Source organism: Kitasatospora cystarginea, from assembly GCF_039533515.1.
GTDB lineage: Bacteria > Actinomycetota > Actinomycetes > Streptomycetales > Streptomycetaceae > Kitasatospora > Kitasatospora cystarginea.
The window spans coordinates 57,672-115,342 of record NZ_BAAATR010000027.1; the positions used below are offsets into that span (position 1 = coordinate 57,672).

A 57,671-nucleotide genomic window follows, 5' to 3' on the forward strand; every position below is an offset into this window, starting at 1 on the left:
CGTAGTCCTCCTGGATGCCGCAGCCGAAGGCCGAGATCAGCGCCTGGACCTCGGTGTTCTGCAGCACCTTGTCGATCCGGGCCTTCTCGACGTTCAGGATCTTGCCGCGGATCGGGAGGATCGCCTGGATGCGCGGGTCGCGGCCCTGCTTGGCGGAGCCGCCGGCGGAGTCACCCTCGACGATGAAGATCTCGCACTCGCCCGGGTCCTTGGACTGGCAGTCGCTCAGCTTGCCGGGCAGCGAGGCGCTCTCCAGCAGGCCCTTGCGGCGGGTCAGGTCGCGGGCCTTGCGGGCGGCCACGCGGGCGGTGGCGGCCTGGATCGACTTGCGGATGATGTCCGCGGCCTCGTTGGGGTTGCGGTCCAGCCAGTCGCCGAACTGCTCGTGCACCACGCGCTGGACGAAGGTCTTGGCCTCGGTGTTGCCCAGCTTGTCCTTGGTCTGGCCCTCGAACTGCGGCTCGGCCAACTTGACCGAGATGATCGCGGTCAGACCCTCGCGGATGTCCTCGCCGGAGAGGTTCTCGTCCTTCTCGCGGAGCAGCTTCTTGTCGCGCGCGTAGCGGTTGACCAGGCCCGTCAGCGCCGCGCGGAAGCCCTCCTCGTGGGTACCGCCGCCGTGGGTGTGGATGGTGTTGGCGAAGGAGTAGACACCCTCGGTGTACGAGGAGTTCCACTGCATCGCGATCTCGACCGAGATCGTCTTGTCCTTGTCCTCCGCCTCGAAGTCGATCACCGAGGGGTGGATGACCTCGCCCTTGCGGGAGTTGAGGTGGGCGACGAAGTCGGCGATGCCGCCGTCGTACTTGTACGTGACGGAGAGCGGCTTGCCCTCCTCGTCCAGGTGCTCGGGACGCTCGTCGGTCAGCGAGATGGTCAGACCCTTGTTGAGGAAGGCCATCTCCTGGAAGCGGCGGGAGAGCGTCTCGAAGGAGTAGACGGTGGTCTCGAAGATGTCGCCGTCGGCCCAGAAGGTGACGCTGGTGCCGGTCCGGTCGGTCGCCTCGTGCTGGGCCAGCGGCGCGGTCGGGGCGCCCAGCTTGTAGTCCTGGGTCCAGCGGTGGCCGTCGGTGTGGATCTCGATCGCCAGCTTGGTGGAGAGCGCGTTGACCACCGAGACACCGACACCGTGCAGACCGCCGGAGACCGCGTACCCGCCGCCGCCGAACTTGCCGCCCGCGTGCAGCACCGTCAGCACGACCTCGACGGCCGGCTTCTCCTGGCCCGGGACGATGCCGACCGGGATGCCGCGGCCGTTGTCGACCACCCGCACCCCGCCGTCGGCCAGGATCGTGACGTCGATGGTGTCGGCGTGCCCGGCCATGGCCTCGTCGACGGAGTTGTCCACTACCTCCTGGACCAGGTGGTGCAGGCCGCGCTCGCCCGTGGAACCGATGTACATACCGGGGCGCTTGCGGACCGCGTCGAGGCCCTCGAGCACCTGGATGTTGCTGGCGGTGTACGAGCCCTCGGCGGCCTGGTCGGTGGGTTCTGGGGTCTGGCTGGAGTTGCCGGAATCGGCCACGAAGCGCCCTCTCTGGCACAGCGCGGGCCGCATCCCCGCCCACTTCCAGGCAGGCCTGCGACCACGGCGTCTTGACTCGGTTGCTGCGAGCAACAGTGTTTGGCTCTTAGTCTACCGGTACGACTGACAGAGATGGCCGTTTGGCAGCCCCTGAGGGCAGATGTGCCGCCCTGAATCCCCTCCGCACATGTCCCGATACTCGCCAGGGGGGCTCAGAGCCCTTACGCGGGCCGCCAGCGATTCCGGAGGTGGCTGCTCCGATTACTGCCCGGAGCCAAGGGCCGCCTCACCGCCGCGACCGTCGGCCGGTGGCTGCGCCGGGGAGGCGGCCGGCCCGGAAGGGCCCCGGGAGCGGACACCGGCAACCGGCCGGCACAACCGCGAGCAAGGGGGGCGAAGGCGCGACGGCTAGCCCCAGGTGTCGCCCGGTCCCCGGCTGCCGGGTGCCCGCAGCCGGCCGTAGCCGCGCTTGGGGGCGTCCGGGCCGAGCACCTTGATGACCCGGACCGTGCCATGGCCCAGCTCGTGGTTCAACCGGGCCACCAACTGGCGCGCCAGCAGTCTCAGCTGGGTGGCCCACGCGGTGGAGTCGCACTGCACGGTGAGCACCGCCTCGGCCTCCGCGTACTGCTTGGGCACACAGTGCGCCGCGATGTCCGGGCCCACGATCTGCGGCCAGCGGCCCATCACCCCGCCCACCGCCGCCGGGGCCTCCCAGCCCCGCTCGGTGATCAGCCGGTTCAGCGCCGCACCCAGCGGCACCGGGTCGCGGCCGTCCGCCCGGGCGCCGCTTCGCAGGCCGTGCCGCTTCGCCTCGCGCTTCTCCCGGACCTGCTCGCCGCGCTTGCGGGCCTGCTCCTTGGCCGCCCGCAGCGCCACCCGGGCCAGATCCACACCCGACGGCTCCGGAGACCTCGGATCCTGGTCGCTCACCGCGGCGATCCCCTTTCCCCAGGCTGTGGACAACGAAGTCCTCCAGCTTACGGCGGTGCGGCAGTGATCCACGCCACCCGGGCGTTCCGGGGCAGGGGCATCCCCCGAGGCAGGATGCGGGAGGGACTGCGTCAAAGGGGCAGAACGGCGTGCCACGGGCGACCCGCACCTCGAAGCCCCGATGGGACGGTGCGACCGGCTCTCCCGGGAACGGGCCCGCACGGGGTACGCCCGCCACCGCAAGGGCGCTCAGTCGAGGCGGGTGACGGTGCCGTCGGAGACGGCGTAGCGGGCGCCGGACAGCGCCTTCGGCACGTCCTCGGGGACGGCCGCGGTGACCAGGACCTGCTCGGCGTCCGCGACCAGTTCGGCCAGCCGCTCCCGGCGGCGCGCGTCCAGTTCGGCGAAGACGTCGTCCAGGATCAGTACCGGCTCACCGCCGTCGGCCTTGAGCAGCTCGTACGAGGCCAGCCGCAGCGCCAGCGCGTACGACCAGGACTCCCCGTGGCTGGCGTACCCCTTGGCGGGCAGCGGCCCGAGCTTCAGGACGAGCTCGTCGCGGTGCGGCCCGACCAGGGTCAGCCCGCGGGCCACCTCCTGCGAGCGGACCTCCGTCAGGGCCGCCAGCAGCTGCTGTTCGGCCTCCTCGCGGCTGGTCGGCAGGGCGTCGCTCTCGAAGGAGCTCCGGTACTCCAGCGTGGTCGCCCCGCCGCCCGGGGCCAGCTGCTCGTACGCCCGCGCCACCAGCGGCTGGAGCGCGGTCACCAGCTGGATCCGGAAGGCGGTCAGCTCGGCTCCGGCCCGCGCCAGGTGGCCGTCCCAGACCTCGAGGGTGGAGAGGTCGGCGCCCCGGCCACCACCGGATCGGCGGGCCGTCGCGGCGGTCTTGAGCAGGGCGTTGCGCTGCTTGAGCACCCGCTCGTAGTCCTGCCGGACACCGGCCAGCCGGGGGGCCCGGGCAGTCAGCAACTCGTCCAGGAAGCGGCGGCGCTCACCCGGGTCGCCCTTGACCAGGGCGAGATCCTCCGGGGCGAACAGCACCGTGCGCAGCACGCCGAGGACGTCACGCGGGCGGACGTTGTCGGAGCGGTTGAGCCGGGCCCGGTTGGCCCGGCCCGGGTTGATCTCCAGCTCCACCAGGGTGGTGCGGCCGGCCTGTACGACGGACGTCCGGACCACGGCCCGTTCGGCGCCGAGCCTGATCAGCGGGGCGTCGGTGGCCACCCGGTGGCTGCCCAGGGTGGCGACGTAGCCGATCGCCTCGACCAGGTTGGTCTTGCCCTGCCCGTTCGGCCCCACGAAGGCGGTCACGCCCGGATCGAGGGGCACCTCGACCCGGGCGTAGGACCGGAAGTCGGCGAGCGACAGATGCACGACATGCATGGGTGTGGACTGCGCTCGCCTTCTGGGACTGTCGTACTGCTGGTACTACCGGCTGCCGCGTACCGCGGTTACTTCGACTCGACCGCGTGGCCGCCGAACTGGTTGCGCAGCGCAGCGATCATCTTCATCTGCGGCGAGTCCTCCTGGCGGGAGGAGAAGCGGGCGAAGAGCGAGGCGGTGATCGCCGGCAGCGGCACCGCGTGGTCGATCGCGGCCTCGACCGTCCAGCGGCCCTCGCCGGAGTCCGCGGCCCAGCCCTTGAGCTTGGCCAGGTGCTCGTCGTCGTCCAGCGCGCGGACGGCCAGGTCGAGCAGCCAGGAGCGGATCACCGTGCCCTCCTGCCAGCTGCGGAAGACCTCGCGCACGTCGGTGACCTCGGGGGCCGCCTCAAGCAGCTCCCAGCCCTCGGCGAAGGCCTGCATCATCGCGTACTCGATGCCGTTGTGGACCATCTTGGCGAAGTGGCCGGCGCCGACCTTGCCCGCGTGCACCGAGCCGAACTCGCCCTCGGGCTTCAGCGCGTCGAAGATCGGCTGCACCTTGGCGACGTGCTCGGCGTCGCCGCCGTACATCAGCGCGTAGCCGTTCTCCAGGCCCCAGACGCCGCCGGAGACGCCGCAGTCCACGAAGCCGATGCCCTTGGCAGCCAGCGTCTCGGCGTGCTTGATGTCGTCGGTCCAGCGCGAGTTGCCGCCGTCGACCACCACGTCACCGGGCGAGAGCAGCTCGGCCAGCAGGTCAACGGTGTCCTGGGTCGGGCCGCCCGCCGGAACCATCACCCACACCACGCGCGGGCCCTGCAGCTTGCTGACCAGCTGCTCGAGGCTGTCGACATCCGCGAGTTCCGGGTTGCGGTCGTAGCCGATGACGGTGTGGCCGGCGCGGCGGATGCGCTCGCGCATGTTGCCGCCCATCTTGCCGAGACCGATGAGGCCGAGCTCCATGACAACTGTCCTTCACTGTGGTGTCGTGCTTGGCAGCGGCGCCGTTGCCGCACAGCCTGAGCCTACGCCGGGACGCACAGCGCCTCCCCCGGTCGGGGTGGACCGAGGGAGGCTGTGTCTCGTGGTGCGGCGGGATGTCCACAGGCTGTGGACCGACCCGTGGACGGGTCGCAGTGCCCGGACGTTCTCCACAGGCTGCGGGTGACGCCCCGGCCGGGGCATGCCCACCCTGTGGAGGACGGGCCCCGGCCGAGGGGCGGCCGGCCGTCAGCCGGAGAGCCGCACCGGCATGATCAGGTACTGGTACGCGACGTCCGCCTCGGCGTCCACCGCGGCCTTGCCGCTGAGCAGGGCCGGCTTGGTCGAGGTGGTGAAGCTCAGCTGGGCGTACGGAGCGTCGATGGCCTTGAGGCCCTCCTCCAGGTAGCCCGGGTTGAAGGCGATCGAGATGTCATCGCCCTCGAGGTCGGCGTCGACCCGCTCGGTGGCCTGGGCGTCGTCGCCGGAGCCGGCCTCCAGGGTGAGCACGCCCTGCTCGAAGCTGAGCCGGACCGGGGTGTTGCGCTCGGCGACCAGCGACACGCGCTTGAGCGCCTCCAGGAACGGCTGGGTCTGGATCGCGGCGATCGCGCTGAACTCGGTCGGGAACAGCGTGCGGTACTTCGGGAACTCACCCTCCAGCAGGCGGGTGGTCGTCCGGCGTCCGGCGCCCTCGAAGCCGATCAGGCCCTCGCCGGCGCCGCCGGAGGAGAGCGCGATGGAGACGCTGTCGCCGCTGCCCAGGGACTTGGCGATGTCCTGCAGGGTCTTGGCCGGGACCAGGGCGACGGCGGAGATGTCCGCCTGCTCTGGCTTCCACAGCAGCTCGCGGACCGCGAAGCGGTAGCGGTCGGTGGCGGCCAGGGTGATCCGGTCGCCCTCGATCTCGACCCGGACACCGGTGAGCACCGGCAGGGTGTCGTCCCGCCCGGCCGCCACGGCGACCTGGCTGACGGCGGAGGCGAAGACGTCGCCAGGGACGCTGCCGGTCGCGGTCGGCATCTGCGGCAGGGCCGGGTAGTCCTCGACGGACATGCTGGGGAGGGTGAAGCGCGAGCTGCCGCAGACCACGCTGACCCGCATGCCGTCGGTGGAGATCTCCACCGGGCGGTTGGGCAGGTTGCGCGAGATGTCGTTCAGCAGGCGGCCGGAGACCAGGACGGTGCCGGCCTCCTCCACGTCCGCCTCCAGCTCGACCCGGGCCGAGACCTCGTAGTCGAACCCGGACAGCGCCAGGGTGCCCTCCTGGGCCGTCAGCAGCAGGCCGGCCAGCACCGGCACCGGCGGCCGCGCCGGGAGGCTGCGGGCAGCCCAGGCCACCGCCTCCGCGAGGACGTCACGCTCCACCCGGAACTTCACCGGTAACCGCCTCCTGGACTCCGCTGTCGCTTGCGCTCTTGATCGTCTACCGACACCTGGCCGCCGAGCCTGAGCCCTCCGGTTTCCAGTTGCCGAGGAACAGTCTGACGTACTCCACCGACAGACTGGGCAATCGGGCGGATGCAAGTCCGAACAGATGTCGGGTTCGGACTGTCCACAGATTTTGGCCCACCCCGCTGTTGATCGAGGCAAGGGGTCTATAGGTGTAGTGGTAGTAGTAGGGCTTGTGGATACCGTGGATAACCACGTTTCCCCAGGTCAGGGCCCATTTTTTGTCCACAGTGGGTGTGGATCGGAGCTGTGGACAAGCAACGTCCGCTGTGGACAGCGGAGCGTTACCCACAGGGCACTCAGGGTATCCACAGGTTATCCCCAGCCCCATCCCCAGATCATGGCCGGTTTATCCACGGGGCGCTGTCAACTTCTCGTGACGGCTTTCACACCAGCAGGTGAATTGTTGCTGCATGTTGTCGAACTGTGGATGCCCCTGTGGAGAACCTGGGGATAACCGGCCCTCTCCTGGGGACAGTCGGTGGATAACCCATCCGGCGCACTGAGGGGTCGCCAACTGTCCACAGCCTGTGGATAACTGTTGTGCACAAGTCCACAGGGGTCTGACCTGCGTCGAAGAGCGTAGCGGCGAGCGTCCTGTGGACGAATTCTGGATAACTCGGGGCTCCCCAGCCTGTGGACGGGGGAAAACCACCCGGTCCTGTGGATTGCCGTCCACCGACTCCGTCCCGTTCGAATCGACGGTCAGATGTTCGTTGCGGCAGTCCACCTGGCGAAGCGTCGACTGTACGAATCCTGCCCCGTGATCGCGGCCGTCACACCTGCTTTCTTCCACGACCGTCCCGCCGGAGCCCGTTCCGGGCGGCTGCGAGAGCGCCGCGCGGCCACCTGCGGCCCGTGCTCCCGCAGGCATGCGAAAGGGGAGCCAGGTGGTCCTGACTCCCCTTCAAACGGGCCGAGGCGTCCCGTACTAGCTCTTGATGCGGTTGGTCAGCTCGGTGACCTGGTTGTAGATGGAGCGCCGCTCGGCCATCAGCGAGCGGATCTTCCGGTCGGCGTGCATCACCGTGGTGTGGTCCCGGCCGCCGAACTGGGCACCGATCTTCGGCAGCGACAGGTCGGTGAGCTCCCGGCACAGGTACATGGCGATCTGGCGCGCCGTCACCAGCACGCGGCTGCGCGAGGAGCCGCAGAGGTCGTCCACACCCAGCCCGAAGTAGGCGGCGGTCTGCTGCATGATGACCTGCGCGGTGATCTCGGGACCCGCGTCCTCGTCGCCGCCCGGGATCAGGTCCTTGAGGACGATGCCCGCCAACTCCAGGTCCACCGGCGCCCGGTTGAGGTTGGCGAAGGCGGTGACCCGGATCAGCGCGCCCTCCAACTCCCGGATGTTGCGGGTGATCCGGGATGCGATGAACTCCAACACGTCGGCGGGAGCATTGAGTTGCTCCTGGATCGCCTTCTTGCGCAGGATCGCGATCCGGGTCTCCAGCTCGGGCGGGGTGACGTCGGTGATCAGTCCCCACTCGAAGCGGTTCCGCAGCCGGTCCTCCAGGGTGATCAGCTGCTTGGGCGGCCGGTCCGAGGAGAGCACGATCTGCTTGTTGGCGTTGTGCAGGGTGTTGAAGGTGTGGAAGAACTCCTCCTGCGTGGACTCCTTGCTCGCCAGGAACTGGACGTCGTCCACCAGCAGGATGTCCATGTCCCGGTACCGCTTGCGGAACGCGTCCGCCTTGCCGTCCCGGATCGAGTTGATGAACTCGTTGGTGAACTCCTCCGAACTCACGTAGCGCACCCGGGTGCCCGGGAAGAGGCTGCGCGAGTAGTGGCCGATGGCGTGCAGCAGGTGGGTCTTGCCCAGGCCGGACTCGCCGTAGATGAAGAGCGGGTTGTACGCCTTGGCCGGGGCCTCGGCGACCGCCACCGCCGCGGCGTGCGCGAAGCGGTTGCTGGCGCCGATCACGAAGGTGTCGAAGAGGTACTTGGGGTTCAGCCGGGCCGCGGGCTCGTCCTTGCGCGAGCCGCCGGCCGGGGGAGCGCCGGGCGGCGCGGGCACGCCGGGGCTCGGGGTGCGCTCGGGCAGCGCACCGCCCGGCGAGCCCCCGGCCGGCGGGCGGGTGTCGGGGAGCTGCACCCCGGGATCGGGCTGGACGCCCGGCTGGCGCTGCGGAACCGGCGGGGTGCGCCGGACGCCGCCGGCGCTGCGCGGACGGTCGTCCGGGCCGGCGCCGTACGCGCCGCCGAAGAGGTCGCCCTGGGCGGCGGTGCCGGAGTCCCGGGACGGGGACTCGCCGCGCCGCTCGGCGGGCCGGGTGCCGTAGCCGCCGTCCCAGCCGCCCGGCCGCTCGGAGGTCTCCGCCCAGTCGGGCTGCTCACCGCCGTAGGGGGCGGGTCGCTGGTCGTAGCCGGCGGTGTCGTACCGGCCGGTGCGCTCGTAGCCCTGGGGGGCCTCGGCGGCCGGGGAGTCGTACCTGCCGGAGTAGTCGGAAGCGGGGAAGCTCTCGGCGACGGGCCAGCGGCCCGCCTCGGCCTCCTGCTCGCGGTAGGGCTGCTGCCACTCCCGGGCCTGGCCGCCCTGGGGGTGCTGCGGCTGCTGGGGGCGGGAGTCGGCGGGCTGGGGCTCGGACGGCGCGGGGCCGGCAGCCGGCGGGACGGCGTTGGCGTCCACCATCACGGCGATCCGTACGGGGCGGCCGAACTCGCGGCTGAGCTCCTCGGTGAGCGGCGGCAGCAGCCGGCCCTCCAGCACCTGCTTGGCGCGCTCGTTGGGCGCGGCCAGCAGGGCCGTGTCGTGCATCATCCACATCGGCTGGGTACGGCGCAGCCACATCTTGTCGCTGTCGCCGACGCCCGAGTCGTTGACCAGCCGCTCGACGACTCTCGCCCAGACAACGACGAGATCGCTGTTGACATCAGCCACTGGTGCACGCTTTCTCGTTCCCCGAATCGGGGGTGTCAAGGGACTCCGGGTGCCGGTCCGATCCGATGAACAATCCCGACAAGTCCTGCAACGGTAGTCAGCCGATGGGGCTGATTCAAGTTGTTGTCCACAGGCTGTGGGTGAACGTACTCCCGGTGCGTGGGCGGGCGCGCGCAGTTGCGGCCCGGGCTGCGGACGAGGGCCACGCGGGTGTGTGGAACGGACCGGCGCCGGTCCGGCTCATCATGATCGGCGGCCTTTGCGGAACTGGGTGCCGGTGGGGCCGGGTGGCCGGTTTGACCCTCCGCCCCCGTGCCGCGTACCGTAACCAGGTCGAGTTGTCGATGGCCGCTGCCGCATGTCCGCGGGTCTTCCCGCTTCCATCAAGGCGCGCAGCACGGGCGCCGTGGTTTGCCGCAACCCCAGCCGACCTGGGACGTTGCGGCCAGATTTCTCAACCAGGAGAGATCGCGCGGACGCACGGTGACGGCCAAGCGACGTCCCGTCGTCCTACGATTCATCTCAGGAGCCCCCGAGTGAGCAAGCGCACCTTCCAGCCGAACAACCGTCGTCGCGCGAAGACCCACGGCTTCCGGCTGCGGATGCGTACCCGCGCCGGCCGCGCCATCCTGGCTGCCCGCCGTGGCAAGGGCCGCGCCAGCCTGTCCGCCTGATCCGAATCCGAGGTCTGCAGTGCTGCCCTCCGAGAATCGGCTGCGGCGGCGCCAGGACTTCGCGACCGCAGTGAAACGCGGTCGTCGGGCCGGTCGGCCCCTGCTGGTCGTCCATCTCAACAGAGACGGGGCGGCTGTGGCACGGACCGACCGGAACAGCGACTCCCACCCGCACGTCGCCGAGGGGCTCCCTTCGGCGCGTGCGGGTTTCGTCGTGAGCAAGGCTGTCGGTCCCGCGGTCGTCCGCAATCTGGTGAAGCGGCGACTGCGTCACCTGGTCCGCGAGCGCCTGTCCCGGTTCCCCGCAGGTAGCCTGATAGTGGTACGTGCGCTGCCCCCGGCCGGGACGGCTTCGTACCTGGATCTGGAGCACGACCTGGACGCGGCGTTGCGGCGGCTGCTCCGGGCGGAGCCGGCCGATGCCGTGCCGACAGGAGCAGGGCGATGAAGTACCTGCTGATGGGGCTGATCAGGCTCTACCAGTGGACGATCAGTCCGCTGCTCGGCCCGGTTTGCCGGTACTACCCCTCGTGTTCGCACTATGGGTACGAAGCGGTGCGGGTGCACGGCGCGGTCAAGGGTGGTGCCCTGACCGCGTGGCGCATCCTGCGCTGCAACCCATGGTCGCCCGGTGGGGTCGACCATGTACCGCCGCGCAAGCACCCGGTCTGGCACCGTCGGTTGCGCGATCTGCTGAGCCCGAAGAGCGGGACCGCCGGGCCTGAGCCGGTGGCCAAGCCCGATGTCCAAGGAGTCTGACCGGTGACCTGGTCCTTCCTCAGTCCTCTGTACACCGCAGTGTCCTGGATCATCGTCCAGTTCCACACGCTGTACAGCCACGTCTTCGACCCGAACGGCGGGTGGGCGTGGGGTCTGGCGATCGCCTCGATGGTGGTCGTCATTCGAATCTGCCTGATCCCGCTCTTCGTGAAGCAGATCAACGCGACTCGGGCCATGCAGGCGATCCAGCCCAAGATGAAGGCCATCCAGGAGCGCTACAAGAACGACCGGCAGCGCCAGTCCGAAGAGATGATGAAGCTGTACAAGGAGGCGGGTACCAACCCGTTCTCCAGCTGCCTTCCGATTCTCGTGCAGGCGCCGTTCTTCACCGCCCTCTACGGCGTGCTCAGCTCGGTCGCGAGCGGCAAGACGATCGGCGTCATCACTCCCAGCCTGCTGGCCAGCGCCAAGCAGGCGCACATCTTCGGTGCCCCGCTGTCGGCCAAGTTCGTCGGCTCCGACCAGCTGAACGTGCAGATCGTGACCGCGATCATGATCGTGCTGATGTCGCTGTCGCAGTTCGTCACCCAGCGCCAGCTGATGACCAAGAACGTGGACCTCACGGTCAAGACGCCGTTCATGCAGCAGCAGAAGATGCTGATGTACGTCTTCCCGATCATGTTCGCCGTGATGGGCATCAACTTCCCGGTCGGTGTGCTGGTCTACTGGCTGACCACCAATATCTGGTCGATGGGTCAGCAGCTGATCGTCATCCGCAACAACCCGACGCCGGGCAGCAAGGCGTATGCCGAGCGCCAGGCCCGGCTGAAGAAGGCCGGCCGGCTGAACCCGGACGGCTCGGTGAAGAAGAGCGGGCCGCTCGCGCTGTTCTCCGGTGGTTCCGGCAAGGGTGCGGCCTCGGCCGAGGCCGTGGTCGAGGACGCGGTGCAGGTGCGGCGGCAGCAGCCGCGCAAGCAGACCAAGGCGCAGCGCCAGCAGGGCGGGACGCAGCCCGGCGGCGCCGGCGCGCAGACCCCCCTGGCCAAGGAGTCGGAGACCGCGGCCGCGGAGTCGGCCTCGCCGGCTGCCGACGAGCCCGCTCCGGCCGGGTCGGCTCCGGCCAAGGCGACGACGGGCAAGCCGGGCGCGGCCAAGCCGGGTGCGGGCAAGCCGGGCCCGCGTCAGCAGCCGAAGCGGGGCGGGCAGGGCGGCCAGCGGCCGAGGAAGAAGTCCTGACGGACTTCAGCCAGATCTTCGTTTCTCGGCCCACCCGAGGGCCCATTCCTGAAGGAGTCCATCAGTGACGGAAGGCACCACCTCTGCTGCCGAGGCCGAGGCCGCGACCGGTGCGGGCGCTGCCGACGGTCTGATCGCCCGCCTGGAGCAGGAGGGTGACATCGCGGCCGACTACCTGGAGGGTCTGCTCGACATCGCGGACCTCGACGGTGACATCGACATGGATGTCGAGGGCGACCGCGCTCTGGTGTCCATCGTCAGCGACGGCAACGACCGCTCCCTGCAGCGTCTGGTCGGCCACGACGGCGAGGTGCTGGAGGCCCTGCAGGAGCTGACCCGGCTGGCGGTGCACCGGGAGACCGGCGAGCGCAGCCGCCTCATGCTGGACATTGCCGGGTTCCGGGCGCGCAAGCGGTCCGAGCTGGCGGCGCTGGGCAGCAAGGCGGTCGAGCAGGTCAAGAGCACGGGCGAGCAGGTGAAGCTCCGCCCGATGACCCCGTTCGAGCGCAAGGTGGTCCACGACGCGGTGGCCGCGGCGGGTCTGCGCAGCGAGTCGGAGGGCGAGGAGCCCCAGCGCTGCGTCGTCGTCCTGCCGGGCTGAGGTCGCAGGCGGCCTGTCGACCGACCCCGTCCGCTTCGTGCGGGCGGGGTCGTCGTCCCTTCGGGGCCGCCCGGGCACACGAGGGCAGGTGTGCCACGGTCGGCGGCGGTCGCGTTTCACGCGTTGTGGTTTCACGCGTTGTGTTTCACGTGAAACAGAGCCCATATGGAACATGGACCGGATGGCCCACCCGGTGAGTGCGGGTCGGTGGAGACGGTGAGCGGAGAGGCTGAGATGGAGACGGACGGCGTGGCGGCCGCGGGTACCCCGGCGGACGGCGGCGAGGACGGTCGGCAGGAACTGCCGCAGGCGCCGGCCGTGGCGCAGGAGATCTTCGGCGAGCGGTTCCCGGTCGCTCTGCGGTACACCGAGCTGCTGGCGACGGCCGGGGTGCGGCGCGGGCTGATCGGTCCGCGTGAGGTGCCCCGGCTCTGGGACCGCCATGTGCTCAACTGCGCGGTGCTGGCCGAGCTGCTGCCGACCGGTACCTCGCTGTGCGATGTCGGTTCGGGTGCCGGGCTGCCCGGCATCCCGGTGGCGATGGCGCGTCCCGATGTCTCGGTGACGCTGCTGGAGCCGCTGCTGCGGCGGACCACCTTCCTGGAGGAAGTGGTCCGCGAGCTCGGCCTGGACAATGTGACGGTGCTGCGCGGCCGGGCCGAGGAGATGGTCGGCAAGCTCTCGGTGGACATCGTCACCGCGAGGGCGGTGGCACCGCTGGACCGGCTGGCCGGGTGGGGGATGCCGCTGCTGCGTCCGTACGGGCAGATGCTGGCGCTCAAGGGCGACACGGCGGAGCAGGAGCTGGCGGACTCGCGGGCGGCGCTGACCAAGCTCGGTGCGGTCAACTGGTCCGTGATCTCGGTCGGTGAGGGCACCCTGGAGACCTCGACCCGGGTGGTCCGGGTGGAGGCCGGGGAGAGCCCGGGCGGGGTGAAGGCGGCGACCCGCAGGGCGAAGGCAGCCCGGGCCGGGAGGTCCGGCAAGGCCGGTGACGGCCCCCGCGGGGCTGGGCGCCGGCGGCGCTGAGGCCCCGTTCACGGGCACGGTGCGGGGCGGGTGGCCCCCGGCTCCACCAGGGCCAGGGCCACACCCCCTGCCGGGGCCGCGACTCTTCCGGGCCCGTACTCCTGCCGGGGCTGCGGGCCCCGGCAGGCCGACGGCCCCGTCGTGAAGCGGAAGGCCGGCTGAGGAGCCGGCCCGTTGGAGGCGGTGGCGTGTCCGGGGAACGGGCGCGCCGATGCCGAATCCGGCGATAGACCACTCCACCTCGGGGGCGGGCGCGGCGCGAGCGGTGGATCCCCTCGGCCTGACGTCCTGAGGCTGCGCCCTATGGAGGGGGGAAGGGGTGAACGGCGGCAGCGGATCGGATCGCCCGGGGGTGAACAGGCGGGTGGCGCGAGCCGCCCGCTTGGTGCTTTCGGGTGCCCTCGGTGGCGCCGCCGTCACTCGTCGGAGTGTCGCACCGTCAGATTTCCGGCATTGCGGGCATGGTGTTTCACGTGAAACGTCGCTCCCTGCTCTCTGGAATCCTCACCCGCAGCCGGGCGGCGACTGTTGCCGCTCCGGTTTCACGTGAAACACTGACCCACATGCAGGACTCGGAGACCATCGATCAGATCGATGACACGCCCATCGCGCGCGCTGCCCGGGCCGCAGTACGAGCTGCCGGGCGTGCCGGTGAAGGGCTGCCCAGGCCGACGGCGACCAGGGTGATCGTGGTGGCCAACCAGAAGGGTGGAGTGGGGAAGACCACCACCACCGTCAATCTGGCCGCAGCGCTGGCACTGCACGGCCTGCGCGTCCTGGTCGTCGATCTCGACCCGCAGGGGAACGCCTCCACGGCGCTCGGGATCGACCACCACGCGGAGGTGCCGTCGATCTACGACGTGCTGGTGGAGGGCAAGCCGCTGGCCGACGTGGTGCAGCCGGTGGTGGACGTGGAGGGGTTGTTCTGCGTCCCGGCGACCATCGACCTGGCCGGTGCCGAGATCGAGCTGGTCTCGCTGGTGGCCCGGGAGAGCCGGCTCCAGCGCGCCATCGCGGCCTATGAACAGCCGCTGGACTACATCCTGATCGACTGCCCGCCCTCGCTCGGGCTGCTGACGGTCAATGCGCTGGTGGCGGGCCAGGAGGTGCTGATCCCGATCCAGTGCGAGTACTACGCGCTGGAGGGGCTCGGCCAGCTGCTGCGGAACGTCGAACTGGTCCGCGCGCACCTGAACCCGACGCTGCACGTCTCCACCATCCTGCTCACCATGTACGACGCCCGAACCCGGCTGGCGGCCCAGGTGGCGGAGGAGGTTCGGACCCACTTCCAGCAGGAGGTGCTGCAGACGGCGATCCCGCGGTCGGTCCGGGTCTCCGAGGCTCCGAGTTACGGGCAGACCGTGCTCACCTACGACCCGGGTTCCACCGGTGCGCTGTCCTACCTGGAGGCAGCCCGTGAGCTGGCCCTGAGGGCGGTCGGCCTGGGGCAGCCCGGTAGTGCGGGACAGGGCGCGGTGGAGCACGGCTCGGTGGGACAGCAGCGGAGCGCGAGTGACGCGCCGGCTGTTCCGATGGCACAGCACGGCACGATGGAGGACAACCGGTGAGTGGTGGGCGCAGGGGGCTGGGACGAGGGCTCGGGGCACTGATCCCGGCGGCGACACCGGCCGTGGGGCCGGCCGCCGGCCCGGCCGAGGAGTCGCTCGCGGGCGCGCCGGCGGCGGGGGCCGCGCGGACGGGGGAGCCTGCTCCGGCGGTGCCCTCCGGCGTGCTCTCCCCGACTGCGGTTCCGGTGCTTCCGTCCGGACGGGGTACGGCGGCGGCGAAGGCTGCGGCCGGGAGCGCACGGGAGCAGGCCGGGCAGTCGCAGCACAGCGTGCTGGAGGCGGTGCTGAGCGAGGCGGTGCTCCACCCGGTCGCGGGCGCCAGGTTCGCCGAGCTGCCGTTGGGCGCGATCCGGCCGAACCCGCGTCAGCCACGCGAGGTCTTCGACGAGGACAAGCTGGCCGAGCTGGTCGCCTCCATCAAGGAGGTGGGCCTGCTCCAGCCGGTGGTGGTCCGTCAGGTCGACGGCGGGCAGTATGAGCTGATCATGGGCGAGCGTCGGCTGCGGGCCTCCAAGCAGGCCGGCCTGGAGCTGATCCCGGCGATCGTCCGGGCCACCGAGGACGACAAGCTGCTGCTCGACGCGCTGCTGGAGAACCTGCACCGGGCGGAGCTCAACCCGCTGGAGGAGGCCGCGGCCTACGATCAGCTGCTGCAGGACTTCTCCTGCACCCACGACGAGCTGGCCGACCGGATCGGCCGCTCGCGTTCGCACGTCTCCAACACCCTGCGACTGCTGAAGCTCTCCCCGGCCGTGCAGGCCCGGGTGGCAGCGGGCGTGCTGACGGCGGGCCACGCCCGGGCACTGCTGGGCGTCCCGGACGGCGAGCGGCAGGACCAGTTGGCCCGGCGGATCGTGGCGGAGGGTCTTTCGGTGCGTACCACCGAGGAGATCGTCGCGGTGATGGACCGGGAGCAGAAGCCGAAGCGCCCCTCCCCCAAGGCGGGGAAGCTCTTCACCCCCGCTTTCGAAGATCTCTCCGAGCGGCTCTCGGACCGGTTCGAGACCAGGGTGAAGGTCGAGGTGTCGCAGCGGAACGGGAAGCTGGGCAAGGGCAAGGTGGTCCTGGAGTTCGGCTCCGTCGAGGACCTCAACCGGATTCTGGACAGTCTGGCTCCCGGTGAGGACGGCCTGCGGCTGTCGCAGGGCTGAGGGTTCCGGAGCTTGGGTTCGGGTGCATGTTTCACGTGAAACGTGCACCCGTTCCGTTTCCGGAGGAAGCTCATCGATGTGATGTCCGCCCGGGGTGGATGAGGAGGTGTGGGGCGTGGGACGGAGGATCGTTCCGCTGACGCTGGACAACCTTGCGGATCTCCCGACGACGTGTCGGTCCTGCGTGTTCTGGGAGCTCGACCCGGTGAGCGCCAAGGCGGCGGTGGAGTCCGGCAAGCCCGAGCTGGAGAAGGAGGGCTGGATCTCCGCCGTACTGCTGGAGTGGGGTTCCTGCGGTCGGATCGTCTACGTGGACGAGATCCCCGTCGGGTACGTGCTGTACGCGCCGCCCGCGTATGTACCGCGTTCGCTGGCCTTCCCGACCAGTCCGATCTCGCCGGACGCCGTACAGCTGATGATCAGTCGAGTGCTGCCCGGCTACCAGCGGCAGGGGATCGGCCGGGTGTTGGTGCAGACGGTGGCCAAGGACCTGGTCGGCCGGGGCTTCAAGGCGATCGAGGCGTTCGGTGCGGTGGGCCGGGAGATTCCGAGCTGTGTACTGCCGGCCGAGCACCTGCTGGCGGTGGGCTTCAAGACGGTACGCCCGCACCACCGCTACCCCCGGCTGAGGCTGGAGGCGCGCACCACGCTCTCCTGGAAGGGGGACGTGGAGGTCGCGCTGGAACGGCTGCTGGGCGGTGCCCGGAAGGAGCCGGCCCTGCGGCCGTTCTGAGCGGGGCTGCCGGATGCGGCGGAGCAGACGGCGAGGGCGGGCCACCGGAATTCCCGGTGGCCCGCCCTCGGGCGTGCTCGGTGGCTGCGCCGCCGATCAGATGAAGTCGGCCAGCTCGCGCAGCAGCGCGGCCTTCGGGCGGGCGCCGGTGATGGTCTTCACCAGCTCGCCGTTCTGGTAGACGTTGAGCGTGGGGATGGAGATCACGTTGTACGTGGTCGCGGTCTCCTGGTTGTTGTCGACGTCCAGCTTGGCGACGGTGAGCTTGTCACCGTGCTCCTTCGCGATCTCCTCCAGGATCGGGGCGACCTGGCGGCACGGGCCGCACCAGGTGGCCCAGAAGTCGACGAGGACGGGCTTGTCGCTCTTGAGGACCTCGGCGTCGAAGGTCGCGTCGGTCACGGTGATGGTGGCGCCGGCCACGGGAACTCCTCAGGGTCGCGGACGAGATGGTGCTTCGGCCCGGAAGAATCCGGTAGGCACCCTTGGGGTGGATAACAGCCTGTGGTTGATAACAACCTGCACGGCTGTTCTGTTTCGGCGGAGGTCCCTCGCAGGCTGTCCGCGTTCCACGTCGTCGGGGAGTGTTTCACGTGAAACAGCGGCGCGGCCAGGCTGTGAGCGGGACCTCCGCCGGGTGGGGTTCGGGTCAGGCCGCGACGGTGGCGGCCTGGGCCTCCAGGTCGGCCAGCGAGGCCAGGTAGCGCTCGGCGTCCAGGGCTGCGGCGCAGCCGGTGCCGGCGGCGGTGATGGCCTGGCGGTAGGTGTGGTCGACCACGTCGCCGGCGGCGAAGACGCCGGGGATGTTGGTGCGGGTGGAGGGGGACTCGACCTTCAGGTAGCCCTCGGCGTCGAGGTCGAGCTGGCCCTTGAAGAGCTCGGTGCGCGGGTCGTGGCCGATCGCGATGAACAGGCCGGTGACGGCCAGCTCGCGGGTCTCACCGGTGGTGGTGTCGCGAAGCGTCACCCCGCTCAGCTTCGGGTCGCCGTGGATCTCCTGGACCGCGCTGTCCCAGGCGAAGGTGATCTTCTCGTCGGCGAAGGCGCGCTCCTGCATGGCCTTGGAGGCGCGCAGGGTGTCGCGGCGGTGGATCACCGTGACGCTGTTGGCGAAGCGGGAGAGGAAGGTCGCCTCCTCCAGCGCGGTGTCGCCGCCGCCGACCACCGCGATGTCCTGGCCCTTGAAGAAGAAGCCGTCGCAGGTGGCGCACCAGGAGACGCCGCGGCCGGACAGCGCGTCCTCGCGGGGCAGCCCGAGCTTGCGGTGCTGGGAGCCGGTGGTGACGATCACGGTGCGGGCCCGGTGGACGTTGCCCTCGGAGTCGGTGACGGTCTTGACGTCGCCGGTGAGGTCCACCGCGACGATGTCGTCCGGGATCAGCTCGGCGCCGAACTTCTCGGCCTGCGCCCGCATGTTGTCCATCAGCTCGGGGCCCATGATGCCGTCGCGGAAGCCGGGGAAGTTCTCGACCTCGGTGGTGTTCATGAGCGCACCGCCGGCGGTGACGGCGCCCTCGAAGACCAGCGGCTTGAGGGAGGCTCGGGCGGTGTAGAGCGCGGCCGTGTACCCGGCGGGGCCGGAGCCGATGATGATCACGTTGCGGACGTCGTCGCTCACTGCATCTCCTGGTTCGCATCGCACGGCTCGGGCCGTGTGATTGGGCGCTATTGCGGGGAGGGCGGCTTCTCCGCCGACCCGGACAACGACTCACCAGTGTCGCTCATTCCCGGGGCTCCGTGCAGCAGGCGCCCGAGCCGTGGGCGGGATGCGGTCACCGGCCGGCGGGCTCCGTTCCGGCGGGGCGGTGGGAGGACGGCTCAGCCAGCGGGCAGGACGCGGTGCAGCACCACGGTGGCGCCCGGACAGGACGGTGTGACGAGGTATACGTCGAGGCTGTCGGGCCGGTCCGGAAGCGGGTAGACCAGGGCGGTCACCTCGGCGCCGCCGTAGCGGCCGCGGCCGACGGCGAGCGGGGTGCCGGAGATGCCGCCCGCGACGCCGTCCAGGCAGCTGGGGACGGCGGAGGACAGCCGGCTGCCGAGCGCGGGCGTCTGGGCCGCCTCCGGCTGCGCACCGGCCGCCGAGGGCATCTTGGGCGTGGTCTTCGCGGCGACCAACTGGTTGATCTGTGCCGCGAGTTGGTCGTCCTGGAAGACCGGGCCGCCCTCCCCGGCGGCGGCCGCCGGATGCTGGGCGTCGGCGCCCTGGGTGGCCGGTCCGCCGGTGGGACGGGCGACCGCGGTGGAGGCGGCCGTCGCCGAGGTGTCGTTCGCCCGGACGTGTGCCCCGTCCTGTCGCACGATCAGAGCGCCGCCGATCCCGAGGACGGCGATCAGGGCGGCGGCCCCCAGCACGAGCCGTCCGCGGCGGCGGCGCCCGGCCGGAGCGGGACGCCCGGGACCGCCGGGCCCCGGGGAGGCGGCAGTGGACGAACCGGGCCGGGTCCGGTCCGCCGGACGGCCGGGTGGGGCCGACGCCCCCCTGACGGGCCGGGCGGTGCGCTCGCCGGACGAGGCGGGGCCGAAGGGGCCGTCGGGCTCCGCCATCGGCGGTTCGGCCAGTTGTGCTCCGGTCAGTTGTGTTCCGGTCAGTTGTGCTTCGGCCGGGCCGGGTTCGGCCGGTTGCGCGGCCGCCGGGCGCGGCTCTGCCACCGGGAGGCGCGCGGCCTCGGCGGCCAGGGCCGCGTCGATGCGCTCGGCGATGTCGGCGGGCAGCGGTGGCGCCTCCACCGCGCCCAGCAGGTCCCGGACCTCGGCGAAGGCCACGAAGCTGTCCGCGCAGTCCGGGCACTCGGCGAGGTGCCGGCGGAGGCCCGGGACCAGGTCCGGGTCGGCCAGGTCCTCGGCGAGGTCGGCGAGCAGCTCGGTGCCGGGGTGCGGGTCGGCGCCGTCGGCAGCGGTCCAGGAGGGGGTACCAGACGTCATCGCGAGGTCACATCTCCTTCCAGGACCTGTTCGGGCAGCTGGCGGCCCGCTGTTCTGACGGGGCCGGGGCGGGTCGGGTTCCCGCCCGGGCCGGACGGTGTTCCACGTGAAACAGCCGCCGGGGAGGCGGCGGGGCCCGGGTCGTCCTCGGCCGGGGCGGCTCTCAGGTGGCGGACCAGCGGCAGCAGTCTGGCGCGGCCGCGGGCGCAGCGGCTCTTGACCGTGCCCACCGGCACCCCGAGGAGTTCGGCGGCCTCGGCGACCGGGTAGCCCTGCATGTCCACCAGGACCAGTGCCGCGCGCTGGTCGACCGGGAGGGTGGCCAGCGAGGCGGTCACCTCGCGCTGGAGCTCCGCACGGACCACCGAGGTCTCGGCGGGTTCGGTGCTGCCGAGCAGGGTGTCCAGCCGCTGGGGTTCCTCGTCCAGGGACCCGGCCCGCCGCGCGGTGGCGCGGCGGGCACGGTCCAGGCAGGCGTTGACCACGATCCGGTGCAGCCAGGTGGTGACGGCGGACCGGCCCTGGAAGGTGTGCGCGGAGCGGAAGGCGGAGACCAGGGCGTCCTGGAGCGCGTCGGCGGCCTCCTCGCGGTCGCCGAGGGTGCGCAGCGCGACGGCCCAGAGCCGGTCCCGGTGACGGCGGACGAGGACCCCGAAGGCGTCCGGGTCGCCGGCACCGTGCCGCGCCAGCAGGTCGGCGTCGGAGGGCTCCTCGCTCATGTCTCCCCCCCTCTGGTCCGGCGGCTTCATCGGGACGGGCTCCCGTGGCAGCTCAGCCGCTGACCTGGACCTCGGCGATCCGGCCCTGATACCGGCCATCCGTATCCTGGGGGAGGCTGGTCAGCCAGATCAAGAGGTACCGCGTGGTCAGTGGCTTCTGCGGCTTCAGGTCGACCGACACGCCCTGGCCCGAGTCCACGGGCTGGCCGAAGACGGAGTTGAGCGTGTCCTTGGCGACGGTCGGCGCGGTGGAGGTGTCCTTGGGCGCGGCTCGCAGCTCGACCTTGGTGCTGCCCACGAACTGGACGTGGACCGAGGTGACCCGCTGCGCGGAGCCGAGGTCGACCATCAGGCCGGTGCCCGGCTTGTAGGCGCCGCCGACGTTGTCGAAGTAGCCGGATGTCGGCCAGGAAGTGGACGGGTCGCCGTCGATGGCCTTGGGAAGCTCCGGCGTGTGCTCCGGGTCGCCGTACGGGTTGAACGACGTGACGCCCGTGATCCGGATCGGCTTGCCGCCGTCGTCGGCGCCGGCGGACGCCGTGGAGCCGCCTGCGGAGTTGCTCGGAGCGCTGCTGGGCGAGGTGCCGGCCGCGACGGTGCCGCGGTCCGTCTGGTGGTGCAGGGTGCTCACCAGCTGCCAGGAGCCGGTGCCGATGGCGGCCAGCGCGACCAGGGAGGCGGTCCACTTGGCGAAGGTGCGCAGCCCGCGGTGCTGGCGGGCCGGACGCGGCGGGATCCGTTCGGTGTCCAGCGGCCGGGCGTTGTTCGGCTGCCCGCCGTCCGGCCGGCTGGGGCGGTTCTGCGGCTGCGCCGGGCGCGGGTTGCCGTAGCGCGGGGTGAAGGCCGGTGGGGCGGGCGGCTCGGGCTGACGGATCCTGGGCATCAGCGCGATCGCCTTGGCCAGCTCCTCCGGGCTGGTGATCGGCTCCAGGTTGTGCGGCAGCGGCTCGCACAGCGCTCGGGTGGCCAGCTCGGCCAGGCCCTTGTGGACGCCGGCCTTGACCTGGTCCGGCGGTACGCAGCCGAGGCTCTTGGGCAGCCCCTGGAGGTCGTACCGGTCCTCCGGGAAGGGCCAGCGGTGGGTCAGCGCGGCGTACAGCAGGACGCCGATGGCGCGGGTGTCGGTGCGCTCGGCGTCCTCGCTGGTCAGGCCGCGCAGGGCGGCGTCCACGGCGATGCCGTTGATCCGGTACTGGCCGCTCTCGGTGCGCAGCACGCAGCGCGGGGTGAGCCGCAGGTGGGCCTGGCCGCGCCGGTGGGCGGCGGTGATGGCGTCGGTGACCTGGCGGACCATCTGGTACGCGTCGTACGGCTCCATCGGTCCGGCGGCGAGCAGCTTGGCCAGATCGGTGGCGTCGGGCAGCCACTCGCGGATGACGTAGACCAGCTCGCCCTCCTGCACCGCGTCCAGGACCTGGACGAAGCGCGGGTCGCCGAGCAGGGCGGCGGACTTGGCGGCGGCGAGCACGGCCTTGGCCCGCTGGTGCCCGGCGGCGAGCAGGTGGACGCCGACCGCGCGGCGGAGCTTCTCGTCGACCGCGCGCCAGCTGCTGAAGCTCTCGGACTGGCCGATGCACTCCTCCAGCCGGTAGCGGCCGGCGATCTTGTCGCCGCTGTGCCGGAGCGGGGCGGGGAGGGCGGCGGGGAGCTGACCGGTGCCGCCTGCGGCCGGGGTGGCGGTGGATTGGGCGCTGGCGGCGGGGGAGGGCGTGCCGCCGGGCTTCGGGGTGGACGCGGCGGCGGGCTTGGCGGACCCCTTCGCCGCCGATGCGGCGGCGGGCTTGGCGGACCCCTTCGCCGCCGATGCGGCGGCCTCGTTGATCTCGTCGGCCGTCTCCTTCGCGGCGGCGGCGAGCGCGGCGGCACCGGCTGCGAGCTCGGCGGCGATCTCGGCGGAGGACAGCGGCGCGGCGGACTCGCCGACCCCGGTGCTCTTGGCGGGCTCCGTCCGGCCGGATCCGGTGCCGGCCCCGGCGGGGCCGTCGCTCCTGGCGGCCTGGCCGTTCTTCGCGGGCCGGCCGGCCTCGGACCCCTTGGTGTCCCCGGTGCCCTTGGCGGTGCCGTCCAGGTCGCCTCCCGGCTGCTCGCCCGATGTGTCGCTCGGAATGTCGCCGAGTGCCATGGCCAGCGCCGCCTCGTCCGCGACGGACGTGTCGACGACCGCCTTGGTGCCATCAGCCACCGTGGTCCTGCCTCCCCTTGTATCGCCCGGTTAACGTCCCGGAAATCCGGCCGCCGGCCCGGCCCGTCGGGGGCTGAGTGGTGCCAGGACAATTGTGCCCACTCATCCTCCCCTGGTACGACCGCTGAGGGGACCCGGTGGTTGCCCGCCGGTGAACGGATGGCCCTTCGGGCCGGATGGCGGGCGTACCGGTTGACGTCAGGTCAGCGTCCGATCCGGCTCCGCACCATACCGATCATCGCGTTGAGCTCCTCGATCCGCATCCGCCTGGCCATCGCCGTGAACACCGTCAGCTGTGCCGCGGCGGCCACCACGAGGGTGAGTACGCTGCCCGGCCAGCCGTCCAGCACGCCGCGGAGCAGCAGGCTGATCGCGAACCCGACGACGGAGGCGGGGACGCTGGCGATGGCGAGCCGGACGTAGGTCTTGGCGATCCGGGGGGTGTCCAGGCCGCCGGTCCGGGACCTGAGCCTGGGCAGTGCCACCGCCACGCCGACGGCGTAGGAGGCGCCGTAGCCGAATGCCATCCCGGTGACCGCCAGCTGGGCCGGCAGCACAAGGTAGCAGAGCACCGCCGTGCCGGCCTGGCAGGCGGCCACCCAGACGGTGTTGGAGAACGGGGTGCGGGTGTCCTCGTAGGCGTAGAAGCCGCGCAGCAGGACGTACTGGACGGAGTACGGGATCAGGCCGAGCGCGAAGGCGGAGAGCATGTAGCCGACCGCGGTGCTGCCGTCGGCGGCCGAGCCGCCGTTGCCGACACCGTAGACGGCACCGCCGATCACCGGGCCGAGGGAGAGGAAGAGGAAGGCGGCGGGGACGATGGCCACCGCTGAGGTGCGCAGCCCGTACGAGAGGTCGTCGCGAACGGCGCCGGGGTCCTGGTCGGCGGCCGATCGGGAGAGCCGGGGGAGGACGGCGCTCATCACCGAGACGGTGATCACCGCCATCGGCAGCTGCCAGATCAGCAGGGCGTTGGAGTACGCGGCGAGGCCCGCGCCCAGGTAGCCCCTGGCCTCGGCGGCGCGCCCGGCCGCGGTGGCGAGCTGGGTGACCACCAGGTAGCCGGCCTGGTTGGCGAGGACGAACAGGAAGGTCCACTTGGCCAGCCGCGCGGCCTTGCCGAGGCCGTGGCCGCGCCAGTCGAAGCGGGGCCTGAAGCGGAAGCCGGAGGCTCGCAGGTACGGGATCATCGAGAGCGCCTGGACCGCGAGGCCGAGCAGGGTGCCCAGGCCGAGCAGCCGGACGCCCTCCGGGGTGATGCTCGACGGGGTGACCTCGCTGTGCTGGAAGGTGCCGAAGACCCAGATGTACGCCCCGAAGGTGAAGATCACCACGATGTTGTTGAGGACCGGGGTCCACATCATCGCGCCGAACCGCCCGCGGGCGTTGAGGATCTGACCCATCACCACATGGACGCCCATGAAGAAGACGGTGGGCAGGCAGTAGCGGGCGAGGGCGACCGTGGTGTCGGCGCTGGCCTGGTCGCGCATCAGCGAATGGGAGATCAGCTGGACCAGCAGCGGGGCGCCCAGCACGGCCGTGAAGGCGACCCCGGCCAGCCCGGTCATCACCAGGGTGAGCAGCCGGTTGGCGTAGGCGGTGCCGCCGTCCTCGTCCTGCTTCATGCTGCGGACCAGCTGCGGCACGAAGACGGCGTTCAGCGCGCCGCCGCCGATCAGGATGTACAGCAGGGTGGGCAGGGTGTTGGCGGCGTTGTAGGAGTCGCCCATGGTGCCGACACCGATCGCGGCGGCGATCACCATGGTGCGCAGGAAACCGGTGACCCGGGAGACCAGGGTGCCGGCCGCCATGACCGCGCTGGAGCTCAGCAGACCGCCGGTCCGCCCGCCGCCCCCCGCGCCCGCGTCGTCGCTCTCGCCATCGCCGTCCGGTGCGGGGTCGGGTGCCGGTTCCCCTCCGGGTGCGGTGGGCGGCGCCTCGACGGTCTTCGGCCCGGGCTTCTTCGCCACCGCCACCTCGACCGCGACCGCGGCGGCTCCGGTTCCGGCTTCGACCGGGTCCTCGGCCGGTGTCTCGGCGGCGGACCGGAGCGCGGCCTCGGCCTCGGAGAGCGGCGGGTCGAACTCGATCGGCGGGACGAACGGCCGATCCTCGGCGGACCTTCCGCCGTTCCCGCCGCCCGTCTCGCTCAGCAGCGCGTCCACGCCGACGTACTCGGTGGTCTCGGTGTCCCAGGGGGAGCCCTGGCGGGCGGGTTCCGGCGCGCCCGGCTCGGTGCTGTCCGGGAGTTCGTCGAGGGCGGCCGAGGCCCAGCGCGGGGCGGGCGCGGTCAGGCTCGGTTCGGGCCGCTGAGTGGGCTGCGGCGGCAGCTGCGGGGCGGTCGCCTCGGACTCCTCGCCCTTCCGGGTCTCCTCGGTCGCACGCCGGACGCCGTACGGGTCCGGGTCGGCCGGGGTGCGGTACGGGTCGGCCGCGTACGGGTCCTGGGCGTAGGTGTCCGCCAGGTACCAGTCCGAGGTGTTCTGACCGGCGTCCGGGCGATCACCGCGGTCGGCGGGCTCCGGAGAGCCCGCCGACGGCGCAGTGGTGGCGCGGTCGTGCGCCTGGCTACGGCCCTGGCCTTGTGCTCGCGCCTCGCTCCGCTCGCTCATGCCACCTCATCGCTGGTCGGGGTGGTCGCCCGGGTGGGCGTCCGTCAGGGACCAACCTTCTCATCACCCGAGGCCCGATTCCGGGCATCTTCGGTCGACTCCGGCTTTGCGTCGGCATCCTTGGCCGCCTCCGCCGTTCCGGCCGGCTGTGCGGCCTTCTCCGCTTCTGCCGGCTGGACGTCTTCTGCCGGCTGGACGTCCGCACCCGTGTCCCCGGCCGACCGAGCGTCCGCGTCCGTCTCCTCGTCCCGGCCGGTGGCCGCCGCACCGTCCTCGGCGGAGTCGGCAGGCTCGGTGGGGTCAGCGGAGTGGGTGGACTCGGCAGGCTCGGTGGGGTCAGCGGGGTCAGCGGGTTCGGCCGAGCCCTCGGTGCCGCCCTCGGCGGCCCGCTTCTTGCGCTGCAGGTAGAAGCGGATCCCGCCGAGCAGGATCAGCACCACACCGCCGCTGATCGCGTACAGCACGCCCGAGGTCACGTTCTTGACATCGACCTCGAAGGTCATCGGCGGGCCGTACGGCTGCGGGTCGGCCCCGGTGGTCCACAGCTGCGCGGTCATCTGCACCGTGCGGTTGGCCTGTGCCACGGCCGGGAAGCGGAGGGTCCGGCTGGTGGTGGCTTCCAGGACCACGTTCTCCGGCGGGCCGACGTTGAGGCGGTTCACCTGGCCGGAGATCAGTCGCAGCTGGAGGTTGCCGACGGCCTGGTTGAGGTCGTTCTTGACGCTGACCAGCAGCGTTCCGTTGTTGCCTGCCAGGGTGACGACCCGCTTCGGCAGGACCTTGACCGCCGAGACCAGGTTGTTGAGGTAGTCCTGGGCGCCGTTGCGGTACGCCTGGCCGTCGTCGGGCCGGTCACGCCACCCGGTGGACATCGAGCGGACCATGGCGGCGTTGAACGGGCCGCGCACCCGCTGCGGCTGGGTGCAGATCGTCAGCAGCTGGTCGAGGCCGCCCTCCATGCCCATGGTCTTCTCGAGCGCGCTGCCGGGCAGCTCGGAGTCGTGGAGCTTGCCCGGGTAGTCACCGGGGGACTGGACGCTGGTGTTGGCACCGGGGTCGGGGGTGGCGGTGGCCACCGTGCTGAGCTTGACCTGGCTGATCCAGTTGCCCTTCTGGGCCGCGGTGATCGCGTCCGAGAGGGCGGTGGCGGTGCCCACCGTGAGGTTGCGCGGCGGCATCACCAGCAGGTTGCGCTGGGTCTCCGGCTGCTGCTGGGTGATCGTCATGGTCTCGGCCAGGAACCGCTGGGTGGCCGAGGTCCTGGCCTGGGCGGTGGCCAGGTCGGTGTCGAACAGCTGCGAGAGGGTGTGGTCGGCGACCACGGCGGTCTGGCCGTCGCCGATCTGGCGGGCAGCGTTCGGGGTGTAGTTGAGCGAGTCGGACAGGTCGTCGCCGTCGACCAGGAGGAGGTTGTCCCCGGCGGTCTTGGTGACGTCGACGATCTGGCGGTCCAGCCGGCCCTGGTAGGGCCAGGCGACATCGGTCCGGATGTCCGTCGCCAGGCGCCCCTCCGCGGTGACCTGCCCGGCCGCGCCCGCCTTGCGCAGGGTGGTGTCCATGCCGCCGAGCTGTGCGCCGTTGTGGGCGATCGAGGCGATGTCGGGGTCGGCGTAGGGGAGGGCGACGACCTCGTCGCCGCCGGTGGTCACGGCCTGACGGAGCTTGGCCAGCCAGGCGGTGGCGGCAGCCCGGCCGGTGCCGGGGACGGTGTTGTCCTCCTTGGCCGTCTCGCCCGCGGTACCCGGCTTCTGCACCCGGTACGGCTTGGTCATCGCGTACACGGTGTCCAGCAGGTCGGGGTCGACGACCCAGGTCAGACCGGGCAGCTTCTCACCGATGTCGACCAGCTTGTACAGCCGTCCACCGGCGGCCAGCTCGGTGGCCAGGTTGTCGTCGCGCAGCACCGGCGTCTGGTCGCTGTCGGGCATGGTCTGCGCGACCAGCTCGGGGGCGTGGGTCAGCGGCCACAGGGTGGCGATCTGGGTGGGCTTGCCGCTCTGGTCCGCGTTGTACGGCAGGAAGGTGCGGGCGATGCCCAGTGCGTGCGACCGGCTCTGGTCGGCGGTGCCGCCCCAGACGTCCACCGCGAGCTCGTACACCCCGCCCTTGGAGATCTTCAGGTCGGAGGGGTTCACCTGGAGCGTGAAGGAGCGGGTCTGGCCGGGGGGCACGTCGCCCATGTCCGCGGTCGGGGAGCCCAGGTCGACCCCGTCCTGACCGGTGGGCTCGGTGCGGTCGGCGACCCGCGCGATGTCGCTCCTGGTGCCCAGCGGCCGGCCGGTCTGCGAGGCCCGGATACCGGCATGGATCTTCTTCAGCGCGGAGTCGCCGGAGTTGGTGACCCGCCCGGTGACCAGGATGGCGTCGTTCTGCCCGACCACGGTGGGGGTGACCGTGTCGATCGCCACGTTCGCCGGGTAGTCCGGGGAGGACGCGGTCGGGGTGAGGGCGGGGCGCCCGGCGACGGCGATCGCGGCCGGTGCGGTGCTCAGCAGGGCCGCCCCGCTCGCCAGCAGCGCGGCGAGGCGCTTGGCCGTCCGTCCGCCGCTTCCGTAAGCCCTCAGCCCTGAGTGCCGTGCCGGCTCACTCACGCGCTTCGCCCTCGCCGTTCTCGATCGGTCGCGATCAGTGGTTCTGGAAAGTCACTGCTGTCACTGCATGAATAGGTACCGCAGAAATGGCCGTACGGTTCCCGCCGCGGACCGTTTCGGACCCGGTCTCTCCGGTCCCTGGCAGGCTCGTGGTCTCGCCCGCGTCACGCCGGGCGGGCCCGTGGCCCGTACCGTTCCCCCCGCATGGTAACGACGCCGCCGCGTGCCCAGTGCTGCGGGCCGGTGGCTGCGCGGGGGAAAAGCCGGCCGTGTGCGGGGCCGCCGGGAAAGCAACAGGCGGCGGGCCGGGCCGGACACGTACCCTTGTGAGCCGTGTCCACTGCCAATGAGCCCAGCACCAATCATTCCAGCACCGCCGCCTCCGGCTCGCTCCCAGGACTGACCGAGGCCCAGACCCTCGGCCTTCAGGAGCTGCTGCGGGTCTCCCCGGTGGCCGACGAGATCGCCCGTCGCTTCCAGGCGGCCGGCCACCGGCTGGCCCTGGTCGGCGGTTCGGTGCGCGACGCCCTGCTCGGCCGGCTCGGCAACGACCTGGACTTCACCACGGACGCCAGGCCCGAGCAGGTGCTCAAGCTGGTGCGCGGCTGGGCGGACGCCGTCTGGGACGTCGGTATCGCCTTCGGCACCGTCGGCGCCCGCAAGGACACCCTGGCGGGCTCCTTCCAGATCGAGATCACCACGTACCGCTCGGAGTCCTACGACCGTTCCTCGCGCAAGCCCGAGGTCAGCTACGGCGACACCATCGAGGAGGACCTGGTCCGGCGGGACTTCACCGTCAACGCGATGGCCGTGGACCTTCCCGGGCGCGGCTTCGTCGACCCGCACCACGGCCTGGAGGACCTGGAAGCCCGGGTGCTGCGCACCCCGGCGACCCCCGAGGAGTCCTTCTCCGACGACCCGCTGCGGATGATGCGGGCCGCCCGCTTCGCCGCCCAGCTGGACTTCACCCCGGCCCCCGAGGTGGTCGCGGCGATGACCGCGATGGCCGAGCGGATCGCGATCGTCTCCGCCGAGCGGGTGCAGGGCGAGCTCAACAAGCTGCTGCTGTCCGATCACCCGGTCAAGGGCCTGCGGCTACTGGTCGACACCGGGCTGGCCGACCAGGTGCTGCCCGAGCTGCCCGCGCTGCGCCTGGAGCGCGACGAGCACCACCGGCACAAGGACGTCTACGAGCACTCGCTGACCGTCCTGGAGCAGGCCATCGCGCTGGAGACCGACGGCCCCGACCTGACGCTGCGGCTCGCCGCGCTGCTGCATGACATCGGCAAGCCGCGTACCCGCCGCTTCGAGTCGGACGGCCGGGTGTCCTTCCACCACCACGAGTTGGTCGGCGCCAAGATGACCCGCAGGCGGATGCGCGAGCTCAAGTACTCCAAGGAGCTGACCGAGGACGTCGCCCGGCTGGTCGAGCTGCACCTGCGCTTCCACGGCTACGGCAGCGGGGAGTGGACGGACTCCGCGGTCCGCCGGTACGTCACCGACGGCGGCCCGCTGCTCGAGCGCCTGCACAAGCTGACCCGCTCCGACTGCACCACCCGCAACAAGAAGAAGGCCGCCGCGCTGTCACGCACCTACGACTCCCTGGAGGAGCGGATCGTGCAGCTCAAGGCCAAGGAGGAGCTGGACGCCATCCGCCCGGCCCTGGACGGCAACCAGATCATGGAGATCCTGGGGATGAAGCCGGGCCCGCAGGTCGGCAAGGCCTACAAGCACATGTTGGAGCTGCGCCTGGAGCACGGCCCGATGGACCACGACAGCGCGGTCGCGGCGCTCAAGGAGTGGTGGGCCGCACAGGGCTGACGTGTCGCCAGTAGATCGTCAGGTGGTCCGGCGGCCGGGGTGTTCGGAAGATCCCGGCCGCCGGGCGGCCGCCGGGCCCGGGGCGGTCGAGGCGTCCGGTCCGGTACGAGCCGGGGGCAGCGGCGGAACGGGTGCGCGCCTGGCGGCCCGGGCGTACCCCGCGGCGGTGAGCGCGTAGACCAGGGCGGTGCCGGCCACGACGGCCACCGAGCGGCCGTCCAGCGGCAGGACCAGCGCGGTCACCCCGGCGGCGGCGACGAAGGCCGCGTTGAAGAGGACGTCGTAGAGCGCGAACACCCGGCCGCGGAACTCGTCCTCGACGGACTCCTGCACCAGCGTGTCGGCGCAGATCTTGATGCTCTGGGTGATGACGCCCAGCAGCAGGGCGGCCGCCATGCTCGGACCGACGGCGAACCACAGTCCCAGCGCGGGCACGAAGACTGCCGCCGAGGCCGCGCAGGTCGTCAGCCAACCGGCCAGCCCGAGCCGGCGGGTGCACCAGGGACTGATCAGGGCGGCCAGGAAGAAGCCCAGTGCCGAGGCGGCCACCGCCGTGCCGAGGGTGGCCATCCCGGCGGCGCTGTCGCCGGGATCGTTGAAGGAGTACCGGGAGAGCATCAGCACGGTCACCACCAGGATCCCGTAGCAGAACCGGGAAACCGTGACGACGGCCAGCGCGCCCACGGCCGGACGGCAGTCGTGGACCAGGTGCCGCACGCCGTCGGCCAGTTCGCTGGCCGCCAGGCCGAGGGCCCGGTGCAGCGCCGGGCGGTCCGGTTGCGGGTCGGGGCCGAGCAGTCCGCGGGGGATCCGCCGGGCGGCCAGCGCGGCGCTCAGATAGAGCAGCGCGGCCAGGGTCACCAGGGTGGCGTCGGCCCGCGGGCCCGGCGGCAGTATCTGGTGAACCGCGAAACCGATGCCGCCGCCGCAGGCAGCGGCGATCGTGCCCGCGGTGGGCGAGAGCGAGTTGGCGGTGACCAGTTGCCCGGGGGCGACCACCCGGGGGAGGGCGGCCGAGAGTCCGGCCAGGATGAACCGGTTGAGCGCGGTCACCAGCAGCGCGGCGGCGAGGAACAGCCACTCGGGCGCCCTGGCCAGCAGCAGTGCGCCGGTGATCAGCCCGAGTCCGCAGCGGGCCAGGTTGCCCAGGTAGAGCACCTGCCGCCGGCGCCAGCGGTCCAGCATCACCCCGGCGAAGGGGCCGATCACCGAGAACGGGAGCAGTAGCACCGCGAGTACCGAGGCGATGTCGGCCGGGCTGGACTGCCGCTCCGGGGAGAAGATCACGTACGAAGCCAGGGAGACCTGGAACACGCCGTCGGAGAGCTGCGAGAGCACCCGGGCGGTCAGCAGGCGGCGGAAGTCGCGGCCGCGGAGCAGCCCGCCCAGGGAGGTTCGGGACGAGAGACGGGCGCGGTCGAGTGAGGTGCTTCCGTTCTCCGTGAGAGCCACCAGCCCAGAGTGCCACGTCGGACACTCCGGTTTCACGTGAAACCTCGGCGCGGTTTCACGTGAAACCTGCCTCCGGAGACGGCCGAAGGGCCCCGGCCGGAAAGCCGGGGCCCTTCAAAGGAGGTCAGGGTTTCAGCGCTCGACCTCGCCGCGGATGAACTTCTCGACGTTCTCGCGGGCCTCGTCGTCGAAGTACTGAACCGGCGGGGACTTCATGAAGTAGGAGGAGGCCGACAGGATCGGGCCGCCGATGCCGCGGTCCTTGGCGATCTTCGCCGCACGCACCGCGTCGATGATGACACCGGCGGAGTTCGGGGAGTCCCAGACCTCCAGCTTGTACTCCAGGTTCAGCGGGACGTCACCGAAGGCGCGGCCCTCGAGGCGGACGTAGGCCCACTTGCGGTCGTCCAGCCAGGCGACGTAGTCGGACGGGCCGATGTGGACGTTCTTGGCGCCCAGGTCACGGTCCTTGATCTGGGAGGTGACGGCCTGGGTCTTGGAGATCTTCTTGGACTCCAGGCGCTCGCGCTCGAGCATGTTCTTGAAGTCCATGTTGCCGCCGACGTTCAGCTGCATGGTGCGCTCGAGGATGACACCGCGGTCCTCGAAGAGCTTCGCCATCACACGGTGCGTGATGGTGGCGCCGACCTGCGACTTGATGTCGTCACCGACGATCGGGACGCCGGCCTCGGTGAACTTGTCCGCCCACTCCTTGGTGCCGGCGATGAACACCGGGAGGGCGTTCACGAAGGCGACCTTGGCGTCGATGGCGCACTGGGCGTAGAACTTGGCGGCCGCCTCGGAGCCCACCGGCAGGTAGCAGACCAGGACGTCGACCTTGGCGTCCTTCAGGACCTGGACGACGTCGACCGGAGCCTCGTCGGACTCCTCGATGGTCTCCAGGTAGTACTTGCCGAGGCCGTCGAGGGTGTGGCCGCGCTGGACGGTGACACCGGTCGGCGGCACGTCGCAGATCTTGATGGTGTTGTTCTCGCTGTTGCCGATGGCGTCGGCCAGGTCGAAGCCGACCTTCTTGGCGTCGACGTCGAACGCGGCGACGAACTCCACGTCACGGACGTGGTAGTCGCCGAACTGCACGTGCATCAGCCCGGGGACCTTGCCGGCCGGGTCGGCGTCCTTGTAGTACTCGACACCCTGCACCAGCGACGCGGCGCAGTTACCGACGCCCACGATGGCTACGCGAACCGAACCCATTCCGGTTGCTCCCTGTGATCTCATGAGTTCCGCCGGAAAACCGACGGTTCTCGTATTTCATCTCTGTATGACTGGATGACGGGCGCACGCTGCGCCCACACCTGCCGTCCGCCCTGGTCTGCTGTGACACCGGGCATCGGCGGTCAGCGCTCCCTGTCGGAGCGCCCCGGGCGGTCGTGCGGTGGCCTCGGCGGGTCCGAGGACCCGGCCTCCTGGCCACGGCCGTCCGAAGTCCGTGGATCTCCCGCACCGGTGCGCCCGGTCCGGGTGGCCCGCTCGGTCTCGATCAGCTCGTTGAGCCAGCGGACCTCCCGCTCCACCGATTCGAGACCGTGTCGCTGGAGTTCCAGCGTGTAGTCGTCGAACCGGTCGCGGGTACGGGCGATCGAGCTGCGCATCCGCTCCAGCCGCTCCTCCAGCCGACTGCGCCGCCCCTCCAGTACGCGCATGCGCACCGCGCGGTCGGTCTGGCCGAAGAACGCGAAGCGCACACCGAAGTGCTCGTCCTCCCAGGCGTCCGGGCCCGAGTCGGCCAGCAGCTCCTCGAAGCGCTGCTTGCCGTCGGCGGAGAGCCGGTAGACGATCTTCGATCGCTTGCCGTTGAGCGCGGTCGCCGGGACGTACTCGACGTCCGGGTTGTCCTCGACCAGGAAACCCTGGGCGACCAGGCTCTTCAGGCAGGGGTAGAGCGTGCCGTAGGAGAAGGCGCGGAACGACCCGAGCAGCACGTTGAGCCGCTTGCGCAGCTCGTAGCCGTGCATCGGGGCGTCATGGAGCAGACCCAGGACGGCGAACTCCAGCACCCCGGAGCGTCTGCTCATGCCGTCCTGCCTCCCTTCCCGCGCTGCACTCCGACCGTTGTGCCGGATCGATGTGTCGGTCCGATGTATCGGCTCGATATATCGAGAGAACAGTAGACCTGGGTCACGGAACGGGCAAGGGGGGCACGGGTGAACGTGATCACAGGATTCCGAATGGCCTTCAGAAAACCTTCAGGAAGGCCCCGGTCAAGCTTCAGGAAGGACGCGTTGGCAACGGGCATGTAATGATCTGGCGGCATTTTGCGGCTTTTGTTACTTAATGCCCGATTAGTGGCTGTTTACAGGTGCGTACGCTGTCGCGTGTGCACGAGGACCACCTCCGGGGTGTAGGGCGGTTTCGGGCATCGGAAGTGAACCCTGCCCTCAGGTCCGAAGCGGCCTGACCGAGGAGTTGCTGAAAGATGAGCGATCACCGGCGTAGGCCCAACCCGGGCGGTGAACAGCCTCCGGGCGGTCGGGCGGCTGGTCAGCGTCCGTCCGGCTATGGCCCCCTAGATGGTGCGCCTTCGCGTAGCCGGCCCACCGGGATGCGCGAGACTGCCCAGCAGCCTCGGCTGACCAGGGCCGAAATGCGCAAGCAGTCCCAGAAGAGCGGAGCCCCGAGCGGACCGCCAGCCGGGCCCGGCGGCGGCCGGGGAGGTGGCAATGGCGGCGGCAAGGGACCGGGCAAGAAGCGGTTCATCGACTACCCCCGGTACGGCAAGTCCGGGATCCGTCGCTGGCTGCCGTCCTGGAAGCTGATCCTGACGACGTTCCTGATCTTCTTCGGCAGCGGGGTGGCCGCGGTCGGCGTCGCGTACGCGATGACGCCGATCCCCAAGCTCAATGACCTGTTGAAGGAACAGAACAACATCTACTACTGGGCCGATGGCAGTGAGATGACCCGCAAGGGCGCTACCAACCGCCAGGTGGTCCCGCTCGACAACATCAGTGAGCCCGCGCAGAAGGCAGTGGTCGCCGCCGAGAACGAGACCTTCTGGAACGATCACGGCATCGACCCCAAGGGCATCGCCCGCGCCGTCTACAAGATGGCCACGGGCGGTTCGACCCAGGGTGGCTCGACCATCTCCCAGCAGTACGTGAAGAACGCTTACCTGAACCAGGACCAGACGGTCAGCCGTAAGTTCAAGGAGATCTTCATCACGCTGAAGATCAACCAGCAGAAGTCGAAGCAGGACATCCTCGAGGGCTACCTGAACACCAGCTGGTTCGGACGCGGCGCCACCGGTATCCAGGCCGCCGCGCAGGCGTACTACGGAGTGGACGCCAAGGACATCAACATCTGCCAGGGCGCGATGCTGGCGGGTCTGCTCAAGGGCGCGACGTACTACGACCCGACGGTCAGCGACTCCAACCGCAAGAACATGCAGGAGCGTTGGAACTACGTCCTGAGCCGGATGGTCGTCACCAAGGCGATCACCCAGGCGGACCGGGACAAGTGCGGCGCCACCTTCCCGGAGCCGATCAAGAAGAAGGCCCCGGCCAACATGAACGGCGAGGTCAGCTACCTGGTCGACCTCGCCGACAAGTACCTGGCGGCCAAGGACCCGACGATCACCCAGGCCTCCATCGACAAGGGCGGCTACCTGATCTACACCACCTTCCAGAAGGACAAGGTGGCGGAGCTGAAGAAGGCCGTCGACGACGTCAAGTCGGAGAACCTCCACCCGGACACGTCGGACAAGGACAAGTACGTCCAGGTCGGCGCGGCCTCGGTGGTCCCCGGTGACGGCGCGATCGTGGCGATCTACGGCGGCGACGGCGTGGAGAACGGCCACTACACCGACAACGCCGACACCGTCGGCATCCCGGTCGGTTCGACCTTCAAGCCCTTCGTCCTGGCGACCGCCATGCAGACCGGCGTGCTCACCAAGACCGGGAGCGACGGCAATCCGGTCAAGATCAGCATCAACAGCCTCTACAACGCCAACAACATGAGCCAGATCTACAAGGCGGACGGCTCGCCCGCGATCGGTGACCACGGCGAGCTCTACCACCAGAAGAACGACGACGACAACATGCCCGGGGCCGTCACGCTGAAGACGGCGATGCAGTACTCCTACAACGTGCCGTTCGTGCAGCTCGGCCAGGACGTCGGCGGCAGCAACGTCGAGAAGATGGCCATCAACCTGGGCCTGCGCAAGGACTCTCTGGCGCCGAACACCTCGCTCACCTACCCGCTGGGCACCTCGACCCCGAGTGCGATCCGGATGGCCTCCGCGTACTCGGTGTTCGCCGCCCGGGGGCAGCAGGTCGAGCCGTACTCGGTGACCAAGGTGCTCTACCAGGGTGTGGAGAAGCCGGCCTTCAACCGCCCGAAGAACGCCACCAAGACGGTGCTGGAGCAGCCCATCGCGGACAACATCACCGACGTCCTGCAGAACGTGGCGGAGAACGGTACCGGTAAGAAGGGGACCAAGGACCTGGGCCGCCCGGTGGCCGGCAAGACCGGTACCACCGACGCCGGCACCTCGGCCTGGTGGGTCGGCTACACCCCGCAGCTGGCCACCTCGGTCGGTATGTGGCGCGAGGAGCCGGGCAAGCCGGGTCTGCTCTCGCTGGTCGGTACGGCCGGTCAGACCACCATCCACGGTGGTGACTTCCCGACCGAGATCTTCACCCGCTACATGAAGGTGGCGCTGGCCGACCAGAAGGCGCTGGACTTCCCGACCTCGGACATCACCGGTACGGAGGTCGACTCCAAGCAGGCGCCGCCGCCGAGCCCCTCGGCTGCCCCGTCGGCCAGCGCATCGGCCAGTGCGTCGGCCAGCGCCAGCAGCGCGCCGAGCCCGTCGACCAGCTCGTCTCGCACGTCGGAGCCGAGCAACTCGCCGGCGCCGACGGAGAGCTGCTTCTTCGGGCCGCTCTGCAGCTCGCCCTCGCCATCGCGGAGCAAGCCGCCCCGTCCGGGCAAGTCCAGCTCGCCGCCGAACCCCAGCTCCAGCCCGACCGACGGCGGAGCCGCGAACCAGGTGGCGGGCAACTGACCCGCAGCGATGAAAGGCCGGTGGCGGCCGATCGAGGAGGAGACTCCCGGTCGGCCGCCACCGGCCTTTCCGGCGCCGCCCGCAGGCCGAGGCGCCTCGTGGGCTCAGGGCTGGTGCGGCATCATGTCCGCCATGACGTCGAGCACGCGTGACCAGACCTCCGGCCCCGCGCCCGCCCCCGGCCAGGGGCCGCCGCCGAACACCGTGGTCGTCCCGGCGGACGAGGATCCGGTGGCGGCGGCCGGCAGCGAGCTGTTCGGCGGACCGCCCGGACGGCGGGCGCTGCTCGGGGTCTCCTGGTGGAGTGCGGCGCGCGTCCTGGCACTGGTGACGATCCTGGTCTCGGTGCTCGGCATCGCGCAGAAGGTGCCCTGCTACAACGACGGCTGGTTCCACGGCGCGACCGCGCAGTACACCCATGCCTGCTACAGCGACATTCCGCACCTGTTCACCGGGCGCGGCTTCTCGACCGGTCTGCACCCCTACGTGGACCGGCTGCCGGCGCCCACCCCGGACATGCAGTATCTGGAGTACCCGGTGCTCACCGGGCTCTTCATGCAGGTCGCCGCCTGGCTGACGCCCACCGGGGGCGCCATCGAGACCCGCGAGCAGTGGTTCTGGCTGGTCAACGCCGGAATGCTGATGATCTGCGCGGTGGTCGCCGCGGTGGCGCTCTCCCGGACCCACCGCCGCCGCCCCTGGGACGCGCTGCTGTTCGCGCTCGCTCCCTGCCTGGCGCTGGACTCCACCATCAACTGGGACCTGCTCGCGGTCGCCCTGACCGCCGTGGCGATGGCCTGCTGGTCCGGCCGCCGGACGGTGTTGGCGGGTGTCTTCATCGGCCTGGCAACCGCCGCCAAGCTCTACCCCGTGCTGCTGCTGGGACCGCTGCTGGTGCTCTGCTGGCGGACCGGACGCTGGCGGGCGTTCGGGCAGACGGCGGGCGCCGCGGCGGGCTCCTGGCTGCTGGTGAACCTGCCGGTCATGCTGGCCAACTGGCAGGGCTGGGCGACCTTCTACACCTTCAGCCAGGTCCGCAAGGAGGACTACGGCTCGCTCTGGCTGATCCTGATGCAGGACCGGGGCGTGCAGCTGGACACCCTCAACACCTGGATCGCGGTGCTGCTGATCGCCTGCTGTCTGGGGATCGGCTGGCTGGCGCTGTCCGCGCCGCGCCGGCCGCGCTACGCCCAGCTGGTGTTCCTGGTGGTGGCCGCCTTCGTGCTCACCAACAAGGTGTACTCGCCGCAGTACGTGCTCTGGCTGACCCCGCTGGCCGCGCTGGCCCGACCGCGCTGGCGGGACTTCCTGATCTGGCAGGCCTGCGAGGTGCTCTACTTCCTCGGCATCTGGTCCTACCTGGCCTACGTCGGGGACTCCAAGCAGCACGGGATCGGGCAGGCCTGGTACCACCTCGCCATCGTGCTGCACCTGGCCGGCACGCTGTACCTGTGCGGGATGGTGATCCGCGACATCCTGCGGCCCGAGCGGGACGCGGTGCGCTGGGACGGCAGCGACGACCCCTCGGGCGGGGTGCTGGACCTCGCGCCCGACACCTTCGTGCTGGGCCCGGCGCGGCGGCTGCGCGAGGAGGAGAGCTACGCCGGGTACGTCCCGGCGGGCCGGGGCGACTGGCTCACCGAGGAGGAGCGGCGCTGAGCTCACAGGGCCGGGGGGCGGTCGGCCGGGCCGTGCGCCCCTGGTCCGCTCGTCCCCGTCGCTGAGCGGTCCGTCCCGTACGGGACCGCGGCGAGGGGCTCGCGGCTGCGGGCGCCGCCGCGCAGGCGGAGTTCAGCGGTCGGCGACCAGGTCGAAGTGGGTCGTGGTGTGGCGGACGTTGAGACCGAGCTCGTCGCCCGGGACGGGGGCTTTGGCGGCGTCGGCCGGCAGGAAGAGGATGCTCACCTGCATGTGGGGCGGCTCGGCGAACCAGAGCTGTTTGCCGCTCCATGAGTACGGCGAGAGGGTGCGGTTGACGGTGGCGAGCCCGGCCCTGGCCAAGCCCTTGGCCCGGGGGAGGACGCCGTGCAGGTACTTGGGCGCCTCCAGGCCGACTCCGTGCGCGGTGCCGCCGGTGACCACCAACAGATGCCCGTCCGAGGGCGCCTTGTGCTGGCGGTAGCCGTACCGCTCGCCGCGGATCACCGGGGTGACGTCCAGCACCGTGGCGCAGGCCTGGAGCGAGCCGACGTCGCCCAGCCACAGCCGGGTGCCGATCCGCGAGCGGAAGGCGGTGCCGGCCAGCCGCCCGGCCAGCCGGGACAGGTCGGCGGCGGAGAGGTGGCTCAGGTAGACGGTCGAGGTGGGCAGTCCGGCGCCGGCGATCGCCTCCACCCACTGGGTGACCTCGGCCACCGGGTCCGAGCCGTCCGGGCGGTCCAGCGGCAGGTGCAGCGCGAAGCCCTCGAAGCTGATCCCGCCCACCGGCAGCCGGGCGAGGTCTGCGTGGCTGATGCCGTGTCTGCGCATACTGGTCATGCACTCCACGACCACGCGGCTGCCTGCCGGGAGCGCCTGGAGCGCCTCCGCGTGGGCGACCGTACGAATCACCCGGTGCGGCAGCTGCCCGCCCGGCTCGCCGACCCGGTAGGGGGTGAGCACCAGCAGTTCGCCGTCGTACCGGTCGAGCAGCCCGGCCGCCTCGTGCGCGGTGCCGACCGCGAGGATGCCGGTGCCGAGCCGGGTGGCCTCCCTGGCCAGGCGCTCGTTGCCGAAGCCGTACCCGTTGCCCTTGGCCACCGGCACCAGGCCGGGGAACTCCGCCAGTACCGATTGCTGGTGCGCGCGCCAGCGGGCGGTGTCCACGTACAGCGACAGCGTCATCGGATCTTCTCCCCGTGGTTGGTGACGGCCGCTCGGCCGCGACGGCGGCGGCAGGTGTCGAGGACGGTGGCTCAGCGGCGCGACATGTAGAGGTCGAGCGCCTTGTGCAGCAGCTTGTTGAGCGGGAAGTCCCACTCGCCCAGGTACTCGGCGGCCTGGCCGCCGGTGCCCACCTTGAACTGGATCAGGCCGAAGAGGGGGTCGTTCTCGTCCAGGGTGTCGCTGATGCCGCGCAGGTCGTAGAGGCTGGCACCGAGTGCGTAGGCGTCGCGCATCATCCGCCACTGGATCGCGTTCGACGGCTTGACCTCGCGCTTGTGGTCGGCTGAGGCGCCGTAGGAGTACCAGACGTGCTCGCCGACGGTGAGCATGGTGGTCGCGGCCAGCGCCTCGCCCTCGTGGTAGGCGATGTAGAGGCGCATCCGGTCCGGGTCCTCGGCGGTGAGGGCCTGCCACATCTGCTCGAAGTAGCCGAGCGGGCGCGGGGTGAACCGGTCGCGCTCCGCGGTGACCAGGTACAGCTGGTGGAAGACCTTCAGGTGCTCGTAGCCGCCCTGGACCACCTCGACGCCGCTCTTCTCGGCCTTCTTGATGTTCCGCCGCCAGAGCTGGTTGAAGCCGCGTTGGATGTCGTCGAGCGAGCGGCCCGCCAGCGGGACCTGGAAGACGTACCGCGGCTGGACGTCGCCGAAGCCGGCGCCGCCGTCCTCGCCCTGCAGCCAGCCGGCCTTGCGCAGCCGGTCGGCGACCTCGAAGGCGCGCGGCTCGTACCAGTCGGGGCCGATGTCGCGCAGCCGCCGGGCCTCCTGGCCGGCGATGGCCTCCTTGATGGTGGTGGCACCCCAGCGGCGGACCACCACCGGCGGGCCCATCTTCACCGAGAAGGCGCCCTGTGACTTGAGATGGGCGAGCATCGGCCGCAGCCACCGGTCCAGGTCGCGGTCGAACCAGTCGATCACGGGGCCCTCGGGCAGGTACGCCAGGTAGCGCTTGACCTTGGGCAGTTGGCGGTAGAGCACCAGGCCCGCGCCGACCAGCTCGCCCGTGTCGTCGAACCAGCCGAGGCTCTCGTGGCGCCACTCGGACTTCACCTGTCCCCAGGCGGGCACCTGCATGTGGCTGGCCGACGGGCGGGAGGCGATGAACGCCAGGTGTTCCTCGCGGGTGATCGTCCTCAGGCGCAGGCTCATGCCCCCACCTCGCTGCGCTCGGCAGTGGCTTCGCCGAGCACGGCCCGCATGACTCGATCGCTCATGGCTCTGTGCTCCTCCTCGTTCGGCCAGTCCAGAGTGACCCTATCGCCCGATTGGTCCGATTCGTTCGGGTCGGGCATCGGGTCGGGCCCGGTGGCGCGGACGAACTGACGGCGCCCCCTCCGCGACCTGTGCACAGGTATGTACACGGTGGGGGCGCCGGAAGTTACGCGGGTTCGGCGGCGTGCCGCGGTTGATCAGGGCGTGCGTCTCACCACAGGCCCCCGAACAGACCGCCGTGCGCCATGCCCAGGTAGAAACCGATCGCGGCGGCGCCGAGCGTGATCATGAGGACGAACCGTTCGGCCGTGGTCACCGACACGAACTGGCCCCAGAGGCCCGTGATGATCCCGAAGAGTCCGGTCCACGAGCTGAGCAGGTGCAGGTCGGAGAAGAAGGAGCTGAAGAAGGCGGTCAGGCCGAGCACGGCGGTGAGGCCGACGAGGGTGTTCTCCCTCGGGTGTCGGTGGCCGTCGGTGTTGAGGGTGATCTGCGGGAAACGGCGGATGGTCTGTGCCATGGGACCCACCTCCGATGGAGGAACACAGTCGTTCTGTACAGGTTCCCGCCGGTAGGCCCGGGATCACAACCGGTATGCGTTTTGTTCGGCCGTATGGGTGCGGGTAGGCTGTGCGGACTGCACTGGTGTAGCTGTGCCCCCGTATGCCCTCTCGCGGGCCGGGGGGCCGATTGTCAGTCCCGGTGACTACGGTCACCGGTAGATCGTCGCTGCACCGGTGCGACGCTGCACAACCCTCCTGCCACGGAGAGACCGTGGCCGCTGAGTCCAAAGGAGGTGGGTTACTCATGCGTCACTACGAGGTGATGGTCATCCTCGACCCCTCGGTCGAGGAGCGCGCTGTCTCCCCCCTGATCGAGAGCTTCCTCAACGTTGTCCGCCAGGGTGGCGGCAAGGTGGAGAAGATCGACACCTGGGGTCGTCGCCGTCTGGCTTACGAGATCAACAAGCAGTCCGAGGGCATCTACTCGGTCATCGACCTCAAGGCCACGCCTGAGGTCGTCAAGGAGCTCGACCGCCAGCTTGGCCTGAGCGAGTCGGTTCTGCGGACCAAGGTCCTGCGCCCGGACACCCACTGAGTCCACACCCGTCGCCTTCGGGCGTCAGGTGACTCGCGCCGCTGGTGCACACGTGACCGTTTCACGTGAAACACCCGCGGCAAGCACCGCAGAACTCCTTTCCGAGAGGTCATCACCACCATGGCAGGCGAGACCGTCATCACCCTCGTCGGCAATCTCGTCGACGACCCCGAGCTGCGCTTCACCCCGTCGGGTGCGGCGGTCGCGAAGTTCCGTATCGCGTCCACCCCGCGCACCTTCGACCGCCAGACCAACGAGTGGAAGGACGGCGAGAGCCTCTTCCTCACGTGCAACGTCTGGCGTCAGCCGGCGGAGAACGTGGCCGAGTCGCTGCAGCGCGGCATGCGCGTGATCGTGCAGGGCCGACTGCGCCAGCGGTCTTACGAGACCAAGGAAGGCGAGAAGCGGACGGTTTTCGAGGTCGAGGTCGACGAGGTCGGCCCGAGCCTGCGTTCGGCGACCGCCAAGGTCACCCGGGCCAACCGCTCCGGCGGTCCCGGCGGCCAGGGCGGCCAGGGCGGCTTCGGCGGCCAGCAGGGCGGGGGCGGCTACGGCGGCCAGCAGGGCGGCTGGGGCGGTCAGCCCGGTGGGCAGTCCGGCCCGTCCGACGACCCGTGGGCGTCCAGCGGCCCCTCCAGCGGCGGCCAGGGCGGCAGCTGGGGTGCGCCGTCCGGTGGCGGCTACTCGGAAGAGCCTCCGTTCTAAGCGGTGCACGCCGGACCCGTTCGGTGAACGGGTCTCGGCAGGCTGAGAGATTTCGTGCGTTCCGCAGGTGTCAGGCACCGGTGGAGCGTCAACCCAAATGGAGCACATGATGGCGAAGCCGCCTGCTCGCAAGCCCAAGAAGAAGGTTTGCGTCTTCTGCAAGGACAAGGTCAACTACGTTGACTACAAGGACACGAACCTGCTGCGGAAGTTCATCTCCGACCGCGGCAAGATCCGTGCCCGCCGGGTGACCGGCAACTGCACCCAGCACCAGCGTGACGTCGCCACGGCCGTGAAGAACAGCCGTGAGATGGCGCTGCTGCCCTACACCTCCACCACGCGCTAAGAGAGGGTGACCGAAGAATGAAGATCATCCTCACTCACGAGGTCCCCGGTCTCGGCAGCGCCGGTGAGGTCGTCGAGGTCAAGGACGGCTACGCCCGCAACTACCTGGTCCCGCGTGGCTACGCCATCCGCTGGACCAAGGGTGGCCAGAAGGACGTCGACGCCATCCGTCGCGCCCGGAAGATCCACGAGATCCAGACCCTCGAGGTCGCCAACGAGGTCAAGGCCAAGCTGGAGGCTCTGCAGGTCAAGCTGGCCGTTCGCTCCGGCGAGGCCGGCCGCCTGTTCGGCTCGGTGACCCAGGCCGACGTGGTCGAGGCCATCAAGCTCGCCGACGGCCCGGTCGTGGACAAGCGCGCTGTCGCGATCGCCTCGCCGATCAAGACCGTGGGCACCCACAAGGTCTCGGTCAAGCTGCACTCCGACGTCCAGGCCAACATCGACATCGTCGTCGCCTGAACGAAGGCGCAGCAGCCCTCCGGGGCGCCGTGCAGAACCGAGGGCCGGTCTCCTCTCCCGATGGAGAGGGGGCCGGCCTTCGGCCGTTCCCCGGGGAGGGCGTGTTTCGCGTGGGGGTTCAGGCGCGTACGGCGCCCGGGACCAGCCAGTGGCCGCCGCGCACGCGGGCGGTGAGGAGGGCCGCGCGGACCAGCATGAACAGGTTCCAGGCCCACCAGAGGGCCGTCAGGCCGCCACCGAGTGCGGGCACCGACCAGGCCACCGGGGCGAAGACCGCGAGCGTGGCGAGCATCGCCCAGGCCAGGTAGGGGCCGTCCCCGGCACCCATCAGCACACCGTCCAGGACGAAGACCACCCCGCCCACCGGCTGGGTGAGGGCGGCCAGCAGCAGGACGCCCGCGAGCTGCTGCCGGACGTGCGGATCGGGGGTGAACAGCGGGACGTACAGCGGCCGGGCCAGCACCAGCAGCAGGCCGAGCAGCAGCCCGGAGCCGACGCCCCACTCCACCATCCGGCGGGTCGCCGCCCTGGCACCGGGCAGGTCCCCGGCGCCCAGGTAGCGCCCGATGATCGCCTGGCCGGCGATGGCGATGGCGTCCAGGGCGAAAGCGAGGAACCCCCAGAGCGTCATGGCGATCTGGTGCGCGGCGACCGCGGTGTCGCCGAGCCGGGCGGCCACGGCGGTGGCGATCAGCAGGACGCCGCGCAGGCTCATGGTCCGGATCACCAGCGGGCCTCCGGCCCTGGCGCAGGCCCGGATACCGGCCGGGTCGGGCCGCAGCCGGGCACCCTCGCGGCGCGCCCCGCGGACCACCACCACCAGATAGACGGCGGCCATCGCGGTCTGCGCCAGCACGGTGCCCCAGGCCGAGCCGGCCACCCCGAGCCCGGCGCCGTAGACCAGGCCGATGTTGAGCAGCAGGTTGGCGGTGAAGCCGCCGATCGCCACCAGCAGCGGGGTGCGGGTGTCCTGGAAGCCGCGCAGCACCCCGGTGGCGGCCAGCACCAGCAGCATGGCCGGTATCCCCAGGGCGCTGATCCGCAGATAGCCGACGGCGTACGGCAGGGCGGTCGGGGAGGCGCCGAGGGTGCGGGCCGCCCAGGGGGCCAGCAGCAGCATCAGGCCGGCCACGCCGGCCGAGAGCAGCAGGGCGAGCCAGATCCCGTCGATGCCTTGCTGGACGGCGGCCCGGCGGTCTCCGGCGCCGAGCCGGCGGGAGACCGCCGCGGTGGTGGCGTAGGCGAGGAAGACGAAGGTCGCGGCAGCGGTGGTGAGGGCGGCGGAGGCGATGCCGAGACCGGCGAGCTGGGCGGTGCCCAGGTGTCCGACGATCGCGGAGTCGGCCATCAGGAAGAGTGGCTCGGCGACCAGTGCCCCGAAGGCCGGGACAGCCAGGGCGAGGATCTCCCGGTCGTGCCGACGGCGGGCGGGGGCGGTTGTCATGGGGACAAGCGTACTCATCCACAGGTAAGTATCAATATCGCTCTATGTCCATTACTCGAAATCTTGATCGAAGAGCGGGTCGACCGGTCGTCCGGGGCGCTCTCCGGGCTGTGTGAAGAATTTCTCATGCACAGCCCAGTGGAAAGAGTTATCGCAGGTCAGAGAGTTGACGCCAGCTGGATTGTGTGGTTATCCACAGTGCTGTCCACAGACTTGTACACAGCTTTCCGGGGGTTCTCCACAGGAGAGGGCTGTTCATCCACACACCCTGTGGATAACCACCTTGGCCGATCGCCGCCCGTCCCCGTAGCTTGGTCGTCTGACCGCCGCGCCACCTGTGCGCCACCTGCTACCCGGCGCCGGGATCCGGCGCGTTGGCGTATGAAAGGTGATGCGCCATCGGCAAGGCCAGCTCCACCCGCACCACCACTCGCTGATCGGGGAACACGCGTGACCGGCCCCCAGTACGACGACCACGACGTTCCTCCCCCGCCGGAGGACGACTGGCAGCCGTCGGACGATGCCTTCCCCCCCGGCCCGTTCTCGGACGCCTTCCCCGACGACCCCTTCCCGAACGGCGCCGGCGACCGCCTGCCGGTCAGCCGCCGCCCGTCGGACGGCGACGGCAGGGGCGCCTTCCAGAAGGGCGGCGACCGCAAGGGCGGCTTCGACCGGAAGAAGCGCGACGACGCCCCGGGCGAGGGCGGCCGCTCGGGCGTGGACGGCTTCGAGCGGGTACCTCCGCAGGACCTGGCGGCCGAGCAGTCGGTCCTCGGCGGCATGCTGCTCTCCAAGGACGCCATTGCTGACGTCGTCGAGGTGCTCAAGCCGGCCGACTACTACCGCCCGGCCCACGAGCTGATCCACGGCGCCATCCTCGACCTCTACGCCAGGGGCGAGCCGGCCGACCCGATCACCGTCGCCGGCGAGCTCACCAAGCGCGGCGAGCTCGCCCGCGTCGGCGGTGCCTCCTACCTCCACACCCTGGTCAACTCGGTGCCCACCGCGGCCAACGCCGAGTACTACGCCGAGATCGTCCACGAGCGTGCCGTGCTCCGCCGCCTGGTCGAGGCCGGTACCCGGATCGCCGGTATGGGTTACGCGGCCGAGGGCGACGTGGACGAGATCGTCAACGCCGCCCAGGCGGAGATCTACGCCGTCACCGAGCAGCGCACCAACGAGGACTACGCGCCACTGGCCGACATCATGGAGGGCGCCCTCGACGAGATCGAGGCGATCGGCTCCCGGCAGGGCCAGATGTCCGGTGTCCCCACCGGTTTCGCCGACCTGGACGCGCTCACCAACGGTCTGCACCCCGGTCAGATGATCGTCATCGCGGCCCGTCCCGCGATGGGTAAGTCCACCCTGGCGCTGGACTTCGCCCGCGCCTGCTCGATCCACAACAACCTGCCGAGCGTGATCTTCTCGCTCGAAATGGGGCGCAACGAGATCGCGATGCGCCTGCTCTCCGCCGAGGCCCGGGTCGCCCTGCACCACATGCGCTCCGGCAACATGACCGACGACGACTGGACCCGGGTCGCCCGTCGGATGCCCGACGTCACCAACGCCCCGCTCTACATCGACGACTCGCCGAACCTGTCGATGATGGAGATCCGCGCCAAGTGCCGTCGGCTCAAGCAGCGCAACGACCTCAAGCTCGTGGTCATCGACTACCTCCAGCTGATGCAGTCGGGCGGCTCCCGCCGCGCCGAGAACCGCCAGCAGGAGGTCTCGGACATGTCCCGAAACCTCAAGCTGCTCGCCAAGGAGCTCGAGCTCCCGGTCATCGCGCTCTCCCAGCTGAACCGTGGTCCCGAGCAGCGTACGGACAAGAAGCCGATGGTCTCGGACCTCCGTGAGTCCGGCTCCATCGAGCAGGACGCCGACATGGTCATCCTGCTCCACCGCGAGGATGCATACGAGAAGGAGTCCCCCCGCGCCGGTGAGGCCGACCTGATCGTCGCCAAGCACCGTAACGGTCCCACCGCCACCATCACCGTCGCCTTCCAGGGCCACTACTCCCGCTTCGTCGACATGACCCGGGACGTGACCTGAGTCCGGCTTCTGGCGGCGGATTCCGGTTTCTGACGGCGTGGCGGCGGCGGATCCGCCACCAGCTCTGGAATCCCGGTTGCCGGGGGCGTGCAGATCTGACGGAGCGAGCCGGCAGGACGGCTCTCATGGCGCACTTCCACTCAGCTCCGCGTCCTCTGCTGGCAGGAGGTGATGAACCGCAGCAGGCGTTCATTGACGACGTCGGGCCGCTCCAGGTTGAGTCCGTGGCCGACTCGTCGCACGATCTCGGCCTGAACACCGGGGATCAGCGTGGTGACCCTTTCCAGTACCCGGCGCGGACGCAGCAGGGCGCTGCGGCTTCCCAGCAGGACGAGAGCGGGCAGCTGGACGGAGCTCAGTTCCTCGTCGGTGAACGGCCTGGCTGCAGGGCGGGTGCTCGGCTTGTAGGTCCGCATGCCCAGCATCAGCGGGGCGAGCATCTCGGGCGGTGAGCTGAGCGCGGGGTTGGCGAGCAACCGTCCCAGCGCGGGGCGGAAGCGCCGCGGGGCGAGCATTCCGAACAGGCCGCCGATCATGTGTACGTAGAACCGCGCGGGGACCTTCTCGATCCCGCCCGGGTCCAGCGGTGCGATCGACGCCAGGCGCTCGGGCGCGTGGACGGCCTGGTTGAGGGCCAGCCAGCCGCCGTAGGAGAGGCCGACCAGGTGGATCCGTTCCAGCCCGAGACCGGCGAAGACCTCGCCGAGCCAGGCCGCGTTCTCCTCGGAACCGGCCGCGACGGCGCGCTGAACGCTGCGGCCGGGGTCGTCCAGGGTGTCGATCGCGTAGACCGGGTGGTGCTCGCCCAGGGCGGCGATCTGGGGGTACCAGTTGGATGCGTGTCCGGCGTGGCCGTGCAGCAGCACGATCGGCTCGCCCGTCCGGGATCCGTAGTGGTGGACGTGGACGGTGCCGTAGGTGGTTTCGATGTCCAGTTCCTCGCGTGGGCTCGGCCACAGTTCCATGGCGCGGTCATATGCCTCAAGGAACTCCGCGTGAGCCACCTCGCTGACGAAGTGTCCGACGCTTGTCCTGGTCATGGTCCCTCCCGATACGCGAAACAGCAGGACTTGGTGGTATGGTTGTACCACAAAAATGTTCGGAGGGAAGTCGATGCCGAAGCTGGTGGATCACGAGGAGCGGCGGGCCCACATCATCGACGCCCTGCTCCGTGTGGCGGCGGACACCGGGCTGCATGCCGTCACCATGCGGTCCGTCGCCGTCGAAGCGGGCGTCTCGGTGCGGCTCGTGCAGTACTACTTCGACACCAAGGAACAGCTGCTGCTCGCGGCACTCACCCGCCTGGCAGTGCGCATGGGCGAGCGGGTCCGAGAGCGGGTGCGGGCGACCGGACCTTCGACGGCTCCGCGCGACATCGTCGAGGCGGTGCTGCTCGAAGCCGTACCGACGGATGAGGAAAGCCGGACCTTCCACCTCGTCTACACCGAGTACGCGGTGCTCTCGGTCACCGACCCCGCACTCGCCGACCAGTCGTTCCTCGCGGCACCCAACGAGATGGAGGACTTCCTGGTCGGCCAGCTGACCGCCGCCCAACAGGCCGGGGACACCGATCCACGCCTGGACGCCCGCCAGGAGGCCGTCGTCCTCCTGGCGGTCTCCGCCGGCCTCGGCCTGAGCGTCCTACTGGGCCAGCGGACGACGAGCGACGCGGTGGCAGTCCTGCGCTACCACCTCGGCCGACTCTTCCCCGGTTCGGGGGCCTCCGACGGCTGCGGCAAGAGCGGCCACGCAAACCAGCGCCGACCGTAGGCAAGATCCGTGCGAGAGGCCCCGGTCTGGCCCTGGGCGCGCCGTGCTCCAGCGCGTCATCCGTCGCAATGGCCAGCCCACTCACCCCCTCACCCGTCGGGAGCATCCGCCCCGACGGGTGACTACGGCCGAGCACCCACCGCGCAGGAGGCAAGCACTGCTGAAGCCCCCTGCAGCCCGACTGACGAGACTTGTGCAGGGTCGGCGAGCGCGCGGTCAGAACCAGTGCAGGCAGTGCGGGGGGCGCTCGGCGCGGAAGAGGGCGTCAGCGAGGGTGGCCGCGCCCGGGCGGTGGGCCCGGATGTGTCCGGCACGCACGAGCGTGCTCGGGGCGGTGCCGCCGAGGTAGACCGAGCCCAGGTCGCTCACGTCCAGGGACAGGTCGGGCTCCCGGTCCGTCGGGACGCAGTCGGCCTTGCCGTCCTGGACGGTCAGCAGGTAGCGGCCGTGCTCGCCGAGGAACGGGTCGTCCACGTCGAGGACGAGCTCGCCGTCCGTGAACCAGCCGCGCGCGGTCAGCGCACGCGGGACGTCCAGCAGCCGCACCCAGAGCCAGTCGGTGTCGCCGCTCACCTCGCCGGCGCGGAAGTCCTCGAACTGCCAGCGCAGCGGGTGCTCGGTCGGGACGTGCTTGAACACGACCCGGGTGGCCAGGTCGTGTCCGAGCAGGAACCGGGCCAGGGCCGTGTGGACGGCGTCGTCGGTGGCGATGATCTCGTCGACCGTCAGGGTTTCGGACTCGCCGAACGAGTAGCTGGCGTACCCGTCCGGGACGCCGTCGGCGTCCCGGTGGACGGCGATGTAGCGCGGCGCCGGAGAGACCGGGGGCTGTCCCGCACCCAAGGACCACCAGCGGTGCGGCCGGGACAGCGCGCCGGGCTGTGCGCGGCGGTACCGGTCGTAGACCTCTTCCAGGATCTCGCCGCACTCGGCACGCCGCATCACCTCGACCGAGCCGGTGTCCGAGCCGGTCGCCAGGGCGTCGGCCGCTCCGCGCGCCCTCGGGAGGGCGAGGGCGGCCTGGTGGCGCGGCACGGTGAGCCGGGCCGTGTAGGTCGCCGGTCCGTAGCCGAACCTGCCGTAGATCGGGGCCTCGGAGGCCAGCAGTACGGAGAGGAACTCCCCTCGGGCCCGCAGCTCGGTGAGCTGATGCCGCATCATCGCGGTGAGCACGCCCTGGCGTCGGTGCGAGGGCAGGACGCCGACGGCGCTCACTCCGGCGGCCGGGACGGTGGTCTCACCGGGCAGGGTGAGCTCGAAGGAGTACGCACCGGCGGTGCCGACGGGCCGCCCGTCCGCCTTTATGGCGAGCAGGCTGCGGTCTATTTCGAGCGCCGACCACCAGACCCCGCCGCCGCCCTCGGTCGGGGTTTCCGGGAAGCGCCCGAACGCGGCATGGAGTGTGTCGACGAAGACCTCGAGGTCCTGGTCGGTCGTGGGACGGATCTCCATTGCTGCCGCTGCCTCCTTGGGATACCGGCACCACGGCTCGTGGTGTCCCGCCACAGTGCACCGTTGACCCGTGGACAGGGCAAGCGAATTACGGCCGGTCACCCGGTAGCGGCCCGGCCCCGGGGGTGAGTTGCGGCGTAGGTTCCGGATTCTGGTGGCGGGTGCCGGGTTCGGACGGCGTTGCGACACGCTGCTCGGCGACGCCTGCTCGAGCTATCTGCAGCCACTTCTGAGTGGTAGTCAGCCGGGGTGCGCGCGGAGGAAGGTGACTGGGAAGGACCGGCTCGTGCGCCCAGCCGCCGACGCATCGGCGGTGAATGTCGGCTTCTGGGGCTACCGCTACTGTCGAACGCCCGTGGCAAAATCAGCGGGTGCAGATCGGGATGCTGGGGACATTGCAGGTTCGCACGGACGACGGCGGCTTGGCCGACGTGCCGGGTGCACGGCTGCGCGGACTGCTGATCGCCCTCGCGCTCAGGCCGGGTCACGTGGTCCCGAAGGCGTCGCTCGTCGACTGGATCTGGGGGGAGTACCCGCCCGCCGATGCGACGAACGCTCTGCAACGCCTGGTTTCCCGGCTGCGGAAGGCATTGCCGGACGGGGTGGTCGAGGGGCAGCCGGACGGCTACCGGCTGATGGTGGAGCCCGACGCCGTCGACGCCGTGCGGTTCGAACGTCTCGTCATCGCGGGCCAGGCCCGCACCGCGGACGGTTCCCGGCGGGTGCGGTTGCTGCGCGAGGCGCTCGGGCTGTGGCGCGGTGCGGCCATGCAGGACGTCGGTCTGCAGGACAGCGGTGCGTTCGACGCGGCGGTCGCCAGGTTCGAGGGACTGCGCCTGACCGCCATGGAGGATCGGTTCGAAGCGGAGGTCGGCCTCGGCGACGGTGCGGAGCTGGTCACCGAACTGACCGACCTGGTGGCCGCGCACCCGGTGCGGGAACGGCTGGTCGCCGCGCTGATGCGCGCCCTCGTCGCGGCCGGCCGCGACAGCGAGGCGCTGCAGGTGTTCCAGCGCGCGAGGGAGGCCCTGGCCGACGAGCTGGGCGTCGACCCCTCACCGGAGCTGTCCGCGTTGCACGTCGCGCTGCTGCGGGGCGAGTTGGGACGGCGCGAGGAGACCAGCAAGACCAACCTGCGTGCCGAGCTCACCAGTTTCGTCGGCAAGGACGCCGACGTCGCAGAGGTCCGAGAGCTCATCGCAGAGCACCGGCTCACCACCCTGATTGGGCCGGGTGGCTCGGGCAAGACCAGGCTGGCCACCGAGACCGCGCGCACGCTGATCGACGAACTGCCGGACGGGGCCTGGCTGGTGGAGCTCGCCGCCATCAGCGCGGATGACGACCTGGCGCGGTCGACGCTCGCCGGGCTGGGCCTGCGGGACGCCCTGCTCGGCGGGACACCGAACGCGGATCTGACGGACCGTCTCATCGCCGCGATCCGCGAGCGGGAGGCGTTGCTGATCCTGGACAACTGCGAGCACGTGATCGAGTCGGCGGCGGAGTTCGCCCACCGGGTGCTCGGGGAGTGCCGGCGACTGCGGATCCTGGCGACGAGCCGGGAACCGCTCGGCATCACCGGGGAGGCGCTGTGGCCGGTCGAGCCGCTGGCCCTGCCGGAGAGCGACGCGGGCCGGCGCGAGATCGAGTCCTCACCCGCCGTGCAGCTGCTGCGGGACCGGGCCGGGGCGGTGCGCCGGGATCTCGCGGTCGACGCCCGCACGCTGGCGACGATGGTGCGCGTCTGCCGGGCGCTGGACGGGATGCCGCTGGCGATCGAACTGGCCGCGGCCAGACTGCGCACCATGTCCATCGACCAGCTCGCCAACCGGCTCGATGACCGGTTCCGCCTGCTGACCAGCGGCAGCCGCACCGCGCTGCCGCGGCACAAGACGCTGCGCGCGGTGGTCGACTGGAGCTGGGAGCTGCTCACCGACGCCGAGCGGATGGTGCTGCGCAGGCTCTCGGTGTTCTCGGGCGGGGCGAGCCTGGAGGCTGCCGAGCGGGTCTGCGTCGGCGACGGGGTCGAGCAGGAGCAGGTACTCGAGTTGCTGACCTCCCTGACCGAGAAGTCGCTGCTGCTCACGGCGGACAACGCCGCACCGCGCTACCGGATGATCGGCACGATCAGGGAGTACGCCGGGCACCGGCTCGCGGAGGCGGGGGAATCGGACCTGGCGCGCCATGCGCATCTCGCCCACTTCACCGAACTCGCCGAGACCGCGGAGCCGTGTCTTCGCCGCGCCGAGCAACTGGAGTGGCTCGCCATGCTCGAGGCCGAGCACGACAACATCGGTGCCGCGATGCGCGGCGCGCTCGCGGCCGGCGAGGCGCAGGCGGCGATGCGGCTCGCGGCGGGGTCCGGCTGGTACTGGTGGCTCGGTGGGCACCGGGCCGAAGGCATGGAGCTGATCACCGCGGCCACCGAGACGCCCGGTGAGGTGACCGACCGGGTCCGGGCCACGGTGTACGGCCTCGTCGTGATGTTCATGAGCGCCGGGCGGGGCGACCATCGCCATGTCGCGGAGTGGGTCCACAAGGCGTACCGGTTCGGCCAGCGCGGTCAGGGCCACCACCCGGCGCTGGCGCTCGTCACCCCGCTCGTACGCATGCTGCGGGAGCCCGACGCGGTCATGTCCGCGTTCGAACCGCTGCTGGACGACGAGGACCCCTGGGTGCGCGCACTGGCCCGGCTGCAGATGGGCAAGATGCGGATCGTGCTCGGCCAGGACGGGCATGACGCGGACGCGTATCTCATGACGGCGCTCGCCGAGTTCCGGGCGCTCGGCGAGCGGTTCGGGATCTCCTTCGCCCTGTCGGAGCTGGCGGACCGGATCGCCGTGCGCGGCGAGTTCGCCGACGCCTGCGAGCACTTCGAGCAGGCGATCGCGGTCGTCACCGAGCTCGGCGCCACCGAGGACGTGATCCGGATGCGGTCGCGGCAGGCGCAGCTGTACTGGCTGCTGGGCGACAAGGACGCCAGCGCGGCCGCCATCGCCGAGGCACAGCGGTGCGCGGAGCGGGTCGCCTGGCCGAACGCGCTGGCCGAGCTGGCCCTCGCGAAGGCGGAACTCGCCCGGTGGGGCGGCAACGTCGACGAGGTGCACACCCAACTCGGCGTCACGACGGCCATGCTGGGCGACGAAGCGGAGCTGGCGAACGTCCGGGCGGTGACGCAGGACCTGCTCGGCTATCTCGCCGACGACCTCGACGAGGCCCGGGCGCACCGCGCGGCGGCCTGCGAGGCGGCGTCCGAGGCGGGGTACGCGCCCCTGATCGCGCAGGTGCTCATCGGGGTCGCGGACCTGGCGTTGCGCTGCGACCAGTACGCGCAGGCCGCGCGGCTGCTGGCGGCGAGCGTCGGTGTGCGCGGCCTGCAGGACCGCTCCCACCCGGATGTGGTTCGGATCACGCAGACAGCGCGGCGCCGCCTCGGCGACGCGAAGTTCGCCGAGGCGGCTCGGGAGGGGGAGCGGACCAGCTGGTCCGAGCTGGTCGCGGTCACGCTCGCTTCTTGAAGGTGGAGACCGCCCACACGTACCCGACGATCGCGAGCCCGACGCACCAGGCGACGGCGGCCCACGCGTCGCCGGCCGACGGGTGGCCGGCCAGCAGCCCACGCAGCGTCTCGATGATCGGGGTGAACGGCTGGTACTCCGCGAACTGCCGGATGCCGGGGCCCATGGTCTGCGCGGGCACGAACGCGCTGCTCAGGAAGGGCAGCATGATCAGCGGCACGGTGGCCATGCCCGCCGACTCCACGGTCTTCGCACCCAGGCCCATGGCGACCGTGAGCCAGCTGGTCGCGAAAGCGAGCAGCAGCATGACGCCGATCGCGGCGAGCCACTGGAGGAAGCTCGCGTGCGGACGGAACCCCATCGCGAAGCCGACCCCGACGATGGCGGCATCGGCGATCAGACTGCGCACGGTCGTGGAGACGACATGACCGGCCAGCACGGCACCGTGAGAGACATCCATGGCCTTGAACCGGTTGATGATGCCCTTCGTCATGTCGCCGTTCACGGCCGCCGCGGTCGGCCCCAACCCGTAACTGATGGCCATCACGAGCAGACCCGGCACCGCGTAGTCGATGTACTCGCCCTCGACTTTGAAGGCGCCGCCGAACACGTAGACGAACATGAGCATGATCACGATGGGGAACAGGACCGCCTGGAACACCGTGACCGGATTCCGGAGCGTGTGCTTGAAGTTGCGACGCAGCATGATCGCGGAGTTGCCGAACGACGTGGAGAGGGTGTTCATTTGGCGATCGCCTCCGTGCTGGTGTGACCGGTCAGGGCAAAGAAAACGTCATCGAGGTCCGGCGTGTGCACCGAGAACTCCTCGGCGCTGATCATGTGGTCGTCGAGCCGGTCCAGCAGGGCCCGCAGCGACCTCGACCCGCCATCGCTGGGCACCCGCAGGGTCAGCTCCTGGTCGTCCCGGGTGGCCCCGGCCAGGACCTGCGCCGCCGCGTCGAGTTCGAAGAGGTCGGTGAACCGGAGCCGGACGTGGGTGCCGGGGATCTGGCGCTTGAGCTCCTCGGGCGTGCCCTGGGCGACGATGCGGCCCTGGTCGAGCACCGCGATCCGGTCGGCGAGCTGGTCGGCTTCCTCGAGGTACTGGGTGGTGAGGAAGATGGTGGTGCCGTCGGCCACCAGATCGCGGACGATCTCCCACATCGTGCGCCGGCTGCGCGGGTCCAGCCCCGTCGTCGGCTCGTCCAGGAAGATGATCTGCGGGTTGCCGACCAGCGTCATCGCCAGGTCCAGTTTCCGGCGCATACCGCCGGAGTAGGTCGACGCCGCCTTGTCCGCCGACTTCACCAGGTCGAACCGCTCCAGCAGCCGCGCGACCACCCGGTCAGCGGAGCGCACCCGCTTCAGGTCCGCCATCAGCTGCAGGTTCTCCCGGCCCGTCAGCAGCTCGTCCACCGCGGCGAACTGACCGGTGACGCCGATGAGCGAGCGGACCTCCTTGGTCGCGGTCACCACGTCGTGCCCGGCGACGTGCACCGTCCCGCCGTCGGCCTTCATCAACGTGGTCAGCACGTTCACCGTCGTCGTCTTGCCGGCCCCGTTCGGGCCGAGCATGGAGAAGACCGATCCCGCGGCGACATCGAAGTCGATGCCGTCGAGCACGACCTTGTCCCCGTAACCCTTGCGCAGTCCCGAGACCGCGATCGCCGAATTCCTCATGACCGCTACGATCCCGAGCGGCCCTGTCACCCACCTGTCACACCCCTGACACGGCCCCTGACACGGCGTTCCACCACATCGTCCCCGGTCGGAGCGGCGCACAGCCCGCAGGCGACCGCCCGCCACCACGCCGGACAGGGCGCAAGGGACCACACTGACCGGCTCTACCGGCCGCACCGGTGCGGAACTTACGCGGGTTCGGGCGGACGTGCCGCTCACGACAGGAGGTCCGCCCGCCTGCGGTCAGGCGCCGCAGGTCAGCTCGGCTGCCCGCCGAGCACGGCGCCGGTGCACGTTCTCACGCTCGTCGGTCATCTGCCGCAGGGCGTCGCGGCGCTCCCGCTTGGCGAGCCGGTCGAGGTAGAGGTGGCCGCCCCGGGCGGTCGGCGGGTGCTGAAGGCGGTGCGCTCGCTGCCCGCCCTGTCGCGGCGCAAGGTCGGCCAGCGGCAGTTGCTGCCGAAGGAGATCGACACCCGCTACCTGGACGCCGCCGTCACCGAGCTCCAGCGCGCGGCCACACCATTGCCGAAGAACACCTGGCCCGCCTGTCCCCGCTGAAGGCCAAGCACCTGAACGTGCTGGGCCGGTACGCCTTCACCCCCTCCCAGCCCGAGGCGGCCTTGCGGCCGCTGCGCGACCCGCAGGCGGCCGACCCGGACGAGGAGGAGACCGGGGAGAATGGAACGTGCCCTCGGGCGCCGCCCGGGGCACGTCACTGGCGGGATGCGGTCCGGCTCCACGCGGGCCCGGACCGCATCAACGCCCACCGCGGGGCGGAACGGGCCATGCGGTCCCGCACCGAAGCCCGCTACTGGCACCGGCAGTTCGACGCGCCGAGCTCAGGGCCTGACCGCTGCTGCCGTGCACGCAGCAGTAACGACAGCCGGGGGGATGCTGTGGGGGAAGCCGGTCAAGCAGGTAACTGAGTCGCCCCGGGCGCCCGCTTCGCAGCCGAACTTGGCATCATCGAAATAGGAGCCGTTGGCAATGATGATGTCGACACACTGGCTGAAGGTGGCATGAGCGGTGCCACTGGCGAGCATGAGACCGCTCGAGGCAAGCGCGGTTGAAACCAGGGCATGGCCCAGGATCTTGGGAAGTCGCATGATGTCCTCTGTCTGCTGTTGGATTGGGGCAGGCGGCGACCGGCAGCCAGGCTCGGCACGCAGCAACCCCTGTCAGCTCAATTGACACCACTTCCTTAGGGCACCGCCGGTGGCTCGCCGATCTGTGGCGGGAATTCGCTCGATCGAGGCGGGGTCGGCCTCCCGAGGATCGCCGCGCTCGCCGTCCACCTGTTCGTTCAATCGACCTGGCACACCACCAGGTTCATGTCGGTGCGGGTGCCTCAAAGGTCGCGGCGGTCCACCGCGAACACGGCGGTGAGCGCCGATACCAGTGACCAGGCGGCCAGGACGATCCAGGCCTCGCCGACCGGTTCGGCGTAGCGGCCGTGCCACATGCCGGGGATCGCGTCGACGAGGCCGGTCCAGGCACTGCGGGGCAGGGCGTGGTTGATGTCGATCACCCAGGTGTAGGTATGGCCGCTGAACAGCTCGGGGAGCATCAGCAGGGTGACGATGACCGCGACGGTGGCGGTCGCGCTGTGCCGGATGAGGGCGCCCAGGCCCATGCCGACGACGGCGGACACCGGGATGATCAGGGCGGACGCCGCCATGGCCTGCGGTACGCCGGGGTGGCTGAACGACCAGCCGCCGCCCCGGCCGGACAGGATGGCCTGGGAGCCGAAGAACGAGGCCGCCGCGACGACCGCGCCGATGGCCAGCATGACCGCGGACACCACGAGCAGCTTGGCCGTCACCACCGAGCGGCGGGCGGGGACGGCCGCGAAGGTGGTGCGGATCAGACCGGTGGTGTACTCGCCGGTGATGGTGAGCGCGCCGAAGCTGCCGGCGCCGATCATGGCGATGAAGTAGGAGTTCTGGCTGAAGGCGTCCCGCAGCCAGAAGGACTCGGCCACCTGCTGGGCGGTCATCTGCGGGATCAGGTCGTAGTCGGCCTTGGCGGCCATCGCGTTCAGGCCGATGGTGATCAGCGCGCCGAGGCCGAGCCCCCAGCGGGTCGAGCGCAGCGACCACAGTTTGGTCCACTCGGCGGCCAGCAGGTCGGTGAACCGGGCCCGGGGCTCGGTGACGGCGGGTGCCGGGGCGGGGGCTGCGGTGGTCATCGGGCTTCTCCGGCGAGGTATTCGACACTGTCGGCGGTGAGTTCCATGAACGCCTGCTCCAGGGAGGCGGCGCGGGGGCTGAGTTCGTGCAGCACGATCCGGTTGCGGAAGGCGAGTTCGCCGATGCTTGCCGCGCTCAGCCCGGACACCGTGAGCGTCTCCCCGCCGTCTGGGTGCACCGTGGCGCCCCCGGCGGTCAACACGGCGGCCAGCGCGGTGAGTTCGGGGGAGCGCACGGCCACGCTCAGGCCGGTGCCGCGGGCGGCGAACTCGGCCAGGCTCTCCGCGGCGATCAGCTCGCCCCGGCCGATCACGACCAGCTGGTCGGCGGTGTTCTCCATCTCGCTCATCAGATGGCTGGAGACGAACACCGTGCGCCCCTCGGCGGCCAGCCGCCGGAACAGGCCGCGCACCCACAGCACACCCTCGGGGTCGAGGCCGTTGAGCGGCTCGTCGAAGAGCAGTACGGGCGGATCGCCGAGCAGGGCGGTCGCGATGCCCAGGCGCTGCTTCATGCCCAGTGAGTAGCCGCCGATCCGGCGGCCGGCCGCGCCGGTCAGCCCCACCTCCTGGAGCACCTCGTCCACCCGGTCGCGCGGGATGCCGTTGCTGCGGGCCAGGGCGGACAGGTGTGCCCGTGCGCTGCGCCCGCCGTGGACGTCGCCCGCGTCCAGCAGCGCGCCGACGTGGCGCAGGCCGCGCGGGCGATCC

At 70.8% G+C, this 57,671-nt stretch carries 46 protein-coding genes and 1 pseudogene (2 of these 47 cut by a window edge); 20 read left to right on the forward strand and 27 right to left on the reverse strand.

The window, feature by feature from the left end; translation table 11 throughout:
- The 6 genes from gyrB to dnaA all read right to left on the reverse strand — a co-directional run.
- Window positions 1–1,558, reverse strand: the 5' portion of a protein-coding gene (gyrB, locus tag ABD369_RS26230; RefSeq protein WP_344639005.1) for a DNA topoisomerase (ATP-hydrolyzing) subunit B. It extends 476 nt beyond the left edge of the window; only the first 1,558 of its 2,034 coding nucleotides appear in the window; it begins with the start codon at window positions 1,556–1,558; its stop codon lies off the left edge, out of view.
- A gap of 375 nt (window positions 1,559–1,933) precedes the next feature.
- The gene (locus ABD369_RS26235) at window positions 1,934–2,458 is read right to left on the reverse strand and encodes a DciA family protein (RefSeq protein WP_045303230.1); all 525 of its coding nucleotides are present in this window, start codon (window positions 2,456–2,458) and stop codon (window positions 1,934–1,936) included.
- Window positions 2,459–2,707: 249 nt separating this feature from the next.
- Window positions 2,708–3,841 carry a DNA replication/repair protein RecF gene (gene recF, locus ABD369_RS26240; RefSeq protein WP_344639006.1) on the reverse strand — a complete coding sequence of 378 codons (1,134 nt, stop codon included), beginning with the start codon at window positions 3,839–3,841 and terminating at the stop codon, window positions 2,708–2,710.
- Between the two features lie 68 nt (window positions 3,842–3,909).
- Entirely contained in the window at window positions 3,910–4,785 is an 876-nt protein-coding gene (gnd, locus tag ABD369_RS26245; RefSeq protein WP_344639007.1) for a phosphogluconate dehydrogenase (NAD(+)-dependent, decarboxylating), read from the reverse strand.
- 267 nt (window positions 4,786–5,052) lie between these two features.
- The gene (gene dnaN, locus ABD369_RS26250; RefSeq protein WP_344639008.1) at window positions 5,053–6,183 is read right to left on the reverse strand and encodes a DNA polymerase III subunit beta; all 1,131 of its coding nucleotides are present in this window, start codon (window positions 6,181–6,183) and stop codon (window positions 5,053–5,055) included.
- Between the two features lie 1,003 nt (window positions 6,184–7,186).
- Window positions 7,187–9,136, reverse strand: coding sequence for a chromosomal replication initiator protein DnaA (gene dnaA / locus ABD369_RS26255; RefSeq protein WP_344639009.1), 1,950 nt, complete (start codon window positions 9,134–9,136; stop codon window positions 7,187–7,189).
- A gap of 536 nt (window positions 9,137–9,672) precedes the next feature.
- On the opposite strand from dnaA, the gene rpmH reads away from it, so the two are divergent.
- From rpmH to ABD369_RS26300, 9 genes are all read left to right on the forward strand, one after another.
- The gene (rpmH, locus tag ABD369_RS26260) at window positions 9,673–9,810 is read left to right on the forward strand and encodes a 50S ribosomal protein L34 (protein WP_030059672.1); all 138 of its coding nucleotides are present in this window, start codon (window positions 9,673–9,675) and stop codon (window positions 9,808–9,810) included.
- 19 nt (window positions 9,811–9,829) lie between these two features.
- On the forward strand, window positions 9,830–10,258 hold the full coding sequence (gene rnpA / locus ABD369_RS26265; protein WP_344639010.1) for a ribonuclease P protein component: 429 nt from the start codon (window positions 9,830–9,832) through the stop codon (window positions 10,256–10,258).
- Window positions 10,255–10,569 carry a membrane protein insertion efficiency factor YidD gene (yidD, locus tag ABD369_RS26270; RefSeq protein WP_344639011.1) on the forward strand — a complete coding sequence of 105 codons (315 nt, stop codon included), beginning with the start codon at window positions 10,255–10,257 and terminating at the stop codon, window positions 10,567–10,569. Before rnpA ends, yidD begins: the two co-directional genes overlap by 4 nt.
- Window positions 10,570–10,572: 3 nt before the next feature.
- Window positions 10,573–11,766 carry a membrane protein insertase YidC gene (gene yidC, locus ABD369_RS26275; RefSeq protein ID WP_344639012.1) on the forward strand — a complete coding sequence of 398 codons (1,194 nt, stop codon included), beginning with the start codon at window positions 10,573–10,575 and terminating at the stop codon, window positions 11,764–11,766.
- Window positions 11,767–11,830: 64 nt separating this feature from the next.
- Window positions 11,831–12,367 carry a Jag family protein gene (locus tag ABD369_RS26280; RefSeq protein ID WP_425557777.1) on the forward strand — a complete coding sequence of 179 codons (537 nt, stop codon included), beginning with the start codon at window positions 11,831–11,833 and terminating at the stop codon, window positions 12,365–12,367.
- A 234-nt stretch (window positions 12,368–12,601) separates the two neighbouring features.
- Window positions 12,602–13,396, forward strand: a complete 795-nt coding sequence (gene rsmG / locus ABD369_RS26285) for a 16S rRNA (guanine(527)-N(7))-methyltransferase RsmG (RefSeq protein WP_344639013.1) — start codon at window positions 12,602–12,604, stop codon at window positions 13,394–13,396.
- A 590-nt stretch (window positions 13,397–13,986) separates the two neighbouring features.
- The gene (locus ABD369_RS26290; protein ID WP_344639054.1) at window positions 13,987–14,964 is read left to right on the forward strand and encodes a ParA family protein; all 978 of its coding nucleotides are present in this window, start codon (window positions 13,987–13,989) and stop codon (window positions 14,962–14,964) included.
- Window positions 14,961–16,115, forward strand: a complete 1,155-nt coding sequence (locus tag ABD369_RS26295; RefSeq protein ID WP_344639014.1) for a ParB/RepB/Spo0J family partition protein — start codon at window positions 14,961–14,963, stop codon at window positions 16,113–16,115. Before ABD369_RS26290 ends, ABD369_RS26295 begins: the two co-directional genes overlap by 4 nt.
- Before the next feature lie 115 nt (window positions 16,116–16,230).
- Window positions 16,231–16,848 carry a GNAT family N-acetyltransferase gene (locus tag ABD369_RS26300; protein ID WP_344639015.1) on the forward strand — a complete coding sequence of 206 codons (618 nt, stop codon included), beginning with the start codon at window positions 16,231–16,233 and terminating at the stop codon, window positions 16,846–16,848.
- A 96-nt stretch (window positions 16,849–16,944) separates the two neighbouring features.
- On the opposite strand, the gene trxA is transcribed toward ABD369_RS26300, so the two are convergent.
- The 7 genes from trxA to ABD369_RS26335 all read right to left on the reverse strand — a co-directional run bounded on the left by trxA (window position 16,945) and on the right by ABD369_RS26335 (window position 27,877).
- The gene (trxA, locus tag ABD369_RS26305) at window positions 16,945–17,271 is read right to left on the reverse strand and encodes a thioredoxin (RefSeq protein ID WP_344639016.1); all 327 of its coding nucleotides are present in this window, start codon (window positions 17,269–17,271) and stop codon (window positions 16,945–16,947) included.
- A 226-nt stretch (window positions 17,272–17,497) separates the two neighbouring features.
- A complete protein-coding gene (trxB, locus tag ABD369_RS26310; protein WP_344639017.1) occupies window positions 17,498–18,466 on the reverse strand; it encodes a thioredoxin-disulfide reductase in 969 nt (322 codons plus the stop codon).
- 200 nt (window positions 18,467–18,666) lie between these two features.
- Window positions 18,667–19,773 carry a hypothetical protein gene (locus tag ABD369_RS26315; protein WP_344639018.1) on the reverse strand — a complete coding sequence of 369 codons (1,107 nt, stop codon included), beginning with the start codon at window positions 19,771–19,773 and terminating at the stop codon, window positions 18,667–18,669.
- Window positions 19,770–20,492: an RNA polymerase sigma factor SigM gene (gene sigM, locus ABD369_RS26320; protein WP_344639019.1), complete on the reverse strand. Its 723-nt coding sequence runs from the start codon at window positions 20,490–20,492 to the stop codon at window positions 19,770–19,772. The genes ABD369_RS26315 and sigM overlap by 4 nt, the downstream gene beginning before the upstream one ends.
- Before the next feature lie 52 nt (window positions 20,493–20,544).
- A complete protein-coding gene (locus ABD369_RS26325) occupies window positions 20,545–22,674 on the reverse strand; it encodes a protein kinase family protein (protein ID WP_344639020.1) in 2,130 nt (709 codons plus the stop codon).
- Between the two features lie 203 nt (window positions 22,675–22,877).
- A complete protein-coding gene (murJ, locus tag ABD369_RS26330; RefSeq protein ID WP_344639021.1) occupies window positions 22,878–25,286 on the reverse strand; it encodes a murein biosynthesis integral membrane protein MurJ in 2,409 nt (802 codons plus the stop codon).
- 44 nt (window positions 25,287–25,330) lie between these two features.
- A complete protein-coding gene (locus ABD369_RS26335; protein ID WP_344639022.1) occupies window positions 25,331–27,877 on the reverse strand; it encodes a DUF6049 family protein in 2,547 nt (848 codons plus the stop codon).
- Window positions 27,878–28,276: 399 nt separating this feature from the next.
- Between ABD369_RS26335 and ABD369_RS26340 the strand changes: the two genes are divergently transcribed.
- Window positions 28,277–29,698 carry a CCA tRNA nucleotidyltransferase gene (locus ABD369_RS26340; protein ID WP_344639055.1) on the forward strand — a complete coding sequence of 474 codons (1,422 nt, stop codon included), beginning with the start codon at window positions 28,277–28,279 and terminating at the stop codon, window positions 29,696–29,698.
- An 18-nt stretch (window positions 29,699–29,716) separates the two neighbouring features.
- On the opposite strand, the gene ABD369_RS26345 is transcribed toward ABD369_RS26340, so the two are convergent.
- The 3 genes from ABD369_RS26345 to ABD369_RS26355 all read right to left on the reverse strand — a co-directional run bounded on the left by ABD369_RS26345 (window position 29,717) and on the right by ABD369_RS26355 (window position 33,186).
- Complete coding sequence (locus ABD369_RS26345) at window positions 29,717–31,150, reverse strand: MFS transporter (protein ID WP_425557778.1); 1,434 nt, start codon at window positions 31,148–31,150, stop codon at window positions 29,717–29,719.
- A gap of 132 nt (window positions 31,151–31,282) precedes the next feature.
- Window positions 31,283–32,365, reverse strand: coding sequence for an inositol-3-phosphate synthase (locus ABD369_RS26350; protein WP_344639023.1), 1,083 nt, complete (start codon window positions 32,363–32,365; stop codon window positions 31,283–31,285).
- A gap of 143 nt (window positions 32,366–32,508) precedes the next feature.
- A complete protein-coding gene (locus ABD369_RS26355) occupies window positions 32,509–33,186 on the reverse strand; it encodes a PadR family transcriptional regulator (RefSeq protein ID WP_344639024.1) in 678 nt (225 codons plus the stop codon).
- Between the two features lie 527 nt (window positions 33,187–33,713).
- Between ABD369_RS26355 and ABD369_RS26360 the strand changes: the two genes are divergently transcribed.
- Window positions 33,714–36,173: a transglycosylase domain-containing protein gene (locus ABD369_RS26360; protein WP_344639025.1), complete on the forward strand. Its 2,460-nt coding sequence runs from the start codon at window positions 33,714–33,716 to the stop codon at window positions 36,171–36,173.
- A gap of 132 nt (window positions 36,174–36,305) precedes the next feature.
- A complete protein-coding gene (locus tag ABD369_RS26365; protein WP_425557779.1) occupies window positions 36,306–37,832 on the forward strand; it encodes a glycosyltransferase family 87 protein in 1,527 nt (508 codons plus the stop codon).
- A gap of 132 nt (window positions 37,833–37,964) precedes the next feature.
- Here ABD369_RS26365 and ABD369_RS26370 read toward each other — a convergent pair whose 3' ends face one another.
- The 3 genes from ABD369_RS26370 to ABD369_RS26380 form a co-directional block, all read right to left on the reverse strand.
- The gene (locus ABD369_RS26370) at window positions 37,965–38,996 is read right to left on the reverse strand and encodes an alanine racemase (RefSeq protein WP_344639027.1); all 1,032 of its coding nucleotides are present in this window, start codon (window positions 38,994–38,996) and stop codon (window positions 37,965–37,967) included.
- A 71-nt stretch (window positions 38,997–39,067) separates the two neighbouring features.
- A complete protein-coding gene (locus ABD369_RS26375) occupies window positions 39,068–40,186 on the reverse strand; it encodes a lipid II:glycine glycyltransferase FemX (protein ID WP_344639028.1) in 1,119 nt (372 codons plus the stop codon).
- Window positions 40,187–40,460: 274 nt separating this feature from the next.
- Window positions 40,461–40,769, reverse strand: coding sequence for a hypothetical protein (locus ABD369_RS26380; protein ID WP_344639029.1), 309 nt, complete (start codon window positions 40,767–40,769; stop codon window positions 40,461–40,463).
- A gap of 287 nt (window positions 40,770–41,056) precedes the next feature.
- Between ABD369_RS26380 and rpsF the strand changes: the two genes are divergently transcribed.
- From rpsF to rplI, 4 genes are all read left to right on the forward strand, one after another.
- Complete coding sequence (rpsF, locus tag ABD369_RS26385; protein ID WP_344639030.1) at window positions 41,057–41,347, forward strand: 30S ribosomal protein S6; 291 nt, start codon at window positions 41,057–41,059, stop codon at window positions 41,345–41,347.
- 120 nt (window positions 41,348–41,467) lie between these two features.
- The gene (locus ABD369_RS26390) at window positions 41,468–42,052 is read left to right on the forward strand and encodes a single-stranded DNA-binding protein (RefSeq protein WP_344639031.1); all 585 of its coding nucleotides are present in this window, start codon (window positions 41,468–41,470) and stop codon (window positions 42,050–42,052) included.
- 109 nt (window positions 42,053–42,161) lie between these two features.
- Window positions 42,162–42,398, forward strand: coding sequence for a 30S ribosomal protein S18 (gene rpsR / locus ABD369_RS26395; protein ID WP_030270170.1), 237 nt, complete (start codon window positions 42,162–42,164; stop codon window positions 42,396–42,398).
- A gap of 17 nt (window positions 42,399–42,415) precedes the next feature.
- Entirely contained in the window at window positions 42,416–42,856 is a 441-nt protein-coding gene (rplI, locus tag ABD369_RS26400; protein WP_344639032.1) for a 50S ribosomal protein L9, read from the forward strand.
- 118 nt (window positions 42,857–42,974) lie between these two features.
- Here the strand turns inward: rplI and ABD369_RS26405 are convergent, their stop codons facing one another.
- Window positions 42,975–44,300, reverse strand: coding sequence for an MATE family efflux transporter (locus tag ABD369_RS26405; RefSeq protein WP_344639033.1), 1,326 nt, complete (start codon window positions 44,298–44,300; stop codon window positions 42,975–42,977).
- Between the two features lie 450 nt (window positions 44,301–44,750).
- Here ABD369_RS26405 and dnaB point away from each other — a divergent pair, with 450 nt between their 5' ends.
- A complete protein-coding gene (gene dnaB, locus ABD369_RS26410) occupies window positions 44,751–46,355 on the forward strand; it encodes a replicative DNA helicase (protein ID WP_425557780.1) in 1,605 nt (534 codons plus the stop codon).
- 140 nt (window positions 46,356–46,495) lie between these two features.
- Here the strand turns inward: dnaB and ABD369_RS26415 are convergent, their stop codons facing one another.
- Window positions 46,496–47,395 (reverse strand): alpha/beta fold hydrolase, encoded by a 900-nt coding sequence (locus ABD369_RS26415; protein WP_344639034.1) that lies wholly within the window; start codon window positions 47,393–47,395, stop codon window positions 46,496–46,498.
- A gap of 73 nt (window positions 47,396–47,468) precedes the next feature.
- On the opposite strand from ABD369_RS26415, the gene ABD369_RS26420 reads away from it, so the two are divergent.
- Window positions 47,469–48,125, forward strand: a complete 657-nt coding sequence (locus ABD369_RS26420; RefSeq protein ID WP_344639035.1) for a TetR/AcrR family transcriptional regulator — start codon at window positions 47,469–47,471, stop codon at window positions 48,123–48,125.
- A gap of 216 nt (window positions 48,126–48,341) precedes the next feature.
- Here the strand turns inward: ABD369_RS26420 and ABD369_RS26425 are convergent, their stop codons facing one another.
- A complete protein-coding gene (locus ABD369_RS26425; protein ID WP_344639036.1) occupies window positions 48,342–49,577 on the reverse strand; it encodes a GNAT family N-acetyltransferase in 1,236 nt (411 codons plus the stop codon).
- 395 nt (window positions 49,578–49,972) lie between these two features.
- On the opposite strand from ABD369_RS26425, the gene ABD369_RS26430 reads away from it, so the two are divergent.
- Window positions 49,973–53,092, forward strand: coding sequence for an AfsR/SARP family transcriptional regulator (locus ABD369_RS26430; RefSeq protein ID WP_486327292.1), 3,120 nt, complete (start codon window positions 49,973–49,975; stop codon window positions 53,090–53,092).
- Here the strand turns inward: ABD369_RS26430 and ABD369_RS26435 are convergent.
- Window positions 53,076–53,837, reverse strand: coding sequence for an ABC transporter permease (locus ABD369_RS26435; protein ID WP_344639038.1), 762 nt, complete (start codon window positions 53,835–53,837; stop codon window positions 53,076–53,078). The genes ABD369_RS26430 and ABD369_RS26435 overlap by 17 nt on opposite strands.
- Window positions 53,834–54,772 carry an ATP-binding cassette domain-containing protein gene (locus ABD369_RS26440; RefSeq protein ID WP_344639039.1) on the reverse strand — a complete coding sequence of 313 codons (939 nt, stop codon included), beginning with the start codon at window positions 54,770–54,772 and terminating at the stop codon, window positions 53,834–53,836. Before ABD369_RS26440 ends, ABD369_RS26435 begins: the two co-directional genes overlap by 4 nt.
- 471 nt (window positions 54,773–55,243) lie before the next feature.
- Here ABD369_RS26440 and ABD369_RS41255 point away from each other — a divergent pair.
- Window positions 55,244–55,437, forward strand: a pseudogene (locus tag ABD369_RS41255) (Tn3 family transposase); the annotation flags it as partial.
- 174 nt (window positions 55,438–55,611) lie between these two features.
- Here ABD369_RS41255 and ABD369_RS26450 read toward each other — a convergent pair.
- From ABD369_RS26450 to ABD369_RS26460, 3 genes are all read right to left on the reverse strand, one after another.
- The gene (locus ABD369_RS26450) at window positions 55,612–55,878 is read right to left on the reverse strand and encodes a hypothetical protein (protein ID WP_344639059.1); all 267 of its coding nucleotides are present in this window, start codon (window positions 55,876–55,878) and stop codon (window positions 55,612–55,614) included.
- Window positions 55,879–56,120: 242 nt separating this feature from the next.
- Window positions 56,121–56,960, reverse strand: coding sequence for an ABC transporter permease subunit (locus ABD369_RS26455; RefSeq protein WP_344639040.1), 840 nt, complete (start codon window positions 56,958–56,960; stop codon window positions 56,121–56,123).
- Window positions 56,957–57,671 carry the 3' portion of an ABC transporter ATP-binding protein gene (locus ABD369_RS26460; RefSeq protein ID WP_344639041.1) on the reverse strand. The gene runs 197 nt beyond the window's last position, so the window shows 715 of its 912 coding nt (coding positions 198–912); its start codon lies beyond the right edge, outside the window; it ends in the stop codon at window positions 56,957–56,959. Before ABD369_RS26460 ends, ABD369_RS26455 begins: the two co-directional genes overlap by 4 nt.

Excerpts from the sequence above, each read along its gene's own strand:
- recF (WP_344639006.1), bottom strand. The coding sequence starts at position 3,841 with ATGCATGTCGTGCATCTGTCGCTCGCCGACTTCCGGTCCTACGCCCGG.
- gnd (WP_344639007.1), bottom strand. The coding sequence starts at position 4,785 with ATGGAGCTCGGCCTCATCGGTCTCGGCAAGATGGGCGGCAACATGCGC.
- yidD (WP_344639011.1), top strand. The coding sequence starts at position 10,255 with ATGAAGTACCTGCTGATGGGGCTGATCAGGCTCTACCAGTGGACGATC.
- rsmG (WP_344639013.1), top strand. The coding sequence starts at position 12,602 with ATGGAGACGGACGGCGTGGCGGCCGCGGGTACCCCGGCGGACGGCGGC.
- ABD369_RS26315 (WP_344639018.1), bottom strand. The coding sequence starts at position 19,773 with ATGACGTCTGGTACCCCCTCCTGGACCGCTGCCGACGGCGCCGACCCG.
- sigM (WP_344639019.1), bottom strand. The coding sequence starts at position 20,492 with ATGAGCGAGGAGCCCTCCGACGCCGACCTGCTGGCGCGGCACGGTGCC.
- murJ (WP_344639021.1), bottom strand. The coding sequence starts at position 25,286 with ATGAGCGAGCGGAGCGAGGCGCGAGCACAAGGCCAGGGCCGTAGCCAG.
- ABD369_RS26350 (WP_344639023.1), bottom strand. The coding sequence starts at position 32,365 with ATGGGTTCGGTTCGCGTAGCCATCGTGGGCGTCGGTAACTGCGCCGCG.
- ABD369_RS26355 (WP_344639024.1), bottom strand. The coding sequence starts at position 33,186 with ATGAGCAGACGCTCCGGGGTGCTGGAGTTCGCCGTCCTGGGTCTGCTC.
- ABD369_RS26360 (WP_344639025.1), top strand. The coding sequence starts at position 33,714 with ATGCGCGAGACTGCCCAGCAGCCTCGGCTGACCAGGGCCGAAATGCGC.
- ABD369_RS26365 (WP_425557779.1), top strand. The coding sequence starts at position 36,306 with ATGACGTCGAGCACGCGTGACCAGACCTCCGGCCCCGCGCCCGCCCCC.
- ABD369_RS26370 (WP_344639027.1), bottom strand. The coding sequence starts at position 38,996 with ATGACGCTGTCGCTGTACGTGGACACCGCCCGCTGGCGCGCGCACCAG.
- ABD369_RS26375 (WP_344639028.1), bottom strand. The coding sequence starts at position 40,186 with ATGAGCCTGCGCCTGAGGACGATCACCCGCGAGGAACACCTGGCGTTC.
- ABD369_RS26380 (WP_344639029.1), bottom strand. The coding sequence starts at position 40,769 with ATGGCACAGACCATCCGCCGTTTCCCGCAGATCACCCTCAACACCGAC.
- rpsF (WP_344639030.1), top strand. The coding sequence starts at position 41,057 with ATGCGTCACTACGAGGTGATGGTCATCCTCGACCCCTCGGTCGAGGAG.
- ABD369_RS26390 (WP_344639031.1), top strand. The coding sequence starts at position 41,468 with ATGGCAGGCGAGACCGTCATCACCCTCGTCGGCAATCTCGTCGACGAC.
- rpsR (WP_030270170.1), top strand. The coding sequence starts at position 42,162 with ATGGCGAAGCCGCCTGCTCGCAAGCCCAAGAAGAAGGTTTGCGTCTTC.
- rplI (WP_344639032.1), top strand. The coding sequence starts at position 42,416 with ATGAAGATCATCCTCACTCACGAGGTCCCCGGTCTCGGCAGCGCCGGT.
- ABD369_RS26405 (WP_344639033.1), bottom strand. The coding sequence starts at position 44,300 with ATGACAACCGCCCCCGCCCGCCGTCGGCACGACCGGGAGATCCTCGCC.
- ABD369_RS26415 (WP_344639034.1), bottom strand. The coding sequence starts at position 47,395 with ATGACCAGGACAAGCGTCGGACACTTCGTCAGCGAGGTGGCTCACGCG.
- ABD369_RS26420 (WP_344639035.1), top strand. The coding sequence starts at position 47,469 with ATGCCGAAGCTGGTGGATCACGAGGAGCGGCGGGCCCACATCATCGAC.
- ABD369_RS26425 (WP_344639036.1), bottom strand. The coding sequence starts at position 49,577 with ATGGAGATCCGTCCCACGACCGACCAGGACCTCGAGGTCTTCGTCGAC.
- ABD369_RS26435 (WP_344639038.1), bottom strand. The coding sequence starts at position 53,837 with ATGAACACCCTCTCCACGTCGTTCGGCAACTCCGCGATCATGCTGCGT.
- ABD369_RS26440 (WP_344639039.1), bottom strand. The coding sequence starts at position 54,772 with ATGAGGAATTCGGCGATCGCGGTCTCGGGACTGCGCAAGGGTTACGGG.
- ABD369_RS26450 (WP_344639059.1), bottom strand. The coding sequence starts at position 55,878 with ATGCGACTTCCCAAGATCCTGGGCCATGCCCTGGTTTCAACCGCGCTT.
- ABD369_RS26455 (WP_344639040.1), bottom strand. The coding sequence starts at position 56,960 with ATGACCACCGCAGCCCCCGCCCCGGCACCCGCCGTCACCGAGCCCCGG.